Raw genomic sequence first — 48676 nt, 5'->3', positions numbered from 1 at the left:
AATTCAAGTATATAAAAAAATACCTGTAGATAAAACACTCTTTTTCAAGTGTCCTAACTACAGGTACCATATTACTTATTTGTGTTGACATTTTCTTTTTTTTATTTGATACCTCTGCTTTTTCTTTCTTGTTAAAAGGAAAAAGCGTATTGTAGGAAGAATTTACATATAGTAATAGATATATCTTATCCTTTTCATTAATGTAGATAGGGGAAGTGAGTAAATGAAATCTTATATAACCATTAGTGAAATATTAAAGCGGAGACACTTTGAGAGTGCAGAAGTCATTGCAGGTGCTGCTGGACTAAATAGGAATGTAAAATGGGTTCATGTAGTCGAAGTCATTAATATTAAAAAGCTGTTAAATGGTCATGAATTGATTTTGACAACTGGACTCGGTTGGAAAGAAAATCAAACATTATTTATCTCATTTCTTAATCAGTTAATTGAAAGTCATGCATCAGGGTTATGTATTGAAGTCAGTTCGCACACCTCAATTATTCCTCAAGAAATTATCGATGTTGCAAATATTCATCAGTTTCCTATCATTCTCTTTCATCAAGAGGTAGCATTTGTTCAAATTACTCAAGATATCCATTCAGTCCTTATTAATCAGCAGTACCAAATGATCACCGATTTAGAAAATTATTCACAAAGACTAAATAAACAATTACTTGAAATCAATCATCAAGAAGAAATATTACTATTTTTCCAAACGTTTTTGGATGTACAAGTAGTCGCATTGTTTGATGAAGAAATTGTTTTTATCCCAGAGGTACCAGCTAATGAAAGACGTTTGGTACTAGATAAAATAAAGACAGACGAGCACAGTCCCATACATTCGATTGCTCGCCAACCAGTTCAAATTTCAGGAAATCAATTTGCTGAATTGGTGATTATATCAACGAATAGGGAGTTAAGCGAGTTTGATTTGTTAATTCTTGATCGGACAACAACAGCACTTGCTCAGCATCTTTTACGTGTTTTATATGTAGAAGAAAAAAGAAGAATGGAAGAAGTAGAATGGATGACAGACTGGCTTGATGGTCATCACAGTAGTGTAAATATTAGAGAGTATCTAGCAGATGTAGAACCAGGACTTAAGTTAAATGGAGGGGTTGTTTGTACTTGTAAATTACATTTTACGGATCAATCATCTACTTTAGATGGGACATATTTTATTCTTCTCATTCGTTCTATTTTCGAGCAACAAGGTTTCTATGTGTTTTCAAGTAAAATAAGGAATCAAATTATTTTCATACTTGGTAATAAACGTACAGTTAAAACATGGAAGACGAGATTATCTGAAGCATTTACGCGTTTTGAAAAACTTGATTATTCTCAGAAATTAAAAGTCTCCTTTATTTCATTTGGTGTTGGCAAATATGTAACGAAATTAAGTGATATACATATTAGCTATAAGACTGCGAAAGAAACATTATTGCTGCAAGATACCCTGACACAAGAGGGGAAAAGTTACTTTTATGAAGATTTACACCTATACAGGATTATGTCTTTAATTAATAAGCATACCGATCTTCAAGAGATCGTGATGGAGTATTTACAGCCAGTGATAGCATACGATCAAAAATATAACGGCAAATTGGTAGAAACGTTGAAAATGTATTTAGCATGCAATGGTTCGAAGCAGGAAACGGCAAAAAAACTTTTTGTCGTAAGGCAGACGATGTATCACCGAATTGAAAAGCTGGAAACCCTTCTCGGAAGTGACTTTATGAGTTCGGAAAAGAGATTGGCAATCGAATTTATGCTTCTTGCTTATGATTATTTAAATACAACAGAAGATCTTGTCCAAGTGTCAGTTAAAGAAATATAACAGCAAAAGGGTCTGATCCATTATTGGTTAATAGAGTTCAACTTCTCTAAACTACTAAGGCCGGGGTCAGCCCTTTTAGTGATTATTGTAATCTAAGAAATACCTACTATTCATAATGTGGAGTATTTTCACTAAGCTATTTGACATAGTGTCTAATGAATACGCTTAAGGAATAAGGGATAATGGAAGAACATAGAAAATATAAAGTATAGGAGGAGAATAAATGGAAGGAATAAAAAAACAAACAAATGCCTTGAACAATTTTATTAATGGAGAATGGGTAGAATCACGGGGGAAGAATACTTTAGATGTGCCGAATCCTGCAACCGGAGAAATTGTTGCTACAGTGCCTGTATCAGGAAGGGCAGATGTTGATCAGGCTGTAAAGGCTGCACAGGAAGCTTTTGTTACATGGAAAAACACTCCCGTACCGAAACGAGCAAGAATCCTGTTTAAATATCATACATTGCTATCTGATCATCACGTGGAGCTGGCAAAATTAATTGTTCAAGAGAATGGAAAAGCATTTAAGGAGGCGTATGGTGAAGTACAACGAGGAATAGAGTGTGTTGAATTTGCCAGTGGAGCTCCAACATTAATGATGGGGGAGACGTTATCTGGAATTGCTGAAGAGATCGATTCGGAAATGTTTCGCTATCCATTAGGTGTAATCGGGGGAATTACTCCATTTAACTTTCCGATGATGGTTCCGTTATGGATGTTTCCGCTTGCGATTGCATGTGGAAATACGTTTGTACTAAAGCCTTCGGAAAGAACACCGATGCTTGCCAATAAGCTTGCGGAGTTATTCACACAAGCAGGTGCCCCGCGCGGTGTTTTAAACGTTGTTCATGGGGCTCATGATGTTGTAAATGGGTTGATTGATCATGAGGATATCAAAGCGATTTCGTTTGTTGGCTCACAGCCAGTGGCAAAGTATGTGTATGAACGGGCAGCAGCTAATGGGAAACGCGTTCAAGCGCTTGCTGGTGCAAAGAATCACCATATTGTTATGCCGGATGCGGATGTAGAAAAAGCTGTTGAGCATATTGTTGCATCAGCTTATGGGAGTGCAGGTCAACGTTGTATGGCGTGTAGTGCGGTAGTTGTTATCGGAGATGGCGAACGATTTGTTAACGAATTAAAGGCTAGAGCTGATGAATTATTGATTGGAAATGGATTAGACGATGAAGTACTTCTAACCCCGATTATTCGTGATTCACACCGTGCAAAAGTGTTGGACTATATTGTCAAAGGTGTGGAAGAGGGAGCTTCTCTCATTCGTGATGGGCGAAAAGAAATGACTGAAATGAAAGAAGGAAATTTCTTAGGTCCAACAATCTTTGATCATGTAACCCCAGATATGACTATAGCAAAAGATGAAATCTTTGCCCCTGTATTAAGCTTGCTTCGCGCAGTGGATTTAGACCAAGGATTAGAATACATTAGAAAATCAAGGTACGGCAATGGAGCAACCATTTATACGAAGGATGCAAAAGCAATCCGCCAATTTCGTGAAGAAGCTGATGCAGGAATGCTTGGTGTTAATGTCGGTGTACCAGCAACTATGGCATTCTTCCCGTTTTCAGGCTGGAAGGATTCATTCTATGGTGACCTCCATGTAAATGGAAAGGATGGAGTAAACTTTTTCACCAGAAAGAAGATGATTACCTCTAGATATGATTTCTAGAAGAAAGTCCAAGTAGGTATCTTTTGACTACAAGTGTAATATTATGGTTTTGAAGCTTGAGAGGAGGAGCGGCAATTGGTAAGAACAAACCAGAGCAACGAAGCTCTTACAAAAGATGAGAAATATATTTGGCATTCTATGAAACCTTATAATCCAGATGCAACAATGGTGGTGACCAAAGCAGAGGGAGTTTGGGTAACAGATAATGAAGGAAATAAGTATTTAGATGCAATGTCAGGCTTATGGTGTGTGAATGTAGGATATGGACGTACGGAATTAGCTAAAGCAGCGTATGAGCAATTAAACGAATTAGCATATTTTCCGCTGACACAAAGTCATTTACCAGCTATTAAACTTGGAGAAAAATTAAATGAAATGCTTGGTGATGAGTATGTCATTTTCTTTTCTAACAGTGGTTCAGAGGCAAATGAAACTGCGTTTAAAATCGTTCGACAATATCACCAACAAAAAGGTGATTCTCACCGTAATAAATTCATCTCAAGATATCGTGGGTATCACGGTAATACAATGGGGGCACTTGCTGCAACTGGCCAGGCAGAAAGAAAATACAAGTACGAACCGTTAGCAACTGGTTTCATCCATGTCACACCTCCAGATTTATACCGCTCTGTTGATCGGCTCGATTGTGCCCCTTCGGAATTAGAGTCAGTTCGAGAGATTGATCGAGTCATGACGTGGGAGTTAAGCGATACTATAGCCGGGGTTATAATGGAACCAATCATTACAGGAGGAGGCGTCCTCATGCCGCCTGATGGCTATCTGTCTGCAGTGAAGGAAGTATGTAAAAAGCACGGCGCATTGTTGATTGTAGATGAAGTCATTTGCGGCTTTGGCCGAACGGGGGAAGCTTTTGGATTTATGAACTATGGAGTGAAGCCAGATATCATAACAATGGCTAAAGGGATAACTAGCGGATATTTACCGTTATCAGCAACGGCTGTAAGAAAAGAAATCTATGATGCTTTTAAAGGGTCAGAGCAATATGATTATCTTAGGCATGTTAATACATTCGGGGGAAATCCAGCAGCGTGCGCATTAGCATTAAAAAACCTCGAAATAATGGAAAACGAAAATTTGTTCGAACGCTCTAAACAATTGGGAGAGATTTTGAAAAATGATTTAATGAACCATTTACAAAATCACCCTTATGTTGGGGATGTTCGTGGAAAAGGTTTACTCATTGGTATTGAGCTTGTAGATAATAAAGAAACGAAGGAACCAATTGATGTAAGTGTCGTAAATCAAGTAATAGCATCATGTAAACAAAAGGGAGTTATTATTGGAAAAAATGGTGCGACTGTTGCGGGTTATAATAATGTACTAACGTTAGCTCCACCTTTGTGTATTGAAGAGGAAGAATTAACTATCCTAATTCAGACGTTAATTGAAGCTCTTAATGAAGTGAAGGCTCAGTAGTAAAGAACTAAACGTTTCATTTTTGAACCAATCATTTATTAGTATGTATTAAGTTAATTAAAAATAAGACGCATTCTAAACTGTTTCTTCTATTTGGATTTTTTATTAAGTTTGTTGAGTTATATAGAGCTGTATCTGATTAAAATGACTAGAAGCGTATGCTTTTAGTCATTTTTTTTTAACTACAGTGAGAGTGAATGGTTTTTCGGAAGCCGTCTTGATTTTTTAAAAAGTATAAATAAACCTTGAAAAGATAGACAGACTTCTTATATAATGAAAAAAGGTAGTGATGTTTAGTTATAATATAATAACCTTTTATTTGTGAGAAAGGAGCTCAAATATGACAGGGTGAAAACGCTTAACATATTTATAAAAAAGACTTGAAAAGAAGAATATGAATCTATATAATGATCTAAAAGGTAATGATGTTTGATTTAAAGATAATAACTTTTTGTAAGGGGTGGTCATAATGCTAGAAGAGTTGAAAGCGCTTAATACGTCTCTTAATTTAACAGATATATTTGATACATCATTCTTAAAATACGGAAAAGTTCTGAAAGGTTTTCCAGTTAATGAGTTAGAGAAGTTTATGGATGAGACGGATATACCTCAAGAAGGGAACATTTACGTGTCGTCAATTGAATCGTGGGAGCAGGGAGAAGTAAAGTCTCTAATTGAAAAAACGTATTTTGGCTGTATGGATATCCAACTAGGCTATTGTAACGGAAAGAACTCCAATTTAAATGGGCTAGAGTTCCACAAAGGTAGTGAAATCAATGTAGCTTATACAGACTTAGTCCTACTGTTAGGCCATGTGAATGATATAAAGGAAGGTACCTATTCAGTTGATAGTCTAGAGGTATTTTTTGTTCCAAAGGGTACGGCGATTGAAATCTATCAAACAACGTTACATCTTGCACCTTGTAAAGTTTCAGATAACGGCTTTAAGTGTGCAGTTATTTTACCGTCAGGAACAAATACGCCTCTTATGAAAGAGGAAAAAGGTCATGACCAATTATTATTTATGAAGAATAAGTGGTTATTGTCTCATCCAGAAAATGAGCGCTTCATGTCTCAGGGAGCTCATGCAGGGATTATTGGAGAGAATATTGCAGTGAAATATCATACATAGAACGTTTATCATGGAGGGAAATCAATATGTTATTTACATTATTATCATGTGTTTTCTTTATGGCATTAGTGGGATGGATATCTTACCAAAAATCTAAAAATTCCGTCAATGATTCAGATGGATATTTTTTAGCGGGACGTGGGTTAACAGGGGGATTTATAGCGGGTTCGTTATTATTAACAAATCTCTCAGCTGAGCAGTTAATAGGGTTGAATGGTCAGGCGTATCGAGCCAATTTATCCAATATGGCCTGGGAAGTAACAGCAGCATTAGCGATTGTCATTTGTGCTTTGATTTTACTTCCTAGATACCTTGGAGGTGCATTTACAACTCTTCCTGAATTTTTGAGTACTCGTTTTGATGAAGGTGTTAGACGTTACACCGTCATTTTGTTTATGTTAGGTTATGTTTTTGTTACGATCCCTTCTGTCCTCTATTCAGGAGCTCTGGCAATATTAAGACTTTTTGATGTACCAACTCTGCTAAGTATATCTATGGAGCAGTCGGTGTGGCTAGTCATTTGGGTAGTTGGGATTATTGGTGCAATTTATGCGATATTCGGTGGTCTGAAAGCGGTTGCTATATCAGATACTCTCAATGGAATCGGGCTGATCGTTATTGGTCTGATTGTTCCAATACTTGGGTTTATTGCCCTTGGTAATGGAAGTGTGATGGAAGGAATGAAGACGATAACATTGGTGCATTCTGATAAATTGAATGCGATCGGATCAAGTACGGATTCAGTTCCGTTTGGCACGATCTTTACAGGGATGATCTTGATGAATATGTTCTACTGGGGGACGAACCAATACGTTATTCAACGAACATTAGGTGCCAAAAATCTCGCTGAAGGACAAAAGGGTGTTATTTACTCTGGTTTCTACAAGTTAACGGTTCCATTCTTAATGATGATTCCTGGTGTAATTGCCTTCCACTTATATGGTGGTGACATGAATCCAGTTGATTTAGCTTATCCAACAATTGTAGCGAATTTGCTTCCGACATTTATGTCAGGCGTATTCCTTGCGGTTTTATTGGGGGCCGTATTCTCTAGTTTTAATTCATTATTAAATAGTGCTTCAACGATGTTTGCCTTAGATATTTATAAAGCTGGGTTTAACAAACATGCTACTGATCGACAGTTGATTACGATAAGCAAATATTTTGGTAGTATACTAGCACTTATTTCATTTTTTATTGCGCCAATGTTGATGAATGCGCCAGATGGACTTTGGGATTTAATCCGACGCTTTACAGGTTTTTTTAACATCCCAATTATTGCTATTGTGTTAGTCGGGATTATGTCTAAACGCATTCCAGCTCTTGGGGCAAAAATTGCCATTATTTTTCATGTGGTTACCTACTACATGCTTGTATGGGGATTAGGTCAATTGTTCGATATTACGATTACAATGAACTTTATTCATATTTCAGCTATTCTTTTTGTAATCGAAGTCGGAATTATGATGGTAGTTGGGAAAATACGACCGCTTGAAAAGCCATATCAGTTCAAGCCAAATCCAAAAGTTGACATGGTTCCATGGAAATATGCCGTTCCTGTAACTGTTATTCTACTAAGCTTGGTAGTTGGAATGTATATTTTGTTCTCACCAATTGGTGTTGCCTATTCTGAAGGAATTGTCTCTCAGTGGTTTTGGCCAGCTGTTATTGTATTAGCTTCAGTTACAGTGACTCTTTATATGAAAGCATTAAAGAGTTGGAATAAGAAGTATGCTGATTTCTTAGAAAACAGACATAATCAAAACCTTAATGCAATGAAGCGTGAAAAGAAAATTATTTAAGGTTACTAGAGAGGATGAACAATAAATGACAACTAATACAGAAATCAAAGGTTTTGAAGTAATAGAACGTGAAAATGGATTTGAGGTTTTTCTAGAGGGGCGTCTTCTGTTTACTCATTCAACAAAACATCCATTTGTTTTTGTTGGTGCTGGAGAGGAAACGATTGCAATGTACCGAGGGAATTTCAAAATCGATGATTATATTGTTGAGAGAATCCCATTACGTTTTGCTCAAGTCACAAAACAAGGCGATTCGGTTCAGATAGGATTAAGACACTCTAAAAATGATAACGAAGTCCTTTCTATCGAGTTAAATCGTGATCAGGACGGAATGAGAGCTTCATTTGATTTAAAGGATGATTCTATCAATCGTTTTTGGATGCGCATTCATGCTGATAAGGAAGAAAAAGTCTACGGATGTGGAGAGCAGTTATCCTATTTAAACTTAAGAGGGAAGAATTTCCCCCTTTGGACCTCAGAGCCTGGTGTTGGAAGAAATAAAAATACGTATACAACTTGGCAAGCAGATGTTAAGGATAAAGCAGGTGGAGATTATTATAATACGAATTTTCCTCAACCGACGTTTATCTCAACACAAAAATATTATTGCCATGTTGATACCACCGCATATGCAGATTTTGATTTCCGTCAAGAAACGTTTCATGAACTTCAAATTTGGGAAATTCCTAAATCGATCCTCTTTGAATGCGGTTCAACTTACAAAGACCTTGTCACACGTTTGACAGAGCGATTAGGTAGGCAGCCTGAACTGCCTGATTGGACATATAACGGCATTTGGTTAGGGATACAAGGTGGGACAGATGCAGTAGAGAAGAAGCTTGACCACGCATTAAGTAAAGGGTTAAAGATCGGAGCTGTATGGTGCCAAGACTGGCAAGGGAAACGAATTACTTCCTTTGGAAAAAGATTGATGTGGAATTGGCAGTGGAATGCTGATGAGTACCCGAATCTTGATACAAAAATCCAGGATTGGAAAGAGCAAGGGATTAAATTTCTAGGATACATTAATCCATATGTGGCCGAAGAAGGTTCACTATACAAAGAAGCAAAAGCCAATAATTATTTAGCAACAAAAGAAGACGGTAGTGATTATCTCGTTGATTTTGGTGAGTTTTATTGCGGAGTTATTGATTTTACAAATGAAGCTGCCAACAAATGGTACGTTTCAGTCATTCAAACAAACCTAATTGATTTTGGGTTAGATGGATGGATGGCGGATTTTGGTGAGTATTTACCAACAGATGTGAAACTTTCAAACGGAGTACCTGCTAAGGTTATGCATAATGCATGGCCGGCGATTTGGGCAAAAGTCAATCATGATGCTGTAAAAGAAAGTGGAAGATGGGGCGACATTGTCTATTTCATGCGAGCCGGGTTTACCGGAAATCAAGCGTATTGCCCGCTTTTATGGGCTGGAGACCAAAGCGTGAACTGGAGTTTAGATGATGGGTTGGCTTCTGTTATTCCAGCAGCATTGTCAGCAGGATTGACTGGTTGTGGCATTTCTCATAGTGATATTGGCGGTTATACAAGTCTTCATGGCAATAAGCGTTCGAAAGAATTGTTGCTGCGCTGGACTGAAATGGCAGCTTTTACACCAGTTATGAGAACACATGAAGGAAACCGCCCAGATGATTGTTTTCAATATGATGGAGACGAAGAAACATTGCTTCATTTTGTGAAAATGACAGATGTATATGTAGAACTAGCACCATATGTAAAAAGCTTAGTGAAATTGAATGCAACTGAAGGCATTCCTATACAGCGACCTTTATTTATGGAATACGAGCAAGATCCAAAGGTATATGACATTCAATATCAATACATGTTAGGATCCGATATTCTTGTTGCACCAGTACATGAACAAGGAAAGGATTCTTGGGAAGTATATCTTCCTGAAGATGAGTGGGTCCATTTTTGGAGTGGTGAAGAGTACAAAGGTGGTCATGTCGAAGTGGCTGCACCGATTGGTCAACCTCCAGTATTTTATCGAAAAGCTTCTACCTTTAAAGAATTATTTGCAAAGATATCCAAGAAATAAAATAAAATAAAATAACTAAAAGGTAATTATGTATTTAAATACATCACTACCTATGATATAATAAAAGAATAATAGAGGGGTGACTATTTTGCAAAAAACAAAAGTTCTATATTTACCAATTGGAAGAAAAACATTTGATTTAGAAGCTGCCAAAGAGCAGAGAGTGAAAAGTTCCAACTATCTTAATCAATTAGCTGAAGTAGTTGAGCCTGAGGGCATTATTACATCACCAGAAGAACTTGAAGAATTTATAAACGAAATTGATAGCGAGTCAATTGTAACAACGATTTACCAAAGTGTAACGTTTGCCGATGGAGAGTTTATTCATTCTGTAATCGACAAGGTCAAAGCACCGGTCATGGTCTGGTCAGTACGAGAGCCGAGCGTTGGAGGAAGGTTACGCCTGAACTCCTTGACCGGGGGAAACAGTACGTGTCATGTCCTTCGTTCAAAAAGTCATTCCTATTCATTTGTATTTGGTAATGCTGATGAAGCTCAAGTTCAAAAGCAGTTAAAGCAGAAACTTACCGTTCAACAGGTCATTACAAATTTAGAGAATCTGAAAATAGGTGTTGTTGGCGAACATCCACCAGGATTTTTCTTCTCTGATACGAATGATGAACTTCTCAAAGAAAAACTAGGTGCGACTGTCACGTATTTCGATCTTCATGAGGCATTTGAAGAGTGTGTTAAGCTCCCAAAAGAGAAATGGGAGGGGATGATCAGCCGTGCAGAACAACAAGTCATTGGGTTAAATCGCAGCGATGAAACAGTTGAGAAATTCGCTCAGTTTTCTACTTATGTAAAAGAAAAAATAGATCAAGAAGGAATTACAGCTCTTGCTGTAAGATGTTGGCCGGACTTCTTTAATGAGCTTGGTGCAGCAGCTTGTTCGACATTATCTCAGTTTACAGAAGATGGCGTCGTTTCATCGTGTGAATCTGATATTCATGGGTCTATCTCGATGTTCATTCTTAGAGAGTTGGCTAATGGCAATGCGCCATACCTTGGTGATATGGTCCATATTAATGAAGCAAGTAATTCAGCTGTTTTTTGGCACTGTGGTGCAGGGGCGTACTCATTAGCTCATCCTGAAATTGGAGCGAAAGCAGGCGTACACCCTAATCGAAAACTAGGCTTTACGATGGAGTTCGGACTGAAACCAGGACGTGTCACATTATTTAGGGTCGGATATACAGCTGCTGACGGATACCGTCTTCTAATTATGCGTGGGGAGGCATTGGATACTCCACAACGCTTTAATGGAACTTCCGTTGAGGTTGAGCTAGAGACTGATGTCAGCCAGACATTGTATAAGCTAATGGAAGAAGGATTTGAGCCCCATTATGCACTCGTTTACGAAGATGTAGTAGAAGAATTGGTGGAATTAGGACGCCAACTAGGAATCGAAACCACCATCTTTACAAAATAGTGAAGGGAGTCTGTGACATGAAGAAAATTGCCATCGGGCAGGCTGGCGGACCGACTTCAGTAATCAACGCTACATTAGTTGGTTTTGTAAAGCAAACAATGAGTAAGTGCTCCTTAAGCTTTATTCGTAATGGATATGATGGTCTAGTTCATGGAGAGTTTATTGAAGGAAACGACACGACCTTGCAATGGATAACTCAACATGAAAAGGTACCAGGGGCTTGTCTCGGATCGGGACGATATCCTCTATCGGATGAAGAAATTGAGAAAGCTGTCAGGATCCTGCGTGAAAAGAGAATTGATGCACTTGTATTTATTGGCGGAAATGGAACAATGGAAGCCCTTTACAAGGTTGGGGTGGAGGCAAATCGACAAGGGTATGATTTGCAGGTGATCGGTCTTCCGAAAACGGTTGATAATGATCTTGGTTGTACAGACCACGCACCAGGATTTGGTAGTGCTGCAAAGTATGTAGCTCAGACGACAAGAGATATGAGTAGAGACTTACATGCTATGCAAAACTTTGAACAAGTAAGAATTTTAGAAACGATGGGACGAAATGCGGGTTGGCTAGCGGCTGCTTCTGGTTTTCTCAAAACATATGAAGAGGAAGGTCCTCACTTTATTGCTTTACCTGAACGTCAGATGAATCATGAAAAGCTTCTGCAATCAGTAGAAACAGCTCTTTATCGTTATGGTTTTGCAATTGTAGTAGTGAGTGAAGGGGTTTTATGGAATCAAGGTGCGCAAGTTGAACGTGATGTTGTAGGTGGCCGATCCGTTCTTGGAGGGATTTCAAAAGAGATAGAATTGTATTTGAAACAAGAATTGAATATAATGGCGCGGTCAGAATTATTAGGAATGAATCAAAGAAGTTATTCTCTAGCCGTATCGTCCGTTGACCAATCAGAAGCATACTTTGTTGGAGTTACTGGTGCGGATTGGATCAAAGAGGGACGAAGTGGGTTAATGGTAGCGATTGAAAGAACAAAAGGGCTAGCTTATAGTATTCATTTGAAACCAGTTGCATTAGGTGCGGTTGTTAGAGCAGGTGAAAGGGTAATGCCAGATCAATTTATAGATAACCTAAAAAGTTATTATGAGTGGTTAGAACCTATCATCGGTGATCATGTTTCGCCTTATCCGCCCTTATTTCAAATGAGAGATGTAAAAAGCAGTTAATCGTTTTAAAGGAATCTATTAATCTAGGAGGAATGATTTATGCCATTTGTAAACGGAAAAGAAATGTTAGAACATGCTCGTCAAAACGGTTATGGAATAGGGGCTTTTAGTGCTCACAATGCAGAAACAATTCAAGCGATTTTGGAGGCAGCACAAGAAGAACAGTCACCAATCATGATTCAAGTCGGTCAAAAAGTGATTCAAAATATTGGTTTAGAACCAATGAAAGTTCTTATTGATTCACTAGCAAAAAATGTTACGATTCCAATTGCTATTCACTTAGATCACAGTCGTCAATTTGAGCAAACAATGGAGGCAGTTCAAGTTGGATTTCAATCTGTTATGTTTGACGGATCGGCTCTCTCGTTTGATAGAAACATTGCTATTACGAAAAAGGTTGTTGAAATTGCAAGAGCGCTAGGTATCGGTAGTGAAGGTGAGATTGGGAAAATTGGTGGGACAGAAGACGATATTACTGTAGATGAAAAAGATGCACTCATTACAACAACAGATGAAGCAGTTGCATTTGTAGAGGCAACAGATGTCGATTATTTAGCTGTTTCGATCGGAACTGCGCATGGAATTTATAAAGAAACTCCGAAGTTACGTTTTGAACGGTTAAAGGAAATTGTCGATGCTGTAAAAAGACCAATCGTATTACACGGTGGCTCTGATGTCCCAGATGAGCAAGTACAACGAGCTATTTCACTTGGTGTTGCTAAGATTAACGTTGATACTGAACTTCGCCAAGCTTTTACAAGGGGTGTTCAATCAGCATTTCAAGATGATCTGAATAATATTGTTCTTGCAGATACATTAGGTGAAGGTAGAGAGTACATGAAACGAAAAGTACAAGAAAAGATCAGAGTTTTTGGAAGTGCGGGAAGAGCGAGTGAATTAATGAACGTTAAAAAGGTAGTAACGTTATAATCTAAAGGAGTGAATTAGTGATGAATACAATGGTAACAACCCCAACATACGGATTATTTATTAATGGAGAATGGCGTCAAAAAACGAATACATTCGATGTACTTAACAAATATACCCAGGAAGTAATAGCGAAAGCCTCTTATGCTGAAGAACAAGATGTTCATGATGCAGTCAAGGCTGCGAAGGAAGCATTAAAAATCTCATTATCTCCTTATGAACGTTACACGATTTTAAAAAAATCAGCAGAAGCATTAATAGAGCGTTTGGAAGAAGTTGCCCAAGTTTTAGCAGAAGAGGTTGGAAAGCCAATTTCAGAGTCACGAGGAGAAGTGGAGCGAGCGGCTCAAACGTTAGAAATTTCTGCAGAAGAAGCCAAACGGATACATGGAGAAGGAATTCCTGTAGAAGCTGCACCTGGATCTGAAAATCGTCAGGCTTTTACGAAGCGTGTTCCCGTTGGTGTTGTTGCTGCAATCACACCTTTTAATGTCCCTTTAAACTTGGTTTGCCACAAAGTGGGTCCTGCACTTGCAGCTGGGAATAGTGTTGTGTTAAAACCAGCTGAGGTTACGTCAGTCTCTGCACTCATTTTAACTGAGATTTTCGAAAAAGCAGGCCTACCAGCTGGGAAATTAAATCTAATTACTGGTAAAGGGTCTCAGACAGGAACGTGGCTACTAGAAAATCAAGATGTTAATATGTATACATTTACAGGAAGCCCTGGCGTCGGAAAATTGATTCGTGAAAAAGCAGGGTTACGGAAAGTGGCTCTTGAACTTGGAAATAACTCAGCTACAATTGTTCATAAAGACGCTAATATTGAACAGGCAGCTACACTTACAGCTCAAAAAAGCTTTAATAACGCGGGTCAAGTTTGTATCTCCGTTCAACGTGTTTATGTTCATGAAGATATCTATGAAACATTTATTGAGAAAATGAAAACAGCCACAAATGCCCTCGTGGTTGGTGATCCAAAAGATCCTGCTACAAATGTAGGACCTATGATCGCAGAGAAAGAAGCGATGAGAGTTGAAGAATGGGTTAACGAAGCCGTTTTTCAAGGAGCGAAAGTTGAAACGGGAGGAAAGAGAGACGGGGTATTTTATGCACCAACGATACTTTCTAATGTGAACGACGATATGAAAGTTTGCCGCGAGGAGGTCTTTGGACCAGTAGTGGCAGTTGATACTTATCGTGATGAGGATGAGGTAATAAGTCGTGTTAACGATTCTGACTACGGTTTACAAGCTGGACTCTTTACGAACAACCTTGCTTTTGCAATGAAAGCAGCAAACTTGATTGAAGTAGGTGGTCTTATTATTAATGACACCTCAGGGTATCGTGTTGATCAAATGCCGTATGGTGGTGTAAAGCAGAGTGGCACTGGTAAGGAAGGTCCTAAATACGCTATTGAAGAAATGACTGAAGAAAGAATCATCGTCTTTAACTTGTAGAAGAAAGGGATCCGTTTTGCGGGTTCCTTATTTTAAATAGAAGAAATTTAGTTTATAGTTAAATAGAGGAATAGATAATATTATCTTCTATGGAGGAAAGTTATGGAAAAGTATATTTTATCAATTGATCAAGGGACAACAAGCTCTCGTGCTATTTTATTTAATCAAAGTGGTGAAATTGTTCATATAGCTCAAAAGGAAATTACGCAGCATTTTCCTAATTCTGGGTGGGTAGAACATGATGCAAATGAAATTTGGGGCTCGGTTTTGTCAGTGATAGCTGCTTGTTTATCAGAATCAGAGACAAAACCAGAGCAAATAGCAGGTATTGGGATTACCAATCAACGTGAAACAACCGTAATCTGGGATAAGAAAACAGGAAACCCGATCTATCATGCAATTGTTTGGCAGTCACGGCAAACTGTAGATATATGTGAAGAGTTGAAGGAAAAAGGTTTTGAAAAAACAATCAAAGATAAAACAGGTTTGTTACTTGATCCTTATTTTGCTGGAACAAAAATAAAATGGATTTTGGATCATGTTGAAGGTGCAAGGGAATTAGCGGATAAAGGTGAGCTTCTCTTTGGAACAATCGATACTTGGTTAATCTGGAAACTTTCTGGTGGTAAGGCTCATGTGACTGATTATTCTAATGCTTCTAGGACTCTCTTATTTAATATCATTGATCTAAAATGGGATGATGAGTTGCTAGAAATGTTAACGGTTCCAAAATCAATGCTACCAGAAGTCAGACCATCTTCAGAAGTATATGCCAATACGGTTGATTATCATTTTTTTGGACAGCAAATACCGATTGCAGGTGCAGCAGGTGATCAACAAGCGGCGCTATTTGGTCAGGCTTGCTTTGAAAAAGGCATGGCTAAGAATACTTATGGTACTGGCTGTTTTATGTTAATGAATACTGGTAAAGATGCTGTTTTTTCTTCTAGTGGTTTATTGACAACGATTGCATGGGGAATCAATGGTAAAGTAGAGTACGCTTTAGAGGGCAGTATATTTGTAGCTGGTTCTGCAATCCAATGGCTTAGAGATGGATTACGAATGTTTCAAAATCCAAAAGAGACAGATGAATATGCGAGTAGAGTTGAATCAACGGAAGGAGTATATTTTGTACCAGCATTTGTCGGTTTAGGGACTCCTTATTGGGATAGTGACGTTAGAGGGGCCGTTTTTGGCTTAACTCACGGAACAACAAAGGAACATTTTATTCGAGCAACATTAGAGGCCTTGGCCTATCAAACAAAAGACGTTTTGGCTGTTATGGAGAAGGATGCGGGGAATTCTGTAAAGAAATTACGTGTTGACGGTGGGGCAGTACAAAATAACTTTCTAATGGAATTTCAAAGTGATATTCTTGATGTACCAGTCGAAAGGCCTGTTATAAGCGAAACTACTGCACTGGGTGCTGCGTATCTAGCTGGTCTTGCTGTTGGTTATTGGGAAAATCAAGAGCAAATCGCAACTCAATGGAAAATAGAAAGACAGTTTGAACCTGCAATGAATGAAGAGAAACGAAAAGAATTATACAACGGATGGAAAAAAGCAATTTCTTCAGCCATGAATTTTAAATAGTAGTACACGAAAAAACAATAATATGATATAATAGATTACAAGTTAATATTCGGTTGGAGACTATGAGAGGCCACAATACCCCTAATACTTAAATTAGTATTAGGCGTTTGTGGCCTCTTTTATTTTTTTAGGAGGGATTTATAATGACAACATATTTTTCGGCGGAAGATAGAACGAGTAGGTTAGAAGAAATGTCAAAACAAGATCATGATATTTTAGTAATTGGTGGGGGGATCACTGGGTCTGGGATTGCGCTAGACGCTAGCTCACGTGGGATGAAAACGGCACTAGTTGAAATGCAGGACTTTGCAGCTGGGACATCGAGTCGTTCAACGAAATTAGTTCATGGTGGTCTTCGTTATTTAAAGCAATTTGAAGTAAAGATGGTTGCTGAAGTAGGAAAAGAACGTGCAATTGTTTATGAAAACGGTCCACATGTAACGACGCCTGAATGGATGCTCCTCCCAATCTATAAAGAAGGTACTTTCGGCAAACTATCTACTTCTGTTGGTTTAAGAGTATATGACTACCTAGCTAATGTTAAGCGTAATGAGCGCAGAAAAATGCTAGATCAACAAGTGACTAAGAAAACTGAACCACTACTTAAACAAGATGGATTATTAGGTGGGGGCGTCTATGTTGAATATCGTACTGATGATGCCAGGTTAACGATCGAAGTCTTAAAGAAAGCAGTGGATCAAGGTGCATCAGCAGTGAATTACGCAAAAGTAGATAAATTTATTTATCAAAATAATAAGGTAGTGGGTGTAGTCGTTATCGACCAACTTACAAACCAAAGTTATAAGATCTTTGCTAATAAAATTGTGAATGCCTCAGGGCCTTGGGTAGATACGCTTCGTGAAAAAGATAATTCTAAAAAGGGAAAATCTCTTCACTTAACAAAAGGGATCCATTTAGTATTTGATCAGAAGAAATTTCCTTTAAAACAGGCAATATATTTTGATACACCAGATGGACGTATGGTCTTTGCAATTCCACGAGATGGGAAAACATACGTAGGAACAACAGATACAGTATATTCTGATGATATCATTCATCCACGAATGACCTTAAAGGACAAAGAATATGTGATAAATGCTATAAATTATATGTTTCCTAGTGTGGATATAACAAAAGATGACATTGAATCGAGTTGGGCTGGATTAAGACCGTTGATTCATGAAGATGGAAAGTCACCTTCGGAAATCTCACGTAAAGATGAAGTGTGGACTTCTGAATCGGGATTAATTACGATTGCCGGCGGTAAGTTAACAGGATATAGAAAGATGGCTGAAATGGTCGTTGACTTAATAGCAACGCAATTTAAAAACGAGGGAATAAAAATATTTAATGCATCGACTACAAAAACAATTAAAATTTCTGGAGGGGATTTTGGCGGTTCAGAAAATTTCCCTGAGTTTATTAGAAAAAAGACTTTAGAAGGCATGAAGGTAGGACTAACTAAAGAACAAGCAGAAAGACTCGTGAAAATGTATGGATCAAACATTGATATTTTATTTGAGTACGCAAACAATTATGAGCAAAAAGGCAAAAATGCAGGATTAGCATTAGATGTGTTCATGCAGCTTTTATATACTATGAAACAAGAAATGACTGTTCGACCTACCGATTTCTTTATTAGAAGAACAGGCGCACTCTTCTTCAATATTGATTGGGTTTACGAATGGAAAGAAGCGGTCGTCATGCAAATGGCAAACATTTTAGAATGGAGTCAAGATGAAGTGAAGGACAATATGAAAGAGCTAGATAAACATTTACATGATGCAGTAACAGCTATAGATGAGGAACAGGAGATAAATCAATATATTAGTTAAAGTTTGTAAGGTTAAGACTGAGTGAAATAAGTCAGCGTGAACGGGACTCCACCCGTTCGCGCTTGCTTTCAATTTAAATTCAAGTACAGGTCAAAGAAAAAGAATATAAGAAAATGTATTGATATCTGAAAATTAGGTGCTATAATAAAGTATAAATGAAATCGCTTACAAAATAGATTTCTTAAAAGGCGAGGTGACCACTCACTTTTGTAAAGATCGTAACGTTACTAATATTCATCGTGTCGTAATTTTATTGTTAATGAACATTGGAAGGGAGTGTAAAATATGGTGGATAAAGGAACTGAAATGAGAAATAAGTATATTTCTCGTAATTCAAAATTTGATTATTTACCTGATAATGATCGATACCTCACATTAGTAGAACAACCAAAATATAAATTTAACATTATTGGATGTGGGAACATGGGGCTCGAGCATATGAGAGTGACGATGTTAGAAGGCAGAGCCTCCATACATGGAGTATTTGATCCTAATCCGAAAAGTTTTAAACTGGCGAAAAAACAATTCTCTGAACTATCAACAGAACATACTTTAGTTGAATACGAGACTTTGGAAATGGCTTGCAATGATCGTGACGTTGATGGGTTGATCATTTGTACTCCAAACTATACCCATATTGATATTATTAAAGAGGCAATAAAATCAGGAAAACATATCTTGTTAGAAAAACCAATGACAACTACACTTGAAGATGCTCATCACATTGTACAGCTAGCCAAAAAATATAAAGCTGTTTTTCAAATCGGATTGCAGTATCGGTATAAAGCAATTTATGAGGAAGCAATCCATGAAGCTCTTAAAAGGAAAGCGCTTGGTGACATTAAAACGGTTAGTATTATGGAACATAGAGTTCCTTTTCTTGACAAGGTTAAGCAATGGAATAAGTTCTCAAAGTACTCAGGTGGTACGTTAGTAGAGAAATGCTGTCACTACTTTGATTTAATGAACTTATTTGCACAAGCTAAACCTGTACAGGTTTATGCTAGTGGGGGCATGGCTGTAAACTTTAAAGAGTTCGAATACGGTAAGGAAAAATCTGATATTATCGATAATGCTTTTGTTACGGTTTTATATGACAATGGAGTTCGTACTAATTTTAATTTATGCATGTTTTCTCCGTTATTCTATGAAGAATTAGTGATTTGTGGAGATGGTGGTCGTCTAAAAGCCTCAGAAAATGAAGATTTTCTTTCCGCCGGTAGACCGAGGAATCACCTTGAAGTGATGTTAGGGGAAGGTAAACCATCTAAAATCACGACACCTTGTTATCCAAAGCATATAGAGGAGAGTGGACATGGTGGGGGTACTTACTATGAACATGTCTATTTCGTGGATAACATCGAAGGAAAAAATACGTCGACTGCTACAGTCGAGGAAGGATTCTGGTCTGTAGTTGTTGGTATAGCTGCTGAACAGTCTTTGAAACAAGGAAAAGCAATTTCGGTAGAAGAGATGTTGAAAGAGTATGGTCTTTTAACCTATGCCTAGAATAATGTAATATTTAGCTTGATTGATGAATCGTATAGAAAGCGCTTACTTTGGGAAGTTTGACTTTCAAAGGGAGGTGTAGCTTAACAGATTTTCATAGGTAGTAACATTATTATAAAAGATAGTGTTGTAATTAATTTCTGAGGGGGATATTTATGAAAAAGTTTATTGGGGTTGCTGTATTTGTTTTGATGCTCTCTTTGGCTCTTATTGGTTGTTCAAGTGGAGGAAGTTCAGAATCGAGTTCAGGTGAAGAAACTGATGAACAAAAGACGATTAGTTTCATTCATTGGCGTGGGGAGGATACTGAGGTATTCAGAGAACTTATTGCAAAGTTTGAGAATGAAAATCCTCAGATTAAAGTAGATATGACTGTTTATCCTTCTGAGCAGTACCAATCAACAGCGCAAACATTATTAAGAGACGGTAATTCTGGTGATGTTTTTGCAGCTTTTCCAGGGTCTCAATTTCAAGTAATTAATCGTGCTGGCCTATTTTCTGATCTAACAGGTGAGTCTTTTGTAGAAAACTTTTCAGAAAATCTTATTCAAGCAGGGCAATTTGAAAAGAAACAATTAGCCTTGCCCCTTCAGTTAGTTTATAACCAGCCTGTGTATAATGTTGGTCTTTTTGAAGAATTAGGGCTGACGCCTCCAAATGATTGGGAAGGGTTTTTAGCTCTTTGTGAAACATTAAAAGAAAACGGGTACACTCCAATTGCCTTTCCTGGGGCAGATATTGGTCCAGGGCAGTTTATGAATAGTATGATGATGAACAACGCACCTGATGAAGACATTATCGTGAAACTTGAAAATGGCGAGGCAAAATTAACAGATGAATGGTGGGTGAAAACATTAGCTCAGTTCAAAGAATTAAATGATAAGGGATATTTACAAGAGGATTCGCTTGGAACAAGTAAAGAGGGAGCTTTTGCATTAATGGCACAAGAAAAAGCGGCGATGGTCGCTGCTGGTTCATATGCAATGGCAAGCATAAAAGAACAGAATCCTGACATTAAATTGAATTTGTTAGCACCAATTACGGTACCAGCATCTGAAGCAGTATATGAAGGAATTCATACAACCACGTTTATGTTAGGTGTGAACGCAACTTCTAGTAAGCAAGAAGAAGCAAAACAATTCATTGAGTTCCTAAGCGATCCAGAAAACGCATCTGTTTACGCAAATTCAACTGGGCAACATTTGACTGTAAATGGAGTGGAGTATACTTCAGAGGAGCTTAAGGATACTGCAATTTGGATGGAGAAACATACGCGCTTCCAGCCACGATACTTAATTTCAAATGCTGATATTATGAATTCAGCTACAGGATCAATCCAAGCAGTTATTGGCGGCACTGATCCGGAAAAAGCAGCTTCAGAAGCACAAAAAATTGTGGATCAAAACATTAATTAAAGTGAAGAGGAAGAGATTCTCTTCCTCTTCACTTTAAGATTGGAGGATTATTATGAAGCATAGTAAATGGTTATTTCTCTTTTTAGTCCCTGGTTTTATCCTTTACGCTACTTTTTTTATTTTCCCAACTTTAAGTGCATTATTTTACTCGTTTACAGATTGGGATGGTCTAACACCTACTTTTAATTATGTAGGGTTTGAAAACTATATTAATATTTTCACTAATGATTATATTTTTCAAAAATCAATAGGCAATAACATGAAGTTTATGTTGTTTGTCGTTGTTTTCCAAACACTGTTCTCATTAATTTTTGCACTTTTTTTAGTGAAAAATACTAAAGGTAACGTATTTTTACGAGCTGTATACTTTTTCCCGACGATTTTATCTTCAGTATCTGTAGCCTTTATTTGGTCATATATGTACGATCCTGGACTTGGGCTTGTTAATACATTATTAACTCAATTAAATCTAGAATTCTTAACTCAAAACTGGCTCGGAAATGCTGATATAGCTATTTATTCAATTGCTATTGTACAGGTTTGGTTTCACACAGGTCAGATGCTAATCATATTTGTTGCTGGGTTACAAGCAATTCCGAAAGACTTATATGAGGTAGCTGAAGTTGAAGGAGCCAATCGGTGGCAAACTTTTCGAAAGGTGACATGGCCATTAGTTGCCCCAGCGGCAACGATTGTTGTTGCCTACACAACCATTCAATCCTTTAAAGCATTTGACCTCATCTTTGCGATGACACGTGGGGGTCCGAACTATTCTACGGAAATTTTAGCTACTCTTATTTATAATACAGCTTTTAGAAAATTTGAGTTTGGCTATGCATCAGCCCAATCAGTCGTTTTTATGATTATTATAGCTTTAATTACAATCTTACAATTTAGAATTCTAAGAGCTAACCGTGTAAATTACTAAGAAAGGAGAATGGTAATATGAGATATAAAATAGGGAAAAATATACTACTCACTGTTTTTGCATTGTTAATTTTAGTCCCAGTGACAATGATCTTTTTTACAACGTTTAAAACAACTGGTCAAATGTACGAAAGTCCATTAGGGCTGCCAACATCATTTGACTTTGAAAATTATTTTTCACTTTTTCAAAATCAAAATATGGGAACTTACTTTTCAAATAGTGTAATTGTTACATTAGTCTCAGTATTTACAACTATATTTTTTGCAAGCTTAGTTGCATTTGCAATAACTAGAATTGGAGGCGTACTAGGTGGAGTTATATTTGCCATTTTTTCTATTGGAATGATGGTGCCAGCTCAAGTTAACATGATCCCTCTTTATAATTTAGTTTATAATCTAGGTCTTACAAATAGTTTAGTTGGGTTAATGTTGGTAAATATCTCAGTGACATTACCGGTTGCTGTATTTATTTTATCTGGATTTATGAAAACATTGCCTAAAGAGCTTTTTGAAGCATGCACGATTGATGGTGCAAACAATTGGTTAATCTATCGAAAAATTGCTATTCCATTGTCATTACCATCAATCTCAGCAACAGCAATATTTTTATTTGTAATGCATTGGAATGATTTATTGTATCCTTTGCTCTTTATTACAAAAGATGACCGAAAAACATTGCCATTAGCCCTTCTTGAGTTTCAAGGTGAGTATTTAACAAATTACCCAATGTTGTTTACGGGAGTTATGATTGCATCTGCTCCGATGATTCTTACTTATTTATTTTTACAACGGTATTTTATTGCTGGTATGACGGCTGGTTCTGTTAAAGGGTAATGTAAAAGGTTGTAACGATACAATCTTTTTTGTAACCTATTCACTAAGGTATGTTATAATATGGGTATTAAGAAACTGAAAAGGTAATTAGAATTCACTTAAAAACCAAACATATTTAAATTGAAACTTATGAAGTAAATAAGGTGGAATTGCTTAAGGGAATGAATTAGGATTGTGAATTTCCCTATAAATAAATTCCTAATGTACTACTGTGGTTAAGTGTGGCAAAGATGATTTTCTACTATCACCCTTTGATTTTCCACTATTTTAAAGACAGAAGGAATAAAAAAACTCCACCTTCTTACATCGGAAGGAGAATAGAAAATGGGCCATTCTCAACTGGATCATAATAGCCCCATTCCGCTATACCATCAAATAAAAGACATATTAGTGGCTAGAATTACCGAGAAAGTTTGGAAGGAAGGCGACTTAATTCCGACTGAAACTGAGTTAATGACTGAATTTGATGTAAGTCGTACAACATTGCGGCAGGCTATTACGACACTTGTAAATGAAGGTTTACTTGAAAAGCGTCAAGGGAAAGGGACAATTGTCAAATCTTTAAAACTGACGGGGACATTAGGACGTTTAACAGGATTCGCTGAGGAAATTATGGAAAAAGGTTATATACCAAATTCAAAATTATTGAGAGCTGAATTCAGAGATGATCTATTTATTGAAAAGAAAAAACTTCACGTCCCAGACGATAAGTCGATACTCCTGATTCAACGTATACGTTTTGCAAACGATGAGCCTATCGCTCTTGAGAAAACGAGTTGGCCAGAGAATATTGGTAATATTTTAATGAAGCATGATTTGGCAGGAGCGAAATTTTATCAAATATTAGAAGAGAGTGGCGTTTATTTAAAAAAAGCCAGTGAAACAATTTCAGCAGTAAATGCAACTCCTTATGAGGCAGATTTATTAGGTGTTAGCGCTGGAACAGCTTTGCTTGATATGACTAGATTAAGTTATGGTATAAATGATGAACCTATTGAGTTTACGCAAACCAAATACCGCTCTGACCGTTATCAATATAATATTGATTTGAATAGGTAATATATATTGATATTTAGCGGAGTCTTTCTTTTAAAAGTAATGCTCTTATTAACGGGCATTACTCTTTTTGTAGCACTACTTGGATTTAGGTTTGCTAAGATAAGAGAAGGGGTGTGATAAGGAAGATGAGTTTCCAAGGACAGAACATTATTCCAGCGATAACTAATATGAAGGACTACGAAAAAATGTTGAATAGCCCATATGAATACGGTGTATTTTTAGACTTACATATTTCAACGTTGAAAAATGTATTTGCTTTGGCAAAAAAACATAATAAAAAGATGTTCTTACATGCAGATCTAGTTCAAGGATTAAAAAACGATGAATATGGTGCGGAATTTCTTTGCCAACAAATTAAACCGTATGGTCTGATTTCTACAAGAGGAAGTGCAATTATAAAAGCTAAACAAAATGGTATAGTAGCAATTCAAAGAGCATTTATTATTGATTCTAATGCTATGAAACGTAGTATTTCGTTAATGGATAAAACTAAACCTGACTATATTGAAATTTTACCTGGATTAATTCCTAAAATCATTAAGCAGGTTAAAGAGGAAACGGGAAAAGAAGTATTTGTGGGTGGACTAATTGAGACAGTCGAAGAGGCAAATCAAGCATTAGAAGCTGGTGCTTCTGCTATTACTACTTCTAATATTGATTTGTGGGACTATTATAAAGGATAAAAAATAAACATGTAACTTAAAGGTTATATGTTCCATATAAAAGATCGTTATGTTACTATGAATTATCTTGTCATAATGACTTAATGAAAGTGTTAAGGGACACTTTTGAGTTTGAATGCGCTTAAAAAAAGAAAAGGAACAACGAAAGTAACCCTCTTCGAACAACCAAGTGAATTGTATAGAATAGAGGTGATGTAAAATGGTATTCATTCAAATTCTTTTACCAATTTTTATAATTTTTGCAATAGGATTCATAGGACAAAAGAGAATCGGATTTGATGTTCGCAATCTTTCTGTAATGGCTCTTTATTTAATGTCACCATTTCTTGCTTTTAGAACATTCTATCAAACTCCGTTGGACATAAAGTATGTTCATATGTTGATTTATTCTATTTTATTATGTGCTGTATTGATAGTTTTGATAAAAATAATAGGAAGAATAGGGGGGTATTCCCACTCTGAAAAATGCGGAACCATTCTAGCAGCTGCGTTTATGAACAATGGAAATTATGGAACGCCGGTGGTTTTATTTGCATTTGGGACAGCCGGCCTAGATTATGCAGTTGTCTTAATGGTTCTTCAAACTTTTTTAATGAGTACAGTTGGATTATTTGTTGCAGCCCAGGGAGGAAGTAAGGGCGGAGGCAGTAAGAGTTCATTAGCTTCAATAGTAAGAATGCCTATTATATACGGTGCTTTAGGAGGAGTATTTTTTCAATTAATTTCGGTTAAGATACCTGACTATATCTTTATTGCAGTAGATTTTATTGCCGATGCGACCGTACCAACCATAATGATCATCTTAGGTATGCAACTAGCCTCCATCATTTTAAAAAATGTACCAATTTTGAAAGTTTCTGTTGCGCTGGTAATTAGATTGCTACTTTCTCCAATTATTGCTTATACAATAACGTTAATTTTACCAGTTGATGAAATGTTAGCAAAGATAATGATACTAATGGCAGCCATGCCAACAGCAGCAAATACAACTATGTATTCCCTACAGTTTAATACTGAACCTGATCTTGTCTCCAGCAGTACTTTAATAAGTACGTTATTAAGCCTAATAACTTTACCAATATGGTTATATGTTTTGCTATAACCAATTGTAGTTATGGTTGTTCTCATTATAGGAACCCCTGGTAAAAATAGCTAAATAACTGGCGATTACATTAGTGTTCTCTTAAATCCCGCAATTCAAGCGTTAGTAAAGAGGTGAGTAGTTCAAAAATTTTAAATAAACCCTTACTACCAGTTGAATTATCTTTTGACTACATCATTAGTAATGAGATTATAAATTAAACTGAAATGAAAGAAATATATATGAAACAAGTAAAATCGAAGAAGAATTAATTCAAAAAGAAATAGTGATATGCTCACTATTTCATTTTGAAAATTGTAGACACTACATCCAATAGTTGACGTAAACAATGCTTAAAAAACATCATTAAGTTCAGTATCTGAATAGACGGAAATTAAAACGGTTGCTTTTCCATCGCCAATATTTTTAACAAAATGGGGTACACTTGCGTTCCAACTGAAAGAATCCCCTTCTTCAATAATCATCGAGTCTTCGCCTTGCTCTGCTAGAACTTTTCCCTCTAATACTAAATGGCATTCCTCTCCTTCATGGGCATTTGCTTCACCCATTGATGTACCTGGAGGAAATTCAACGAGCATCATTCTTAATCCGCCTTTGGACGTTAAATGCTCTATTTTTAAGTTATTAAAGGTAGAGTATGTTCTTTCAGCTTTCCGAACGACGCGCATGTGCTGCTGCTTTTCTAATAATAAATATGGCAGGGGCACTCCAAGAAAGGTTGATATTGTTTGCAATGTGTTAATTGATGGAGAGGTGTTATTGTTTTCGACATTGCTTATAAATCCTTTTGAAAGTCCTGTATCTTCACACATTTGAGCAATGGTTATCTTTTTCCTATTTCGTATCGCGCGAATTTTTGATCCTATTTCCAAATTATCACCTCGAATGTTTCCTAATAAAAAACTTATTCCTATATTAGCAAATAAATGATTGACAATCCACAAATGAATTTGTTATCTTTTAGATAATAAATATTCGTATTAAGAAACAAAACAAAATATTTCTGTGTTTTATTTTTTTTGTATGTTTGTTTTCTTATATGAATATATTGTTTTTATATGGTAACAAAATGCTTGTTTTAAATCGATCATTTCGATCTAGAACTGAGATACAAAGGCAAACTATTAACAGGTTGAAACTAGTGTTAAGAAAGGATGGTTGCTCTAAGTGAATACATCCCTGGTTTCGTCAAGGATGAATATAACGTAAAGCCTGTTAATCAAATGTCCTTATTTATTTCTCATGGGGAAATGGATCAAATCCTACCTTATGAGTGGAGACTAGCAAATCATGAGTATTTTCAAGAGTTGGGTGCAACTGTAACGTTAAAACGTATCAAGAAAGACATACAGTATCATTACAAACACAATGAGTACATGAAATGGATTCCTGATTCTTTAGGAAAGTAAAAAAATAAACATTTGAGGAGATGATTTCATGATTCCGTCTTTATTTATCGCTCATGGAGCGCCGTTACTAGCAATTGAAAACAATGAGTACACTCAGTTTTTACAGCAGTTAGGTAACACCTTGCCAAGACCGAAGGCGATTGTTATATTTTCGGCTCACTGGGAGTCACAAATTCAAAAAGTGAGCCGTGTCGATGAGTATGAAACCATTTATGATTTTGGTGGATTTCCAGATGCTTTGTTTCAAATTAAATACCCGGCAAAGGGAGATGAAGAAATCACAAAAGAATTAGAAGAATTGTTCACGAGCCAAGGTGTTTCTTATGAGATTGAAACAAAACGAGGATTAGATCATGGAGCCTGGGGCGTTCTAAGAATGCTATATCCAAATGCGGATATTCCTGTCATTTCGATGTCCATAAACCCACATCTTTCACCAATGGAGCAGTATAGGGTTGGAAAATCTTTGTCGGAGTTAAGGGAAAAGGATGTTTTAATAATCGGCAGCGGGGGAACCGTGCATAATCTCGGGGCATTGAATTGGGAAAAAGATGGGGAAGTGGATGATTGGGCACTTGAGTTTGATGAATGGTTAGCAAGTCAGCTGAAGGCTTGGGATATAGAGGCCCTTTTCAACTATGATTCATTAGCACCTAACGCTCAACATGCTGTACCGCCATATGGCATCGAGCACTTTGTTCCGATATTTTACACAATGGGTGCAGCTGGTGATCACCAAACAGCAAAATTATTACACCGTAGTTATCGATATGGAAACTTAAGTCACAGTGTTTGGAAATTTGGTTGATTAATTACAAATTACTAGGTATTAAGAAGTGACTTACGAAATTAAAGTGAAATATCTTGAATTCATAATATATGATATGGTAGTATATGTACCAGAGATAAGTAAATAGTAAAAAAATTGGAGGAGACAATATGATGGTAAACAAAAATGAAATTGGAGCACTACTATTACGAGTTACGTTAGGGATTGTTTTTATAGCTCATGGTACTGTGAAATTTCAAGGTGGTATAGAAAATATAGTAGGTTGGTTTGATAGCATTGGATTGCCAGGGTTTTTGGCTTATATTGTGGCAATAATGGAATTGGCTGGAGGGATCGCTTTAATCTTAGGCTTAGGAACTCGAATTGTGTCTGCTTTATTGGCACTTTTATTGATTGGCGCTATTGTTAAAGTACAATTAGCAGCTGGTTTTATAGGTGGGTATGCTTATGATGTTGTCTTACTAGTAATGTCAGTTTATCTGTTCTTAAATGGAAGTACGTTAGTCTCTTTGGGGCAACTGTTCTTTAAAGATCAAGAAGACAAAAGTAAGTTTGGTAAATCAGCTTAATTATCTCGGAATGAAGAATTATGAATTTGAGACAGGGAATAAAATTCCATAATAAGGGGATAAGAACATGAAGACATTGAAAATGGTTCATTTTCAGTGGGGGTGGTTCTTATAGAGTAAGTAGATATAACTAAATAGAAAAAAGTAGGTGTATGAGTGTGGGATTTTTAGAAAAACTATTTGGAAACAACTCAAAGGAGACGAAAAACATGTCAAATATAAAATTAGCAGTTATCTATTACAGTTCAACAGGAACAAACTATCAATTAGCAAAATGGGCTGAAGAAGGTGGAAAAGCAGCAGGGGCAGAAGTGAAAGTATTAAAAGTTCCTGAGCTTGCGCCACAATCAGCAATTGATTCAAATCCAGCTTGGAAAGCGCATGTTGAAGAAACGAAAGACGTTCCAGAAGTAACATTAGATGATCTTGAATGGGCAGATGCGATTGTCTTTAGTGTACCAACGCGCTTTGGTAACATGCCTGCACAAATGAAACAGTTTATCGATACAACTGGCGGTCTTTGGTTTAATGGCAAACTCGCAAACAAAGCAGTAAGTGCCATGGCTTCAGCAAGTAACGCACACGGTGGTCAAGAAGCAACCATTCTTTCTCTTTACACAACCATGCATCACTGGGGTGCAATTATTGCATCTCCTGGTTACACAGACCCAGTACAATTCACTTCTGGTGGAAACCCGTACGGAGTAAGTGTAACAGTCGGTCAAGATGGGGTTATGCAAGAAAATGTAGAAGAAGCAGCAAAATACCAAGCAAAACGCACAGTACAAGTTGCAGAGTGGATTAAAAAAGGGAATCAGTAAAATAGAAAGAGCTAATCGAAAATCGATTAGCTCTTCTTTGTTAGGTAGGCTTTTCTAATTAAACTTGCGGAGTTGCAGTTATGTTAAAATTTAAGGTCGTAATATTATGGACATGGAAAAGTTTCGTTAGGGAATGAAACAAATGATTTTATTTGGACTGATATTATGACCGTAAAAACGTCAACTCAATGCAATCATCTTACTAAAACTACATAAAGTGTACTTGATCAAAAAGAGGGTGACCATTCTAATGTTCAACAATAGTCCTGCTCACGATTGAGAAAGTTCGTCCTCATAATTATGTGAAAAAGAAAAATACTAAAGTTGTAGGAAGATGATAAACTAAAAGGAGAGCTAACTAAATGATGAATTCAATGCTCAATCATATTCGCTGGATAAGAACTGTATTTAATTCGGGTAGACGTACGCAGCAATTATTTGGAGCTAGACGCAACAATCGCGGTGGAATGCTATTCTCAGTTTTAGGATTAGGAATTGGCGCTACGGCTTATAGTCTGTTAAGAGGTCGGGAAAATGGAATGCAACAAATGAATCAACCTATTCCTAATTTCCTTAAAAACGCTCAAATCAACACAATCGGAAAACAAAATCAAATCGCTTTAGCAGAGTTCTCAGAAGAACTAACGACTGAACCATCGAAGAAGGTGGTCGATGAATTCGAAGACCTTTTTTAAGTTTTTGAATTGCTTTTACTACTTCATTTAGAGCAGTCATTGAGGCGCTTTAAATGAAGTATTAATTATTAATTATATTACTATGAAAATCATAATATTTGGTGTTTGGAATTGTGAGAATTGATGATAGTGAGTTTAGTAGAATAGAATGTTTCATCCTTTTCAGTATGGAAACAAAAGGATACATAGTATTGTTAATCTTCTGAATCACTTGATATACATTTTTTTGGACAGGAAGATTTACCTCAAGACTTGTTAAAAATGCATCTCTACTGGTTGAAGGATGCTCTTTCAAAGAATGAACGAGTATTTATTCGTTAAGTTTTCGGATTATTGGAGTTCGTTAGTTAACAAGGGATGAGGTATCTTGCAAATTTTCTTTATCTCCACAGTAGTAGGAGCTTCTATTAATGAGGATAACGCCTTTAAATGTTTAATTCATGGTAAGATATTTACATAAAACTCACTAAAAAGGTTGTGGGAATTTGATAGAAAACAAAGTAAAAAAGGTAGCTGTTTGCTGGAGTGGTGGGAAAGATAGTTGTCTTGCTTTAATCCGTATACTAAAAGAAAACCATGAGGTTATTTGTTTATTATCTATGGTTTCAGAAAAAGATGCCCGAAATCACGCACATGGCATACAGTTAGAAATTTTAAAATTACAAGCTAATGCATTGGGATTGCCTTTAATTTTGGTAGATTCAGCAGGGGAATATGAGCTTTCCCTAAAGAGGTCACTTTCCTACTTAAAAGAGAAATTGGGGGTAGAAGCGATTGTATTTGGTAGTTTATATTCTAAAGAAGATAGAATGTGGAATGAGCAAGTGGCATATAAATCAGGTATTGAGCCTCTATTTCCTGTATGGATTTCGCAAACCCACTCTTCCAAACTTCTTTATGAATTTATATCGCTAGGTTTTCGTTCAGTAGTTTGTCGTGCTTCTACTAAATATTTTGACCGAACATGGGCTGGTAGATACCTTGATTGGAGTTTTTATGACGAGATCCAACAAACAGATAGTTGCGTTATGGGTGAATTAGGAGAATATCATACATTTGTTTTAGACGGTCCAATCTTTCATAAAAAGATTGAACCGATTAAATCAGAAGTTGTTTTGAATTCTGGATTATGGTCTTTAGATATCCAAACGTGTCATTTATTGGCCAAAACATAGCTGTACGTAACGAATCGAATACTTTAGGCTTTTCAAGTTTGATTGTAGTTTATTATAATCGATTCATAAGTTCTATTTAGTTATATGTATTGAGGTGATTTTGTTGGGGAGTAATGTGAAAATTGAACAAATTAAATCAATCGAAGCACACGTTGATGAACTTTCCGAACTTCTGATACAGATAGTAGAAGATGGTGCATCGATTGGCTTTTTACCACCACTGCAATTATCGGATGCTATTAAATATTGGAGAAATGTATTAAATCCAGAAGTGCTTCTATTTGTCGCTAAAATAAACAATCGGATAGTTGGAAGTGTACAATTGCAGCTATGTACTAAGCAAAACGGTGGTCATAGAGCTGAAATTGCAAAACTAATGACACACCCTAATTATCGACGCAATGGTATTGGTCGTTCACTTATGGAAAAAGCTGAAGATCGAGCCAAGCAGGAAGGCAGGTCATTATTAGTTCTCGATACAAGAGAAGGTGACCCATCTAATCTTCTTTATTCTTTAATTGGTTATATGCAGGCTGGTAAAATCCCTCATTATGCGAAATCGGCAAATGGAGAATTACATGCTACCGTTTTTTACTATAAATCTTTTTAAATTAAAGGCGTTCTCATAAAAAGGTATTTCTGTGGACGAGGGAAGTTTGTGAGTATCTGTTGCATCAGTATGCTAAAGAGGATCGAGTATTATTAGTTATCTAAAAGAGGATTACAGTTGTGATCTTCATTTTTTGAATATTAACAAAGGTAAAAAAAATGTGAAGAAGAAAAGATCTCAGAAGTTCAAGAATGCTTGTAAAAGAAAAAGCAAAAATAAGGTCGGATACTGAGGTATTATCCTCAGTATCCGACCTTATTGATTTGATGGTAATTTACTTGATTCTATACAGAGGGCCATGACGTGCGGTTCATAAAGTTTAGCCAATTTTGGTAGCTCAATGCAATGATAATAGACATTTTCACTTAAAGATGAATTAAGAGTTTCTAAGCAACCTTTCTTTGTTGGATGGCAAAGAGGCGGTTGTTTCTTTTTTGTTTTGAGTAATAGTGAATAGAGTTTGTAGATTGAAAGATTTATCAAGACTGAAATGATACATATTTGTTTGAAAAATAATTAATAAAAACGCACTTGTATAAAGAGCAAGACTCATTAAATTCATATTTCCAGAAAGAATGAAGTTTATATGCATAAAGAGACAAATAAGAATAGAAGGTATGATAAATAAACCTACTATAAGAAATATACCAAGAATCATTTGAACAATTGGTATAGCATAGTTAAAAAACATAACATGCTCTAAAACTATATTCTCAATGAAGATCTTATAAAAGCTCGGGGTATTAGGATTTTGTAATGAATCCATAAGATACTCTTTCAAAAATAAACCTGGTTCTTTAAACCATAATTTTTCGGTAATTTTAGTTATACCTGCTAATAACCAACCTACTCCAAAAAGTATTCGTATTAATACAATTAAAGATGAAAAAAATCTAAGATTTTTAGTAATTTTCATTAAAGACTCCTCCTGGTTATGTTGTTTCCTTAAGGGTATTTTTTTGCCTCGAGGAAACTTTTTGGGTAAAAAAATTAACTAAAGTATTTTTAATTGTTTGTTCTTATTAATGATATGCGTTATATATTAAAATGTTTCTATAATACATGAAAGTTTACCATGGGCAAAAAAATATGTAAATAAAAACTATCTGTCATGTAACATAAAAGTTCCGAGGGAATAGCTTCAGTGTATGTGTAATGCGTTGAAATCATTTTCCCTCGGTCTTTTTTTATTTTTTTTTTAAGGGAGGAATGGTGAATGAGTAGCATATAATGTATTCAGATCGACATTGGATAAAAAGGTAAAAAAATGAATTTCTTTCTTGTGGGAATTATTTTGTGGATTTTGATTGGGACTTCTTTGATATTATTTTTATGGGGTCTATAGAGAAAAGCTTGGAAAAGATTATTGTTAAGTGGAATTGAATTACACGTACAAAAAAGAGAGAGAAGGGGAGAACAAAAATGAAAAAAATGGCTTATTTGTTAGCTATATTAACCACTACTGTTAGTTTAGTAGCATGTAGTCAACAAGAAGAAGGAAAAGAATTAGAAAGAGAAAATACAAGCGTAACAGTACCAGAAGATGCTGAAGAAATAACAGAAGTAGTAGTAGAAGAGAATAAAGAACAAAAACCGAAAGATGAAAGTAAAACAAATCCAGTTGAACCAGATTCGAATAGACCAGATGAAACGGTATATTATAATGAAGTGTTTAAAGACGTGGTCGTGGCTGAATCAGAAGATGAAATGATTGTAACAGGGAAAGCACAAGTATTTGAAGGGGTCTTTCAATATGCTCTTTATGATGGAGAAGAAGTGTTGCTGGAATATTACTACCAAACTGATGGGGCGCCGAATTGGGGAGAATTTGAAATAAATTTTGAAAAAGAGTTAGTATCTACAATTGAAGCGAAATTCGAATTGTTTGTCTACTCAGCAAAAGATGGTTCAAAAGTAAATACCTTAGAAATCATAATTCCAAAACCTTAGATGTCTGGTGTGTTCATATTGCATTGGTGTATAAAAAAATAGTTAACAAACAGTGTGGAGAACCGAAGCCACTGAAAAAGTCCATCAAGGAAGCGGTACTGGCTCCGCACGTTGCGCCCCCGCTATCAACGTTATTACAAAAAACAAGCGAAAACACCTCGTTTTAAAAGTAAAAAGAATAATGTCCAATCCTATAGTAATTCGATTGGTACATAATAGCACCTACTTTCCAATAAAACGCTATTTGCTTTTCTATACCTTATCTGTTATTCTTAGGAAGAATTATTTTTGTTCGGTCTGTAGGGAAAAAATAAGTATTTAAACTTTTCGCCTTTGATAACTTGAGCAACGATAGTAATAAAATGTGGATAATAATCCACGCAGGAGGAAACACACATGCAAGAAGGTACAGTAAAATGGTTTAACGCAGAAAAAGGATTCGGTTTCATCGAAATTGAAGGTGGAGATGATGTATTCGTACATTTCTCAGCTATCCAAGGCGAAGGATTTAAATCTTTAGATGAAGGCCAAAAAGTTACATTTGACACTGAGCAAGGTCAACGTGGACTTCAAGCTGTTAATGTAAACAAAGCATAATAATGATGAAAGGACTCTCTAGTAGAGTCCTTTTTATGTGCTGTGGATATAGAGAAACAGTGAAAATAGTAATACATACCAATTTATGATAGCATTTGTAACAATATAGAAAGAGGAAGTGATCTTACGTGATAAACATAACCATTCCAACACCGAGTGTTACGATTACTAAACAGGATAATCCAGAGCTAAGTAATATTTATGGATTTACTGATCTTCATCTGATCCCTAGAGATAAGGGCGGAATTTTTATGTTTTATAATGATAGCAAGGAATTATTGTTCGTCGGTAAAGCAAGGAAATTAAGACAAAGAATCAAAAAACATTTTGAGGATACTGTATCGCCGATCAAAATGCATAGAGATGAAGTTACTAAAATTGAGGTTTGTGTGATCGAAAGCCCTGTACATAGAGAAATTTATGAGACGTATATTATTAATGAACTCAAGGCGAAGTACAATGTAGACAAAGTGTTTTTTAAAGTGAAATCCGAATAATGAAAAGCAATAAGTAGAGTTAAAACTGTGCCTATTCGTATTTTTGGGATTGCTTTGTTCTTCACTTTGTTAAAAGTTATTTTTGTTGATATTGAAGCAATTTCCTTCATTGTAAGAGCACTTTTATTAATTGGATTGAGTTCAATTGGTGTAGGGCTTTCTAGGGTTTTTATAATAGTGGAGGTTCGGCATTCATGTCGAGCCTTTTATCTTGGATGAAATTCAGGAATCTTTTACAAGGAATAGCTAGTAAGAAGATAAAGGTCAAGAAGGAGAAAAATACGTTTGCTAAATCAGCTTTATCATTCTTCTAACTAGAGGTACTCATTTTCAAGAAAAATCATATTGACGAAACGAAACAAATAACCTATAATTTGTAACAAATCAATGTAAAGCTTTACATTTGTAATGGAAGCAATTTAATTCAGTTTTTTAATGAGAAAGTAAAGCTTTATAAAAGATATTGATTTATATAGAATAAAATGTAAAGCTTTACAGTGTTTCATTGATAGAAATGTAAAGCTTTACAATGGGAGGGCATCATGGATTATAATAAGGTGGCAAAAGAGATTTTAGAAGCGATTGGTGGAGAGGACAATGTAGAGGCTGCTGCCCATTGTGCAACGAGGTTACGTCTTGTTTTGAAAGATGAGAGTTTAGTAGATGAGGCAAAGCTCGATGAGATGGATGCGGTAAAGGGGACGTTCGCTACAGGTGGGCAGTATCAAATTATAATTGGATCAGGAACAGTCAATCAAGTGTATGCTAAGCTTGCTCCTCTTGCGGGAATTAGTGAAATGTCAACAAAAGAAGATGTGAAAAAGGCTGGGACAAAAAAGTTGAATCCCATTCAACAGTTTGTGAAAGTGTTATCTGATATTTTTGTTCCTATTATTCCTGCAATTGTTGCTGCGGGTTTACTGATGGGTATTAATAATATTTTAACTGCAGAAGATTTATTTTATGACGGGATGTCTTTAATTGATGCTTACCCGGGAATTGCGGATCTAGCATCTTTAATAAATACATTCGCTAATGCTGCCTTTGTGTTCTTACCTATTTTGATTGGATTTTCAGCGGCACAGCGTTTTGGAGGGAATGCGTTTTTAGGGGCTGCACTTGGTATGTTAATGGTGCATCCGGATTTATTAAATGGGTATGGTTACGCAGATGCGCTTCTTGAGGGAACGATTCCGGTTTGGAACATTTTAGGATTTGAGATTGAGAAGGTTGGTTATCAAGGTACCGTGTTGCCGATTTTAGTCGCTGCATTTATTTTAGCGAAAATTGAACAATTGCTGCGAAAAGTTGTCCCGGCCGCATTAGATAACTTGTTAACTCCATTATTTACTTTATTTATTACAGGGATTTTAACCTTTACTTTTGTTGGTCCGATCACTCGAACAGGGGGAGATGTGCTAACTGGCGGGTTGGTATGGCTTTTTGATACGGCAGGATTTATTGGTGGTGGATTGTTTGGATTGATTTATGCACCGATTGTTATTACAGGGATGCATCATAGTTTTATTGCGGTTGAAACACAATTGCTAGCCGATCTAGCAAGAACAGGTGGTTCATTTATCTTCCCGGTTGCTGCGATGTCCAATGTTGCACAAGGTGCTGCGGCATTAGCGGTTATATTTATCACTGCAAATACGAAGATGAAAAGTATTGCTTCGGCATCAGGGATATCTGCTTTATTGGGGATTTCTGAGCCAGCCATGTTTGGGGTTAACTTAAAGCTTCGCTATCCATTTATTGCAGCGATTATTGGTGCGGCTATCGGTTCTGCCTATATTACGTTAAATAGAGTGTTGTCTGTAGCCTTTGGTCCTGCGGGTCTTCCTGGGGTTATTGCGATTCGTGTTGATGTAATTCTTCACTTTATTATTGGAATGGTCATAACCTTTGTCGTCGCTTTTGCCTTGACATTTGTATTTGCAAAGAGACATCAACGGAAGGAAAACAAAAAGAATAAAAGCAACGCTGCGTAAGTAAAGAAAAAAATAGTGGTAGGAGAGTCTAACGATTCTCCTATTGTTTTATAGAAAAGAGAGGTTTTTATTATGGAGTGGACGAGAGAGAAAAGGTACCGTCGTCTGCAGGAAGCGGATGCGAACGAAATTGAAGAGTTAAAACGCAGCGTGGGGAAGTGTAATTGGCGACAAACGTATCATATTCAACCTGAAATGGGGTTACTAAATGACCCAAATGGTTTTTCTTATTATAATGGAGAATATCATTTGTTTTATCAGTGGTTTCCTTTAGGACCAGTTCATGGCTTGAAATATTGGTATCATACAAAGTCAGTCGACCTTGTTCGATGGGAAAATGTTGGGGTAGGTATTGAACCAACCGAGTATTTTGAAAGTCATGGAGCTTTTTCTGGGAGTGCGATCGAGCATGAAGGCAAGCTGTATTTATTTTATACTGGAAATTGTCGTGACCAAGATTGGATCCGACATCCTTATCAATGCATAGCAGTGATGGATGAGCATGGGACCATTGAAAAATATGAAGAACCCGTCATAAAGGGGGTTCCAAAAGGATATACAGATCATTTTCGCGATCCGAAGATTTGGAAGCAAGGTGGAAAGTTTTATGCGATTATTGGTGCTCAACGAACGGATGCAACAGGATGTGTTGTGTTGTATCAATCGGATAACCTAAAGGATTGGACGTTTCTTGGGGAGATTACCACTGACTTACATGACTTTGGGTTTATGTGGGAGTGTCCGGATTATTTTGAATTTGATTATCAAGGCGTTCTTATGTTCTCGCCACAAGGCATCCACCCTGAAGGGGATCAATTTCAAAATCTATATCAGTCGGGCTATCTTCTTGGGGATCGATTGGATTTAACTAATCGTACGTTTCGTCATTCTGAATTTCACGAGTTAGATCGTGGATTTGACTTTTATGCCCCTCAAACAATGGTCGATGATCAAAATCGCCGGATCTTAGTAGGATGGATGGGGCTACCTGAAATTGAGTATCCGACTGATCGCCATGGGTGGGCACATTGTTTAACATTACCTAGGGAAGTAACAATGAGAAACGGGAAACTCATTCAACAACCTGTAAAGGAAGTAGCGAAATTACGTAAAAGCAACGTAGAAGTGGAAGCGACTCTCCTGAGTGAAAGGAAAAGGTTTGAATCTTTTCATGGTGTATCCTATGAATTGATTTGTGAGTTTAGCAATAAGAATGCCACTGCATTCGGAATAGATGTCCGTGTAGGTGAGCAAGAAGCAACGACTTTAAAATACGATGCTATAAATAAAAAAATGATTTTTGACCGAAGTCAATCGGGAGAGGCGTTTGCACTAGACTATGGTGTGGTTCGTCAATGTGAGATGGATCGTGAAACGATCAAGTTTCATTTATTTGTCGACGCTTCATCGATTGAATTATTTGTGAATGATGGGGAAGAAGTGTTCACAGGGAGGGTTTTTCCGAAACGTGAAAGCAGCGGAATCAGGTTCTTTGCTGATGGTGGAAAAGTGAATATGAAAGCAAGCAAGTGGGATTATTAACATACGTCATCCATCTGCTTACCGATTCTTTGTCCTTTCCTTTCAACATCCCTTAGGAGGAAAAACATGAAAAAAGATATTAATATAAAAGAAGTTGCCAAGAAAGCAGGTGTATCAATTGCGACCGTTTCTAGGGTGTTTAATAACTCGGGTACCGTAAAAGAAAGTACACGAAAAAAAATCGAGGCTGTCATTGAGGAGACAGGCTATTATCCCAATGTTCTAGCAAGGGAACTGGCGGAAAAGAAAACCCATCTTATCGGTCTCATTGTCCATAGCATGATCGGTGAGGGGATCCCGCGAATGATTAATGGTGTAAACGAAGTTCTTGAAGAACATGATTTCAATCTGCTTATTGCATGTACGAACGGGAATTTGCAGAGCGAATTGAAGCACTTCGAAATTTTTCGTTCGAAACGTGTAGAGGGAATCTTATTTGCGACTCGTGAATTTAAAGAAGAGCATCGTGAATTAATTAAAAAAATTCCTATTCCTGTCGTTGTTCTTCTGCAGCGGACCGAACAAGAGCAAATTTCATTTGTCACCTTTGATAACTATACATTTGCAAAGGATGCAACAAAAAAGCTTATCGCCTTGGGACACCGAAAATTTGCTTTTATTGGAGGGCCTCCTACCTCGGTAAACGCAATGGAAAGGCAGTTAGGCTTTTGTGATGCGCTTAAGGAGAATGGTCTAAGCATGGAAGTTGAATTAAGCAGGAATGGCGACTTTACAATTGAAGCTGGGTATCAGCAAATGGAAGAGATCCTTGCGATTCAGAATGAGGTAACAGCCGTAATTGCTGTAAACGATGGGATGGCGATAGGGGCACTTAATTGTTTACAGGATCATGAAATTGGGGTTCCAAACGACATTTCTGTACTTGGTTTAGATGATACGGTGTTAGCGAAAGCTTCGCGATTGAAATTATCAGGAGTACACTATTCCTACACAAACTTAGGGAAACAAGGAGCAAATTTATTGTTAAAACAGATGGAGTCTGAAGAATTACTCTATGAAAAAATTGTGATGCCTTATGAGATTCATTTGCGGGAAAGTGTTAGTGAGTGTTGACGAGGGAAAAGATAAATAAAACTACTATTTTAAGGCCAAATCTATGCGATTTGGTTTTCTTTTTTATCAATTACCGAAAGAAGGCTACACCTTAAAGCGTGAAGGCCCCCAGCGGTAAGGGAGAGATGAATTTTGCTTGACGATAGCCAAAACCTTTCTCATCATGATATAGTAAGAACATACGTTCCTTTCAGGTGAGGTGAATACGATGCTAATCAGAAAAAACTTTAATTATCGTATCTTTCCGAACGGAAAACAAGTAGAGCTTATTTACAAAACGATCGGATGTTCTAGATTTGTCTTCAACTTCTTTCTTGGTAAACAGAAAGAAAAGGATGTTTGGTACATCGTTGAAGAAATGAAACAAAATGATCAATCACTCTTATAGTTGCTACCTTTTAAGTGTGATTATTATTTTTTGCACATTTAATGTTTTAATGCGTTATGCAAGTGTAAAAAAGATGCCCCAGTCTTTAGGATACTTTATGATGACTTTTCTATTGATAATGGTAATGCTTGGTGATGAGAACGGTACGATTTCTTGTCCTTTTTGAGTTTCTCTCTTTTTTAATGCTTTTTGAAAATGAACTTTATGTAGAAAAGCAAACAAATATTCGCTAAAATGAAATGAGTAATGTTTGTCCAAAAAGGGTATGCAAGGACATCTTCATACATAGGTGGAAGAATTGAAATTATAAAAACGGATCTTTGATTAAGTTGATTAAGTTTTTTTATTCGCTCCAAAAAATGTTGCTTCGAGCTTGTTTTAGACAAAATCGACTTTTTTTGAACAACATTAATAGAATTTGAGGTGTAGCGGATGTTTAAGAAAGATTTACAAGATATATTAAATGAATTTCGTACGAGTGAGAAATGGAGTGAACGAATCGTGCATTGGCATGAACTGGAAGCGGTTGAAGCCAGAAGTGTCGAGTTTCCTAAGTCATTGGATGAACGGATTCAACAGGCGCTTGACAGACGCGGAATTGGATCTCTTTATTCGCATCAAAATGAGGCTTTTCAATATACAAGAAAAAAAGAAAATGTTGTTGCGGTTACGCCAACAGCCTCAGGGAAAACGTTATGTTACAACCTTCCCGTTTTGCAGGAGATTATCGAAGATGAAGAGAGTCGTGCCCTCTATTTATTCCCAACGAAAGCGCTCGCGCAAGATCAGAAAAGCGAACTAAATGAAATCATTGATGAAATGGGTCTTGCGGTGAAGTGCTTTACATATGACGGTGATACAGCTCCAAACATTCGCCAAGCTGTTAGAAAAGCGGGCCATGTTGTGATAACAAATCCTGATATGCTACATTCAGCAATTTTACCTCATCATACAAAGTGGGTTGCTTTTTTTGAGAATTTAAAATATGTCGTCATTGATGAACTTCATTCTTATAGAGGGGTCTTTGGTAGCCATGTGGCAAATGTGATTCGTAGGCTAAAGAGAATAGCAAATTATTATGGAAGCAATCCAATTTTTATTTGTACATCTGCAACAATTGCTAACCCTAAAGAATTAGCAGAAGAACTGACAGGTTGTCAAATGCGCTTAATCGATCAAAACGGTGCACCACGAGGTAAGAAGCACTTTCTTTTTTACAATCCACCAATTGTAAATCAAGCGTTAAATATTCGTAAGAGTGCAACGGTAGAAGTAAATGAGCTCGCCAAAAAGTTTCTTGAAAATAAGATTCAAACGATTGTTTTTGCTCGTAGTCGAGTTCGGGTGGAAATTATTCTGAGTCACTTGCAAACAATAACGAAAAAATTTATAGGGCCAGAGGCCATTCGTGGCTATCGTGGTGGATATTTACCAAAACAGCGACGAGAGATAGAGCGAGGCTTAAGACAAGGAAATATTATTGGTGTAGTTAGTACGAATGCACTTGAACTTGGCGTCGATATCGGACAACTTCAAGTGTGCATTATGACTGGATATCCAGGGTCTGTAGCCAGTGCGTGGCAACAAGCAGGACGAGCAGGACGAAGGCAGAATGAATCTGTTATTATGATGGTAGCGAGTTCAACACCAATGGATCAATATATTATCAGTCATCCGGAATACTTTTTTAAAAAAAGCCCAGAATCAGCACGCGTTAACCCTGATAATTTAGTTATTTTAGTTGATCATCTAAAGTGTGCTTCTTATGAACTACCATTTAAAAGAGGAGAAACGTTTGATGGAGTTGATATTGAAGATATTTTAGAATTTCTAGCAGATGAGCAAGTGTTACATGGACGAGCAAATAAATGGTATTGGATGAATGATGCATTCCCTGCTCATGGAATTAGTCTTCGCTCTGCTTCCCAAGAAAATGTTGTTATCATTGATCAAAGTGATGTTGCCAAAGCTACTGTCATTGGTGAAATGGACCGATTCAGTGCAATGACTTTGCTTCATGATGAGGCAATCTATTTGCATCAAGGTGTCCAGTTTCAAGTTGAGAATCTTGATTGGGATGAGAAAAAAGCTTTCGTAAGGGAAGTAGCGGTTGAATATTTTACAGATGCTAACTTAGCTGTGCAACTTCGTGTATTAGAAGAGGATCATGTTCGAGAGGAAGAAGTTGCTACTGTAAGCTATGGTGATGTAATGGTTAATGCGAAAGCGACAATCTTTAAGAAAATTCGGCTATCTACCTTTGAAAATATTGGTTCAGGACCGATTCATTTACCAGAAGAAGAACTCCATACAAGTGCAATGTGGATTAGCTTTTCTGATCACTTGGTGGCTCAATTTCGTGAAAGCCCTTTTGATCAAGCTCTAACAGGATTAGCGGAGTTGATTCAACAAGTAGCACCTGTATTTGTTATGTGCGATCGACATGACTTACATGTTGTTCCACAAATGAAAGCGGAGCATTCTGAGTTACCAACGATTTTCCTTTATGATCGTTATCCTGGAGGAATTGGATTAGCCAAAGAGGTTTACAGGCACTTGCCAACCATTTTAGAGCAAGTTTGGCAGCTAATTAATGCATGCCCCTGCAAAGAAGGATGTCCTGCCTGTGTAGGGGCTAGTGAAGGGAACACAAAATCGCTAGTGAAACGGTTTATTCGCCTCCTCAAACGAAATGAGAGAAAGAACATATGATGAAAAATAAGCTTAATCGAATGAAACATCATATGGGAATATCAGGAGTACAACAACCAATTATACCTGCAAAGGACATAACAAAGATTGAGACAATCCCGTTTGAGAAAGAGTGGAGTGCGTTTCAAACAAGCTCTTACTGGTTTGAAAATGAATATATTCTTATTAGAGAAAAGCAATACCCACTTAGCCATCAACACGGCCGATATTCTTTGTCAGATACAAAGGATATCGTTTACAAATGGCACGATCATCTATATTCTCATCCACTTTCTACGAAAGGACGGAAAGTAGAAGAGTTGATTTTTTTTGATACGGAAACAACCGGACTAAGTAGCGGGGTAGGGAATTCAATATTTATGTTAGGGTATTGTCAAATTAAGTCGAACTGTGTTCGTGTTAAACAATATTTCTTACCTGGACCAGAATCCGAAGTTGCCTTTTATCATCATTTTCTAACGGATGTTGGAGAACTAGGCAGCCTTGTTACGTATAACGGCAAAGCATTTGATTGGCCACAAGTAAAAACACGCCATACATTTGTCCGTGATCAAGTTCCTTCATTACCGAAATTTGGACATTTTGATTTACTACATGCAACAAGACGGATGTATAAAGATGCTCTGCCTTCTTGTAAGTTATCTATTGTCGAAAAGGAAATTCTACTATTTGAGAGAGTGGAAGATACACCAAGTTATATGGTGCCTATGTTATACTTTGACTTTTTAAACGAACCGGACCCAGAGCTTGTAAAAGGAATATTTCAACACCATGAGTGGGATGTTTTATCACTTATGAGTTTGTATACTCATTTATCTTCTTTAATTCTTAAAAGCGAGTCAAATCAAGTCCAACCAAGAGAGCGTTATGAAGTTGCAAGGTGGTATGAAGCAATTGGAGAGAAAGAAATTGCAATGCATTTATATGAACAATTGATGGGAATTGGCAAGGATACGGCTGAAGCAAGCTTATTTGCTTTTGCAAAAGGGCAGAAGCAAGAACAATCGTGGAGACGGGCATATGAAGGATTCACAAGTCTTCTGGAAACGAAAGCTTATATGTATTTAGCTGCATTGGAATGCTCAAAAATTTGTGAACATCAATTTAAAGATTTTGAGAAAGCAATTTATTATACAAAATTAGCCTTATCCGATGAAACTTATCTCCGTATGCAATCAATAACGAAACAAAAAAAAGTCTTAGCAGATCTTAATCAAAGGTTAAAACGGTTAATACGGAAAAGTCGCTAAGAAAGAAGTGTTCTCATTTCCTGGGGAACCGCATAAAAACAAGGGTTTGTACAAAATAAGACAATTTTGTGAACGGCGCTTTGTAACATCATGTAATGGTAAAAAAACAATTGTCATTTGCTGTAGAAACAATTACAATATGGTCGATATTCTTTTTAGAAATGAGTGAACACTATGTATCGTGCTATTTTAGTATTGTTTTTTGTGATGATCGGATTGACATTATTCATCATGAGCGAAATTCGAGATTCTGCTCTTATGTTCTTATAGGTAGAGACCCAATATGTTGATTTTAAAGGGATTAGGCGAGTAATTAGGTCAAACAACTAGTACATCATGGTCAAACTAGACATAGGTTAATATTGACTCAACTTTAAAAGGAGGAATTAACTTATGTATTGCAAACCAAGACCTAATTATTGTAAGTTGCCTACACAAACTCAAGTGATGCCAACACAAGTTGCACCGACTCAGCAGAATATTGTTGAAAAGACATGTGAGTATATCGTTCCAGAAGTGTATCCATCACACACACACTATCAAACAAATCATGTGTATAAGCATGTGAAAAGCTTTCCACACACAACTTCTGCTGATCAAAACATTTATAATCAGCAGTTTGTGCAGCCTTCACCAGGCCCGGGATATGGTCCACAAGTGGCAGGAGCGATGTATCCAGGAGCAGGTCCAGGATATGGTCCACAAGTAGCAGGAGCGATGTATCCAGGAGCAGGTCCAGGATATGGCCCTCAAGTAGCAGGAGCGATGTCTCCAGGATATGGGCATGGCCCTCAGGTAGCAGGAGCAATGTCTCCAATGGGCGGATTTGGAAAGAAACATTGTGGTTGCAAGCGCAAGTTTTAATGAATAAGATAAGAGCGAGCTGGCGACAGTTCGCTCTTTCTTCTTAAAATTAGGATGTGATGATCATGAAAACAATTGTTGTATCCGGCTATAAAAATCATGAGCTTGGTATTTTTGACCAAAAGCATCAAGGAATCTATTATATAAAAAAAGCAATTGAACAACGACTGCGTTCACTTGTAGAAGAAGGACTTGAATGGGTCATTATTAGTGGTCAACTAGGAGTGGAATTATGGGCTGCAGAAGTGGTTTTTGCACTGAAAACAGAATTTCCACAATTGCAATTGGCTGTATTAACTCCTTTTTTGCAACAAGAAGAACGCTGGAAGGATGAAACCAAATCATACTATCAAGAAATTGTTAGACAAGCTGATTTTGTTGAGAGCATTACGAAAAGACCCTATGATAATCCTGCTCAACTACGACAAAAAAATGAATTTTTGATAGCAAAAGCTGATGGTATGCTACTCTTATATGATGAGGACAAGCCTGGATCTCCAACTTACTATTTGGAAGTCGCAAAAATACGTGAAGTGAAGGAAGATTTTCCAATCATCTTTATCACACCGGCTGATCTTGATATACTAGTGCAAGAAGAGCTACATGAACACCATGATTGGTAGTAGGACAACAAATACAAATTGACAAGTACGCAAACTTTTGGAAAAATAGAAAGAAAGCTGTACATACATGTGGGTAGAGGTGATGGAAATGAACCAACAGAATATCCGGTTTACTGCTAAAGAAATTCTGGAGAAAGACTTTAAAACAAGTATGAGAGGGTATAGTCCTGACGAGGTTGATAAATTTTTAGATGTTGTTATACAAGACTATGAGCTTTTCCAACGAAAAGTAGAACTATTGGAACAAGAAAACGCACATTTGAAGCGTGAAATGAAAAAATTATCTGACAGGTCGCAACGTCAAGCTCCAACACAAACAGTTGGAAGTACAAACTATGATATTTTACAACGCTTATCCAACCTAGAGAAAAAGGTTTTTGGAAGTAAATTGTACGAGTAGGGGATTTTCCAATGATCGATGTGTATATTGATGGTGCAAGTGCTGGGGACCCGGGTCCTTCTGGAGCAGGTGTGTTTATAAACTACAAAAATGGTCAAGTTGAACATCATTCGGTTCCACTTAGTAATATGTCCAATCATGAGGCAGAGTATGAAGCTCTTATCATTGCGCTTGATCTATGCATCGAAAAAGGATTGATGGCTGCCTCATTTAGAACTGACTCAAAGTTAATTGATGATGCAATTGAAAAGCGTTATGTGAAAAATAAACGGTTCCAACCTTATTTAGATAATGCGATACAGCGAATTGAGCAATTTGATTTATTTTTTATGAAATGGGTACCGAGTAATCAAAATAGAAATGCTGACGCATTAGCAAGAAGGGCAATTAATAAATCTTGAAAAAATTTCCTGTTGAAACAAAGTTCGTTTCAAGGTATACTAAGTTTTGTCGCTAGCGACGTAGTAAACATTCAGGTAACCGCTGCACGCTTGTCGTGTAGAGGAAAGTCCATGCTCGCACGGGCTGAGATGCTCGTAGTGTTCGTGCCTAGCCAATAAATAAGCTAGGGTAGTCTGGTTTTGACTGGGCTAACGGCAAGGTAAGCACCTACGTCTTTTGATATGGTGTGATGCCTTTGAAAGTGCCACAGTGACGTAGTCCGTTTGGAAACGAATGGAGTGGAACGCGGTAAACCCCTCGAGCGAGAAACCCAAAATTTGGTAGGGGAATCTTCTCAGTTGGAAATGAACTAATGAGAAGGACAAGGAAATCCCTTGTAGATAGATGGTTACCACCGGAGTACGAGGTTCATCACCGATTGCAGTACAAAGGTACAAAACATGGCTTATCGAATGTTTGCTAGATGACAATAACGAAACCCCCTTTATAGGGGATTTTTTTATTTTTCGGTGTTTGTCTTCAATGAAAAGACAACGTATAATAAAGGCAATCTGTTTATTGAAGGAGTACATAATGGATAAAGTTACGTTAATTGCAACTGCTACGATGGGTCTAGAAGCTCTTGTTGCGCGCGAAGTAAAGGATCTAGGTTATGAAGATGTTCAGGTTGATAACGGAAAGGTGACGTTCACAGCAGACGTCCAAGCAATACCTAGGGCTAATTTGTGGCTGCGAACAGCAGACCGTGTGAAATTGAAAGTGGGAGAATTTAAAGCGTATACGTTTGATGAACTATTTGAAAAAACAAAGGCTCTCCCGTGGGCGGATTTAATTCCCGTTCATGCCGAGTTTCCGGTCATTGGAAAATCCGTGAAATCGAAATTGTTCAGTGTCTCTGATTGTCAAGCGATCGTGAAAAAAGCGGTTGTTGAAAGCATGAAAAAGCGTTATAAACGAGGATGGTTTGATGAAGATGGTCCCTTTTATCGTATTGAAGTAGCTCTTCATAAAGATGTAGCGACTCTAACCATTGATACAAGTGGAACTGGGCTTCACAAGCGGGGCTATCGCTATTTACATAATGAAGCACCCCTGAAAGAAACGCTTGCAGCAGCAATGATTATGCTTACCCCTTGGAAACCTGACCGCCCATTTGCAGATCCATTCACAGGATCTGGAACGATTCCAATCGAGGCTGCGATGATTGGTCAAAATTTAGCTCCTGGGTTTAATCGAGACTTTGCTTCAGAAGATTGGCATTGGATTGGAGTAGACCGTTGGGAAAAAGCACGTCAAGAAGTCGAGGATGTAGCAAATTATGATCAGCCACTTGATATTTTAGGAGCAGATATAGATCATAGAAGTGTTGAACTCGCTAGTAACAATGCGATGGAAGCAGGCTTTGGAGATTTAATTCAATTTAAACAAATGCAAGTGAAGGACTTCAGGCATCGTGGCGAATTCGGAATTTTAATAGGAAATCCTCCATATGGAGAAAGACTGGGAGAACGTCCAGAAGTTGAAGAAATGTATAAAGATATGGGAAAAACGTTTCAGCTTCTTGATACATGGTCTGTTTATATGCTTACTTCTCATGAAGGATTTGAAGAACTATATGGAAAAAAGGCAACGAAAAAACGAAAGCTCTATAATGGAAATTTGAAAGTAGATTATTATCAATTTTTTGGTCCGAGACCACCAAGAAATTAACAAATTTCATTTACCGTAATATGGTAGGATTGTATTAGCATAAACACGCTATTAACGTACATTCTATGAAGGAGGTAAACAGCAATGCTGTTACCTCCTAAACCATATCCCATCAAGTTGATGTTCACATATACAACAGGAAATAGCGATGTTATCATTACTTTTAAGTAATGATAAATGTTTATAGGCGAAATATTACTAATGTTTTTTGAGACATTAGTAAAAAGAAGTGTCACTGAAAAACAATAATCGTTTAACCCCAGATTGTAACATGAATAAGAATACTTGAGCATTGATATTGGTTGGAGAAGAAGGTCACATATTGTTGACCTTCTTCTCTTTTTTTGTACCGATTTGAAGTAGTTACGATTGAAGAAAGTAAAAAAAGGGAGATGACCAACGAAACTGTGGTCATCTCCCTAGAACCATTCAATTACTCAAGCTTTTTATTTCCAACAAATACTCTGCGGCCGTAACGATTATGGTGTTCCACAGACACCCCTCATTTCATAAATGTTATAAATAACACTCTTGAAAATTCTGGACACTGTTCAACGCAACCACCTCAAAAAATGAGTTAGTAAAATCGTTTAAGCATTACATTGTAGTTTACACTCTGCGGCCGTAACGATTATGGTGTTCCACAGACACCCCTCATTTCATAAATGTTATAAATAACACTCTTGAAAA

General features: G+C 36.9%; 42 protein-coding genes and 1 other RNA gene. 41 read left to right on the top strand and 2 right to left on the bottom strand.

What is annotated here, in order from left to right; translation table 11 throughout:
- The first annotated feature begins 223 nt into the window (after positions 1-223).
- The 19 genes from SLH51_RS17780 (at position 224) to SLH51_RS17690 (ending at position 25914) form a co-directional block, all read left to right on the top strand.
- On the top strand, positions 224-1837 hold the full coding sequence (locus SLH51_RS17780; RefSeq protein ID WP_335962772.1) for a PucR family transcriptional regulator: 1614 nt from the start codon (positions 224-226) through the stop codon (positions 1835-1837).
- 223 nt (positions 1838-2060) lie between these two features.
- Entirely contained in the window at positions 2061-3527 is a 1467-nt protein-coding gene (locus SLH51_RS17775; protein WP_335962771.1) for a CoA-acylating methylmalonate-semialdehyde dehydrogenase, read from the top strand.
- Between the two features lie 75 nt (positions 3528-3602).
- Complete coding sequence (locus SLH51_RS17770; RefSeq protein ID WP_335962770.1) at positions 3603-4964, top strand: aspartate aminotransferase family protein; 1362 nt, start codon at positions 3603-3605, stop codon at positions 4962-4964.
- A 469-nt stretch (positions 4965-5433) separates the two neighbouring features.
- Positions 5434-6096, top strand: a complete 663-nt coding sequence (locus tag SLH51_RS17765) for a DUF4867 family protein (protein ID WP_335962769.1) — start codon at positions 5434-5436, stop codon at positions 6094-6096.
- Between the two features lie 26 nt (positions 6097-6122).
- Positions 6123-7898, top strand: coding sequence for a solute:sodium symporter family transporter (locus SLH51_RS17760; RefSeq protein ID WP_335962768.1), 1776 nt, complete (start codon positions 6123-6125; stop codon positions 7896-7898).
- A 25-nt stretch (positions 7899-7923) separates the two neighbouring features.
- Positions 7924-9960 (top strand): alpha-glucosidase, encoded by a 2037-nt coding sequence (locus SLH51_RS17755; protein ID WP_335962767.1) that lies wholly within the window; start codon positions 7924-7926, stop codon positions 9958-9960.
- Positions 9961-10039: 79 nt separating this feature from the next.
- The gene (sftI, locus tag SLH51_RS17750) at positions 10040-11392 is read left to right on the top strand and encodes a sulfoquinovose isomerase (RefSeq protein WP_335962766.1); all 1353 of its coding nucleotides are present in this window, start codon (positions 10040-10042) and stop codon (positions 11390-11392) included.
- Positions 11393-11409: 17 nt separating this feature from the next.
- Positions 11410-12573, top strand: a complete 1164-nt coding sequence (locus SLH51_RS17745) for a diphosphate--fructose-6-phosphate 1-phosphotransferase (RefSeq protein ID WP_335962765.1) — start codon at positions 11410-11412, stop codon at positions 12571-12573.
- A 39-nt stretch (positions 12574-12612) separates the two neighbouring features.
- Complete coding sequence (locus tag SLH51_RS17740; RefSeq protein WP_335962764.1) at positions 12613-13503, top strand: class II fructose-bisphosphate aldolase; 891 nt, start codon at positions 12613-12615, stop codon at positions 13501-13503.
- Positions 13504-13523: 20 nt separating this feature from the next.
- Complete coding sequence (locus SLH51_RS17735; RefSeq protein WP_335962763.1) at positions 13524-14957, top strand: aldehyde dehydrogenase family protein; 1434 nt, start codon at positions 13524-13526, stop codon at positions 14955-14957.
- A gap of 102 nt (positions 14958-15059) precedes the next feature.
- Positions 15060-16550, top strand: a complete 1491-nt coding sequence (gene glpK / locus SLH51_RS17730) for a glycerol kinase GlpK (RefSeq protein WP_335962762.1) — start codon at positions 15060-15062, stop codon at positions 16548-16550.
- Between the two features lie 143 nt (positions 16551-16693).
- Complete coding sequence (locus SLH51_RS17725) at positions 16694-18385, top strand: glycerol-3-phosphate dehydrogenase/oxidase (RefSeq protein ID WP_335962761.1); 1692 nt, start codon at positions 16694-16696, stop codon at positions 18383-18385.
- Positions 18386-18670: 285 nt separating this feature from the next.
- The gene (locus SLH51_RS17720) at positions 18671-19894 is read left to right on the top strand and encodes a Gfo/Idh/MocA family protein (RefSeq protein WP_335962760.1); all 1224 of its coding nucleotides are present in this window, start codon (positions 18671-18673) and stop codon (positions 19892-19894) included.
- A 155-nt stretch (positions 19895-20049) separates the two neighbouring features.
- Positions 20050-21309, top strand: a complete 1260-nt coding sequence (locus SLH51_RS17715; RefSeq protein ID WP_335962759.1) for an ABC transporter substrate-binding protein — start codon at positions 20050-20052, stop codon at positions 21307-21309.
- 52 nt (positions 21310-21361) lie between these two features.
- A complete protein-coding gene (locus tag SLH51_RS17710; protein ID WP_335962758.1) occupies positions 21362-22237 on the top strand; it encodes a carbohydrate ABC transporter permease in 876 nt (291 codons plus the stop codon).
- A gap of 17 nt (positions 22238-22254) precedes the next feature.
- Positions 22255-23070, top strand: a complete 816-nt coding sequence (locus SLH51_RS17705) for a carbohydrate ABC transporter permease (protein WP_335962757.1) — start codon at positions 22255-22257, stop codon at positions 23068-23070.
- A gap of 324 nt (positions 23071-23394) precedes the next feature.
- Positions 23395-24129: a GntR family transcriptional regulator gene (locus SLH51_RS17700; RefSeq protein WP_335962756.1), complete on the top strand. Its 735-nt coding sequence runs from the start codon at positions 23395-23397 to the stop codon at positions 24127-24129.
- Positions 24130-24254: 125 nt separating this feature from the next.
- The gene (locus SLH51_RS17695) at positions 24255-24812 is read left to right on the top strand and encodes a glycerol-3-phosphate responsive antiterminator (protein WP_335962755.1); all 558 of its coding nucleotides are present in this window, start codon (positions 24255-24257) and stop codon (positions 24810-24812) included.
- A 199-nt stretch (positions 24813-25011) separates the two neighbouring features.
- Positions 25012-25914 carry an AEC family transporter gene (locus tag SLH51_RS17690; RefSeq protein ID WP_335962754.1) on the top strand — a complete coding sequence of 301 codons (903 nt, stop codon included), beginning with the start codon at positions 25012-25014 and terminating at the stop codon, positions 25912-25914.
- A 332-nt stretch (positions 25915-26246) separates the two neighbouring features.
- Here the strand turns inward: SLH51_RS17690 and SLH51_RS17685 are convergent, their stop codons facing one another.
- Complete coding sequence (locus tag SLH51_RS17685) at positions 26247-26786, bottom strand: cupin domain-containing protein (protein ID WP_335962753.1); 540 nt, start codon at positions 26784-26786, stop codon at positions 26247-26249.
- A gap of 282 nt (positions 26787-27068) precedes the next feature.
- On the opposite strand from SLH51_RS17685, the gene SLH51_RS17680 reads away from it, so the two are divergent.
- The 7 genes from SLH51_RS17680 (at position 27069) to SLH51_RS17650 (ending at position 31983) form a co-directional block, all read left to right on the top strand.
- On the top strand, positions 27069-27323 hold the full coding sequence (locus SLH51_RS17680; protein WP_335962752.1) for an alpha/beta hydrolase: 255 nt from the start codon (positions 27069-27071) through the stop codon (positions 27321-27323).
- A gap of 28 nt (positions 27324-27351) precedes the next feature.
- A complete protein-coding gene (locus SLH51_RS17675; protein ID WP_335962751.1) occupies positions 27352-28131 on the top strand; it encodes a DODA-type extradiol aromatic ring-opening family dioxygenase in 780 nt (259 codons plus the stop codon).
- 134 nt (positions 28132-28265) lie between these two features.
- Positions 28266-28682, top strand: a complete 417-nt coding sequence (locus tag SLH51_RS17670; protein ID WP_335962773.1) for a DoxX family protein — start codon at positions 28266-28268, stop codon at positions 28680-28682.
- A 209-nt stretch (positions 28683-28891) separates the two neighbouring features.
- Positions 28892-29503, top strand: a complete 612-nt coding sequence (gene wrbA / locus SLH51_RS17665) for an NAD(P)H:quinone oxidoreductase (protein ID WP_335962750.1) — start codon at positions 28892-28894, stop codon at positions 29501-29503.
- A gap of 362 nt (positions 29504-29865) precedes the next feature.
- On the top strand, positions 29866-30198 hold the full coding sequence (locus SLH51_RS17660) for a hypothetical protein (RefSeq protein ID WP_335962749.1): 333 nt from the start codon (positions 29866-29868) through the stop codon (positions 30196-30198).
- A gap of 485 nt (positions 30199-30683) precedes the next feature.
- Positions 30684-31373, top strand: a complete 690-nt coding sequence (locus SLH51_RS17655; RefSeq protein ID WP_335962748.1) for a Dph6-related ATP pyrophosphatase — start codon at positions 30684-30686, stop codon at positions 31371-31373.
- Between the two features lie 103 nt (positions 31374-31476).
- Positions 31477-31983: a GNAT family N-acetyltransferase gene (locus tag SLH51_RS17650; RefSeq protein ID WP_335962747.1), complete on the top strand. Its 507-nt coding sequence runs from the start codon at positions 31477-31479 to the stop codon at positions 31981-31983.
- Positions 31984-32359: 376 nt separating this feature from the next.
- Here the strand turns inward: SLH51_RS17650 and SLH51_RS17645 are convergent, their stop codons facing one another.
- Positions 32360-32899, bottom strand: coding sequence for a hypothetical protein (locus tag SLH51_RS17645; protein ID WP_335962746.1), 540 nt, complete (start codon positions 32897-32899; stop codon positions 32360-32362).
- Positions 32900-33405: 506 nt separating this feature from the next.
- Between SLH51_RS17645 and SLH51_RS17640 the strand changes: the two genes are divergently transcribed.
- The 15 genes from SLH51_RS17640 (at position 33406) to SLH51_RS17570 (ending at position 47986) form a co-directional block, all read left to right on the top strand.
- The gene (locus tag SLH51_RS17640) at positions 33406-33933 is read left to right on the top strand and encodes a Gmad2 immunoglobulin-like domain-containing protein (protein WP_335962745.1); all 528 of its coding nucleotides are present in this window, start codon (positions 33406-33408) and stop codon (positions 33931-33933) included.
- Between the two features lie 396 nt (positions 33934-34329).
- On the top strand, positions 34330-34530 hold the full coding sequence (locus SLH51_RS17635; RefSeq protein WP_317123950.1) for a cold-shock protein: 201 nt from the start codon (positions 34330-34332) through the stop codon (positions 34528-34530).
- Positions 34531-34658: 128 nt separating this feature from the next.
- The gene (locus SLH51_RS17630) at positions 34659-35027 is read left to right on the top strand and encodes a nucleotide excision repair endonuclease (protein WP_335962743.1); all 369 of its coding nucleotides are present in this window, start codon (positions 34659-34661) and stop codon (positions 35025-35027) included.
- 542 nt (positions 35028-35569) lie between these two features.
- A complete protein-coding gene (locus tag SLH51_RS17625; RefSeq protein WP_335962742.1) occupies positions 35570-37021 on the top strand; it encodes a sucrose-specific PTS transporter subunit IIBC in 1452 nt (483 codons plus the stop codon).
- A gap of 72 nt (positions 37022-37093) precedes the next feature.
- Positions 37094-38563: a glycoside hydrolase family 32 protein gene (locus tag SLH51_RS17620; RefSeq protein WP_335962740.1), complete on the top strand. Its 1470-nt coding sequence runs from the start codon at positions 37094-37096 to the stop codon at positions 38561-38563.
- A 66-nt stretch (positions 38564-38629) separates the two neighbouring features.
- Entirely contained in the window at positions 38630-39637 is a 1008-nt protein-coding gene (locus tag SLH51_RS17615; protein ID WP_335962739.1) for a LacI family DNA-binding transcriptional regulator, read from the top strand.
- 208 nt (positions 39638-39845) lie between these two features.
- Positions 39846-40025, top strand: a complete 180-nt coding sequence (locus SLH51_RS17610; protein WP_335962738.1) for a helix-turn-helix domain-containing protein — start codon at positions 39846-39848, stop codon at positions 40023-40025.
- A gap of 432 nt (positions 40026-40457) precedes the next feature.
- Complete coding sequence (locus SLH51_RS17605) at positions 40458-42737, top strand: DEAD/DEAH box helicase (RefSeq protein ID WP_335962737.1); 2280 nt, start codon at positions 40458-40460, stop codon at positions 42735-42737.
- Complete coding sequence (locus SLH51_RS17600) at positions 42734-43987, top strand: ribonuclease H-like domain-containing protein (RefSeq protein WP_335962736.1); 1254 nt, start codon at positions 42734-42736, stop codon at positions 43985-43987. Before SLH51_RS17605 ends, SLH51_RS17600 begins: the two co-directional genes overlap by 4 nt.
- A gap of 393 nt (positions 43988-44380) precedes the next feature.
- The gene (locus SLH51_RS17595) at positions 44381-44851 is read left to right on the top strand and encodes a spore coat protein (protein ID WP_335962735.1); all 471 of its coding nucleotides are present in this window, start codon (positions 44381-44383) and stop codon (positions 44849-44851) included.
- A 65-nt stretch (positions 44852-44916) separates the two neighbouring features.
- Positions 44917-45474 (top strand): SLOG family protein, encoded by a 558-nt coding sequence (locus tag SLH51_RS17590; RefSeq protein ID WP_335962734.1) that lies wholly within the window; start codon positions 44917-44919, stop codon positions 45472-45474.
- Between the two features lie 88 nt (positions 45475-45562).
- Positions 45563-45874, top strand: coding sequence for a cell division regulator GpsB (gene gpsB / locus SLH51_RS17585; RefSeq protein ID WP_335962732.1), 312 nt, complete (start codon positions 45563-45565; stop codon positions 45872-45874).
- 11 nt (positions 45875-45885) lie between these two features.
- On the top strand, positions 45886-46275 hold the full coding sequence (locus SLH51_RS17580) for a reverse transcriptase-like protein (protein ID WP_335962731.1): 390 nt from the start codon (positions 45886-45888) through the stop codon (positions 46273-46275).
- A gap of 67 nt (positions 46276-46342) precedes the next feature.
- An RNA gene (gene rnpB / locus SLH51_RS17575) (RNase P RNA component class B) lies at positions 46343-46729 on the top strand.
- 120 nt (positions 46730-46849) lie between these two features.
- Positions 46850-47986: a THUMP domain-containing class I SAM-dependent RNA methyltransferase gene (locus tag SLH51_RS17570; RefSeq protein ID WP_335962730.1), complete on the top strand. Its 1137-nt coding sequence runs from the start codon at positions 46850-46852 to the stop codon at positions 47984-47986.
- Positions 47987-48676: the final 690 nt, after the last annotated feature.

The sequence above is a fragment of the Halalkalibacter kiskunsagensis genome (assembly GCF_037027555.1).
In the GTDB taxonomy this organism is placed as follows: domain Bacteria; phylum Bacillota; class Bacilli; order Bacillales; family Bacillaceae_D; genus Halalkalibacter; species Halalkalibacter kiskunsagensis.
Note: the sequence above shows the minus strand (reverse complement) of the source record. Positions and strands in the feature narration are given on the sequence as shown.

What these genes read in the sequence shown, in the direction of transcription:
- SLH51_RS17735 (WP_335962763.1), top strand. Translation starts at nt 13,524, where the DNA reads ATGAATACAATGGTAACAACCCCAACATACGGATTATTTATTAATGGA.
- SLH51_RS17675 (WP_335962751.1), top strand. Translation starts at nt 27,352, where the DNA reads ATGATTCCGTCTTTATTTATCGCTCATGGAGCGCCGTTACTAGCAATT.
- SLH51_RS17695 (WP_335962755.1), top strand. Translation starts at nt 24,255, where the DNA reads ATGAGTTTCCAAGGACAGAACATTATTCCAGCGATAACTAATATGAAG.
- SLH51_RS17740 (WP_335962764.1), top strand. Translation starts at nt 12,613, where the DNA reads ATGCCATTTGTAAACGGAAAAGAAATGTTAGAACATGCTCGTCAAAAC.
- SLH51_RS17645 (WP_335962746.1), bottom strand. Translation starts at nt 32,899, where the DNA reads ATGAAAATTACTAAAAATCTTAGATTTTTTTCATCTTTAATTGTATTA.
- SLH51_RS17660 (WP_335962749.1), top strand. Translation starts at nt 29,866, where the DNA reads ATGATGAATTCAATGCTCAATCATATTCGCTGGATAAGAACTGTATTT.
- SLH51_RS17610 (WP_335962738.1), top strand. Translation starts at nt 39,846, where the DNA reads ATGCTAATCAGAAAAAACTTTAATTATCGTATCTTTCCGAACGGAAAA.
- SLH51_RS17580 (WP_335962731.1), top strand. Translation starts at nt 45,886, where the DNA reads ATGATCGATGTGTATATTGATGGTGCAAGTGCTGGGGACCCGGGTCCT.
- SLH51_RS17640 (WP_335962745.1), top strand. Translation starts at nt 33,406, where the DNA reads ATGAAAAAAATGGCTTATTTGTTAGCTATATTAACCACTACTGTTAGT.
- SLH51_RS17690 (WP_335962754.1), top strand. Translation starts at nt 25,012, where the DNA reads ATGGTATTCATTCAAATTCTTTTACCAATTTTTATAATTTTTGCAATA.
- SLH51_RS17765 (WP_335962769.1), top strand. Translation starts at nt 5,434, where the DNA reads ATGCTAGAAGAGTTGAAAGCGCTTAATACGTCTCTTAATTTAACAGAT.
- SLH51_RS17725 (WP_335962761.1), top strand. Translation starts at nt 16,694, where the DNA reads ATGACAACATATTTTTCGGCGGAAGATAGAACGAGTAGGTTAGAAGAA.
- SLH51_RS17670 (WP_335962773.1), top strand. Translation starts at nt 28,266, where the DNA reads ATGGTAAACAAAAATGAAATTGGAGCACTACTATTACGAGTTACGTTA.
- gpsB (WP_335962732.1), top strand. Translation starts at nt 45,563, where the DNA reads ATGAACCAACAGAATATCCGGTTTACTGCTAAAGAAATTCTGGAGAAA.
- SLH51_RS17780 (WP_335962772.1), top strand. Translation starts at nt 224, where the DNA reads ATGAAATCTTATATAACCATTAGTGAAATATTAAAGCGGAGACACTTT.
- SLH51_RS17590 (WP_335962734.1), top strand. Translation starts at nt 44,917, where the DNA reads ATGAAAACAATTGTTGTATCCGGCTATAAAAATCATGAGCTTGGTATT.
- SLH51_RS17715 (WP_335962759.1), top strand. Translation starts at nt 20,050, where the DNA reads ATGAAAAAGTTTATTGGGGTTGCTGTATTTGTTTTGATGCTCTCTTTG.
- SLH51_RS17700 (WP_335962756.1), top strand. Translation starts at nt 23,395, where the DNA reads ATGGGCCATTCTCAACTGGATCATAATAGCCCCATTCCGCTATACCAT.
- SLH51_RS17705 (WP_335962757.1), top strand. Translation starts at nt 22,255, where the DNA reads ATGAGATATAAAATAGGGAAAAATATACTACTCACTGTTTTTGCATTG.
- SLH51_RS17625 (WP_335962742.1), top strand. Translation starts at nt 35,570, where the DNA reads ATGGATTATAATAAGGTGGCAAAAGAGATTTTAGAAGCGATTGGTGGA.
- SLH51_RS17710 (WP_335962758.1), top strand. Translation starts at nt 21,362, where the DNA reads ATGAAGCATAGTAAATGGTTATTTCTCTTTTTAGTCCCTGGTTTTATC.
- SLH51_RS17595 (WP_335962735.1), top strand. Translation starts at nt 44,381, where the DNA reads ATGTATTGCAAACCAAGACCTAATTATTGTAAGTTGCCTACACAAACT.
- SLH51_RS17775 (WP_335962771.1), top strand. Translation starts at nt 2,061, where the DNA reads ATGGAAGGAATAAAAAAACAAACAAATGCCTTGAACAATTTTATTAAT.
- SLH51_RS17600 (WP_335962736.1), top strand. Translation starts at nt 42,734, where the DNA reads ATGATGAAAAATAAGCTTAATCGAATGAAACATCATATGGGAATATCA.
- SLH51_RS17615 (WP_335962739.1), top strand. Translation starts at nt 38,630, where the DNA reads ATGAAAAAAGATATTAATATAAAAGAAGTTGCCAAGAAAGCAGGTGTA.
- SLH51_RS17760 (WP_335962768.1), top strand. Translation starts at nt 6,123, where the DNA reads ATGTTATTTACATTATTATCATGTGTTTTCTTTATGGCATTAGTGGGA.
- SLH51_RS17755 (WP_335962767.1), top strand. Translation starts at nt 7,924, where the DNA reads ATGACAACTAATACAGAAATCAAAGGTTTTGAAGTAATAGAACGTGAA.
- SLH51_RS17570 (WP_335962730.1), top strand. Translation starts at nt 46,850, where the DNA reads ATGGATAAAGTTACGTTAATTGCAACTGCTACGATGGGTCTAGAAGCT.
- SLH51_RS17720 (WP_335962760.1), top strand. Translation starts at nt 18,671, where the DNA reads ATGGTGGATAAAGGAACTGAAATGAGAAATAAGTATATTTCTCGTAAT.
- wrbA (WP_335962750.1), top strand. Translation starts at nt 28,892, where the DNA reads ATGTCAAATATAAAATTAGCAGTTATCTATTACAGTTCAACAGGAACA.
- SLH51_RS17620 (WP_335962740.1), top strand. Translation starts at nt 37,094, where the DNA reads ATGGAGTGGACGAGAGAGAAAAGGTACCGTCGTCTGCAGGAAGCGGAT.
- SLH51_RS17680 (WP_335962752.1), top strand. Translation starts at nt 27,069, where the DNA reads ATGGTTGCTCTAAGTGAATACATCCCTGGTTTCGTCAAGGATGAATAT.
- SLH51_RS17635 (WP_317123950.1), top strand. Translation starts at nt 34,330, where the DNA reads ATGCAAGAAGGTACAGTAAAATGGTTTAACGCAGAAAAAGGATTCGGT.
- glpK (WP_335962762.1), top strand. Translation starts at nt 15,060, where the DNA reads ATGGAAAAGTATATTTTATCAATTGATCAAGGGACAACAAGCTCTCGT.
- SLH51_RS17605 (WP_335962737.1), top strand. Translation starts at nt 40,458, where the DNA reads ATGTTTAAGAAAGATTTACAAGATATATTAAATGAATTTCGTACGAGT.
- SLH51_RS17745 (WP_335962765.1), top strand. Translation starts at nt 11,410, where the DNA reads ATGAAGAAAATTGCCATCGGGCAGGCTGGCGGACCGACTTCAGTAATC.